Source organism: Aureimonas psammosilenae, assembly GCF_009176975.1.
Lineage (GTDB): Bacteria > Pseudomonadota > Alphaproteobacteria > Rhizobiales > Rhizobiaceae > Plantimonas > Plantimonas psammosilenae.
This window is the reverse complement of record NZ_WEZG01000002.1, coordinates 115,344-171,072: the sequence shown is the minus strand read 5'-3', so window position 1 is coordinate 171,072 and position 55,729 is coordinate 115,344. Positions and strand designations below refer to the sequence as shown.

Sequence of the window (55,729 nt, the reverse complement as noted above, 5' to 3'; positions counted from 1 at the left end):
GCCGCCTATGCGGCTCTGCGCCGGCCGAGCGAGCGTCAGGCCCGCGACTTCGCCAGCCTCGTGATGCCGATCTTCGAAAAGACGGATCGCGAAACGCGCCGCATCCTGGCGGCCTCTCTCGCCACCGCCCCGAAGCTGCCGCGCCCCCTCGTGGATCGCCTCATCCAGGAGCCGGTCGCGGTCGCCGCCCCCTTTCTTCTCGGCAGTCCGCTTCTGACGGCCGCCGATGTCGCGGTTCTTCGCGAACGCGCCGATCCGCCGATGGCGCGCCTTCTCGACGCCCGCCGTCCGAGCACGCCCGCCGGAGAAGCGCCTCCCGCCACCCCGACCGCGAAGGTGTCCCGTGCCAAGACGGCAACCGCCGCGCCGGGCGGCGCATCGCGGCAAACGGCGCTGATGTCCATCGGCGATCCGGAAACGGCGCACGAGCGGATCGCGAGTTCCGAAACTGCCGCCGCCCCTCGCCCGACTCCGGCCCTGTCTCGCGAACGGGACGCCGCCGAAACGCGCGAATTGCTGCGCCGTCTCGCCAAGACCTCCATCAAGCGCCCGGTGCCCGCTGACACCGTTTCGTCCCAAACCACTGACGCACCGCAAAGCCTTGTCGATCTTGCGCTTCGACGCGATCTCCCCGCCCTTCGCGCGGCTTTGACGCAAGCGCTTCGCGTCGAGCCGACGACTGCGGCGGCGATCCTCGAGGATCAAACCGCCGAGCCCCTCGCCGCCGCCTTGAAGGCGCTCGGTACGAGCTTGGCCGATGCGATGACCGTCCTGATGATGACGGTTCCGCGCATCGGAAGCGATGTCGCGGCCTTCGACGCGATGCAAGCCGACTACGCCGCGCTGGATGCGGAAGACTGCGCCGCCCGCTTCGGCCTCGCGGCCCCGCCGGCCGTGGTCCCCCCGGTGCGTCACGTTCCGCAATATGCCTCGGACGCCGCTTCATCGCCGCGCGAAGGCACGCGCCGCCATTTCGGCCGTCGCAAGCCGGCGCTTCTCGACACGCCGGCCTTCACCAAGCGGCGCTAGGTAGAGACGCCGTTCACTTCACCACGAAGCCGTGGGCGAAGGGGTCGCGGTCGTCGATGAAGATGGTGTTGATGCCGGTCTGGCGCGCCCAGCCGGCGATCGACGGCACGATGGCCGGGCGATCGCCGACGCTCGCCGCCGCCTCGACGCGGCCCTTGAACAAGGAGCCGATGATCGATTCGTGCACGAACTCGTCGCCGACGCCGAGCCGGCCCTTGGCCGCAAGCTGCGCCATGCGCGCCGAAGTGCCGGTGCCGCACGGGCTTCGGTCGATCGCCTTCTCGCCATAGAACACGGCGTTGCGCGCATGGGCCGCCGCGTCGCGCGGCGCGCCCGTCCACAGGATGTGGCTCAAGCCCCGGATCGCCGGATGCTCGGGATGGACGAACTCGTACTTGGCGTTCAGCGCCGCGCGCAGTTTCGGCGACCAGCCCACGAGTTCGCCGGCCGTATGGTCGGCGATGTCGCGGAAGTTCCGCTGCGGCTCGACGATGGCATAGAAGTTGCCGCCATAGGCCACATCCACCACGACCTCGCCGAGCCCCTCGACTTCAGCCGTGAGCCCTTCCGAATGGAGGAAGCCGGGAACGTTGGTGAGGCGCACCTCTTCCACGAAGCGGCCTTCCTGCCGGTAGGTGATGTCCACCTTGCCGGCGGGCGTGTCGATCGACAGGCGGCCCGGCTCGCGGGGCGTCACGAGGCCGTTCTCGATCGCCATGGTGATCGTGCCGATGGTGCCGTGGCCGCACATCGGCAGGCAGCCGGAGGTTTCGATGAAGAGAACGGCGACATCGCAATCGGGCCGCGTCGGCGGATAAAGGATCGAGCCCGACATCATGTCGTGGCCGCGCGGCTCGAACATCAGGCCCGTGCGAATCCAGTCGAACTCTTGAAGGAAATGCGCCCGCTTTTCCAGCATGGTCGCGCCCTTCAGGAGCGGCCCGCCGCCCGAAACCAGGCGAACCGGGTTGCCGCAGGTGTGGCCGTCGAGGCAGGAAAAGGTGTGGTTGGCCATGGTCGGGCTTCTACCGGAAACGTTGCGGTGAATAAGGCTTGAGATCGATCGCGGGCGCTCTGCCGGACACGAGATCGGCGACGAGCCGGGCCGTGCCGGCCGATTGCGTAAGGCCGAGATGGCCGTGGCCGAAGGCGTAGGTCACGCGCTCGCTGGCGCTAGCCCGGCCGATGGCGGGCAGCGAATCGGGAAGCGACGGACGGAAGCCCATCCATTGCCGGCCGCCTTCGCTTTTCAGGCCCGGCAGAAAGGCCTCGGCCTTGCGCAGCATGGCTTCCGAACGCTTGTAGTTCGGCGGCAAGTCAAGGCCGCCGAGTTCCACCGCGCCGCCGACACGAATGCCGGAGGACAGCCGCGTGACCACGAAGCCGTGCCCGCCGAAGGTGACCTGCGTGCGAAGGTCGAAGGCATCCTCAGGCAGCGTCGTGTTGTAGCCGCGCTCGGTTTCCAGCGGAATGCGCTCGCCGAGGGTGCGCGCCAGACGGTGCGAGAAAGCGCCGGCCGCCACCACGACGTGCCCCGCCTCGATCGACCCCGTGGCGGTATCGACCCTGACGCCCCCTTCAACGGGTACGAGCGCCCGCGCTTCCGCGAGTTCGATCATGCCACCGGCGGCCCGGAAACGCTCGGCGAGAGCCAGCACGTAGTCTTTCGGATCGGCCACCGAATACCAGCCGGGCGTGAAGGTGCCATGGGTGAAGCGGGACGCGAGGCCGGGCTGGATTTCGGCCATGCCGGAGGCGTCGAGATGCCGGAACTCGATGCCGTGCCGCGCCCTCGTTTCCCAGCCGGGCTGCGACGCGTCGAACTCCGCCTGCCCTTCATAGACCTGAAGATTGCCCTGCCGGCGAAGCATGGGCAGCGTGCCCGTAGCAGTCAGAAACGGTTCGAGTTCCGCTTTGGAGAGATCCATCAAAGCCGTCTGCGCGCCCGTCGAAGCCGCGACGCGGGCTTGTGAGCAGGCCCGCCAGAAGCGCCACATCCAGGGCGCGATACGCAGGGCATAGGCGGGCGGAACGGTGAGTGGTCCGAGCGGGTCGAGCAGCCATTTCGGCGCTTTTCGAAGAATGCCGGGCGAGGCGAGCGGAAGGATGTCGGTAAAGGCGAAGGCACCGGCATTGCCTGCCGAAGCGCCTGCGGCCGGGCCTTCCCGGTCGAGAACGGCGACGCGAAACCCGCGTGCCTGAAGCGCGAGAGCCGCCGACAAACCGACGACGCCGGCCCCGATAACGATCACATCCGCGCGTGGTTGAAGTGCCGTCGTCATAATGGTCGGTGAGCCTTCGGACATTGCCGTTCCGCAATCCGCTAGATCAAACAAAAATACACTGAGTGTGCAAGAGTGCCTTTGCGGTTCTTGCCAGCGTCAAAGATCGATATCGAGACGCGCGCCGCGCTGGAACAGCGACTGCACCTTTGCCGCGATCTGCTCCCCATGCGCTTTGGCGAGGCTGTCGGCGGCACCCGCGTCGCGCGCCTCTATGGCGACGATGAGGCCTTCGTGCTCGTCCACGAATTCGCGCGGCAGGCGGTCCTCGTAGGCGTTGTAGTAGATCCTGAGGATGCGCCGCCCTTCATCCAGAAGACGGTTGAAGAAGCCGAGGAAATGCGGGTTGCGCCCGGCTTCGGCGATGGCCGAATGAAAGGCGGCGTTGGTGGAGATCATCGCCAGGGCGTCCTCCCCCGCGACCGCATCGGCGAAAGCGGCCTGCTGCGCCCGGATCGCCGCGAGATCGGCCGGCCGATGGTGTTCGGCGGCGAGCCTTGCGGTGACGCGATACATGAGAACCAGCGCGTCGAGATAGGCGTGGAGGTTCAGGTAGTCGATGTTCGACACGATGGTGGAACGGTTGGGCAGCATGTTCACCAGCCCCTCGCCCGACAAGCGCACCAAAGCTTCGCGGATCGGCGTGCGCGACACGCCGAAGCGCTCGGCGAGCTGCACCTCGTCGATCGGACTGCCGGGCGGCAGCACGAGATCGAGGATCTCGTCGCGCAACTGGTCGTAGACGATCCTCGCACCCGAACCGCGCTTGCGCTCCGTCGGAAGCTGTTCCGGCTCCTCGCCCATGCTTCGGTCCTCGTACTCAACCCTCGACGCGACGACGCTTCTTGCCCCGCGAGAGTCGCGGGTCAACCGTTCAGTGGCCGGCTTCCTGCGGGAGTGGCGGCAACGGCGGGCGTGAGACGTTTCGCTTCGGGGCGGAAGTGCGTTGGAAGCAAACGTTGCCGCCGCACCCGCCGATGCCCCCTTGAGGACTCGCAGGATGCCTGCTTCTGCCAATCCAACTGCGTCGACGATCGCCACGTTGATCGGGCACGGTGCCTTGGACACGGTTCGCAGCCAGTTCCAACGGCTGGCCGCGTCACCCGCCAACTGTTAGATCGAGGCCATGGCCGGTATTTTCGATTGGCTCGGCACCCGATGGCAGTCCGGACGGCACGACGATGGCGTGGCGGCGCGCTCCGACGCGACCGCCGGGACTACGTCCGGCGATCCCTATGCCCTTCTTTCCGCCCGCCTCCGCGACTACCCGCCCGACACGCCGCGCCATCGCGGCGATCCCGGCAGGCTGACGCGGGCGCAACGCGCCGAGAACCTCGCGCAGTTCCTCGCCCGCGACGCCGACCGGATCGCCCTCCTCGTTTCGCGGCTCGCCCGCGAAGGGCTGGACGCGGCGGCGGTGCTGAAGGGCGACGACGCGGCGCTGGTCGAGGCTCGACGGATCGATGCGTGGCTTGCCGGCTGGGTCCCGAAGCGCCCTCTCGACCTTGCCTCGGGCGATGCCGAGGTCAACGCGCCGCGCGCCCGGTGGTTCGCGAGCGACCGCGCGGGGGTGGATCTCGCGTTCAGCTTCGTGTCCGATCTGGCACGGCTCAACGCCGCGGCCATCGCGGCTGTCGATCCGTCCTTCTCCTGGGCGGTGGTCGAGGACGCGCTCGACGCCGCGACCACCGCCGATCCGGTCGGCAATCCCCAACGGGCGCCGAGCGACCGGCGTTACCACCCTTGCCTTGTCGCAAACGCTTCCGACGGCTCGGTGCCGGTAATCCTCGACGTGCCGCTCGCGGTGCTCAGCCTCGTGCATGGGCGCATGTCGCCGCTCGGCCTGCCGGTGCAGGCGGAGTTCCCGATCGGGTTGGCGATGATCCGGTCGGGCGCGTCCACCCGGCGGTGAGCGGGTCGGGCCGCCGTTGGCTGATCGACACGACCTTCGCAATTCGTGCGAAAGCTCCCACGCCCACCGAACGAATGCTCTTGAGGTGACGAGACCAACCGCGTTTCCGTGAACAAGCGCCGCGACAGGGTCCTTATGCGTGGCCCGCAGCGGCCTCTATGCCCCCGCCTCAACGGCACCTTGCCGTGCAATCGCGCAAGAAACGGGGGCGACCGGGAGACCGCAATCTTTTGGCGACCTCCCGATACATGGTCGATCGGTCAGAACTCCGACCAGCTTTCTTCACTCGGAGCGTTTCGGGGCACCGCGCCGCCATGACCCATATGCTTCATCTGCGAGACCGGCGGACGCGGTTTCCCTTGCACCCTCGCGATGGTTTGAACGCGCGGCGAAGGCGCGTGACCGTGTCCGACATTCGTTTGGAAGCCGTTCACGAGCCTTGCCAGTTCTTCCGTTTCGCTGCCGAGGCTTTGCGCTGCGGCGGTGGTTTCTTCCACCATCGCCGCGTTCTGCTGGGTGACCTTATCCATCTGATCGGCAGCCGTGGAAACCTCCTTGAGGCTCGACGCCTGCTCCTTCGCCGATACGGCGATGCGGGCAATGACCTGCGCGACGCCGCCGACCTGGGAGACGATCTGTTCCAGCGAACGGCCCGATGCCGTGACGAGCTGGACGCCCTGTTCCACCTGGGCGCTCGACGTATGGATCAGGTCCTTGATCTCCTTCGCCGCTTCCGCCGAACGCTGGGCAAGGCCGCGAACCTCCTGCGCCACCACCGCGAAGCCTCGGCCGGCTTCGCCGGCGCGCGCCGCCTCGACCCCGGCATTCAGGGCCAGGAGGTTCGTCTGGAAGGCGATCTCGTCGATGACGCCGATGATCTTTCCGATCTCGTCGGACGAGCGCTCGATGTCGGACATCGCGGCGATGGCCTTGGCGACGATCTCGCCGCCCCTTTCCGCCTCGGTCTGCGCGGTGGATGCAGCGCCCCGCGCATCATTGGCACTCTGCGCCGTTCCGTTGACCCCGCGTGTCACTTCCGACAAGGCCGCGACCGTTTCTTCCAGGCTCGCCGCCTGCTGCTCGGTGCGCTGCGACAGGTCGCCGGCTGCCACCGTGATCTCACCGAGACCGGTGCGGATCGAACCGATCGAGCCCACGACCGAACCGATCGCATTCTCCAAGCTGGCGACGGCGTCGTTGAACTTGGCGCGGATCGGCTCGAACTCCGGCGCGACGGCGCCCGTCATGCGGACCATCAATTCGCCCTGCGCCAGCCGCTCGAAACCTTCTTCCACCGCCCGCACGAAGTCCCGGAGGTCTTCCGCCTTCGCCCCGTCGATCGCGGCCTGGCGCTGGCGCTGCGTTTCCGACGATTGCCGCAATTCGTCCTGTTCGATCCGGAGCTGCTGGCCGGACGCCAGTTCGCCTCGAACGTTCTCCAGCGCCTTCGCGACGATACCGATCTCGTCCTTCCTGTCCGTTCCCTCGACGGCCAAGGAATAATCGGCGCGGCCCAGGGCATCGACCGCACGCGTCAGTCCTCCCAACGGCTTCACGACGAAGGCCCGAAGCGATCCGAACAGGCTGGCTAGAACGGCGAGTATGATCAGCGCGCCGCCAACCATCATGCCGTTTGCGAGGTTCCGCGCCGGCGCACCGACGGTGGCTGCCGGAACGTCGGTCACAACCGCCCAAGTCGTGTTCATTCCCTTCAGCATGAACGGCGTCACCGTGCGCTGCATGGCGACGCCGTCGACGTCGAACAAAGGAAGTTGAACGGCCTTCCCTTCGGTCAAAGCAGCCCGAACAAGATCGGCACTCGGACCGGAATAGGGCTGCATAAGGGATTTGGCATCGGGATGGGCCGCCCATTTGCCGTTGCCCGAAAGCAGCATGATGGTGCCGTCGCCGAACGGGCGATCGGTGGACAGGTGCTTGGTCAGATCGTCCAGCGCGATGTCAAGGCCGGCCGTTCCGATGAGCTTGCCCGCCGACATGACCGGAAACGCCACGGACGTCATCAGGACCGTCTTCGACCCGACCGCGTAGGAGTAGGGATCGATCATCGCCGGTTGTTCGGTTTGAGCCGGCACGGTGTAGAAAGCTTCGGGGTAGACCTGGTTGTCCTCGGCCGGTTCCATCGAGACCTGGCCGTCCAGCCGCGCCCAATATGGCATGAAGGTGCCGGTACTGTTCGAACCGAGATCCTTCCGGCCAGCCATCGTGGTATCCTGGCCGTCCCATGCGTTGGGCGCCTCGAAATACCAACTCCCCATCACGTATTGCGATGACTCGACATTCGGCTTCAAGATGTCGAGCGCGAGTTGCCGGTCGTGCTGACCTTTTGCGTGCAACGCGCCGAGCGCCGAGGCCATGGACCGTCCGGTGGATTCGACGCGCGCCAGATCCGTCGCGATCGAGTTGGCGGTGGCCTGCGCCATCTGCGTTCCGTACTTCGTCGACAGATCGGAAACGGTGCCGCCGACCTGGCTCAGAACCAGAAACGAGCCGGACAGAAGCAACGCGCCGATCGTCCCCCCGCCGACAAGCAAGACCTTCGCGTTGACTGACGTGCGGATAGACATGCCCCCTCCGACATGATGCTTACTGACCGCTACGGTAACCGAAGTATTTTAATGAAACCAAAAGGGCGGAAGTCGCGGAAGAGAACACGAAGCCGCCAGTCCGCGTCCGGGAAGAAACAGGCGGATCGCTGCCGTCCGGGAATACGCATGGTCACCGTCGTCGGAGTGTCTCGCGGAAGCGCCCGAGAAACGACATCATTATCCCGTCAGCCTCACCGATCCTGCGTCGCCTGCCGATCCGAGCCTTATCGTGTCGCATGATCGAAAAGACCACGGCACGGGCAACGGCGTTTGGGAAGGCGGCAATCCCTCACTTCCGCCGGCTGACCGCTTTTCCGAACGGCGGAAGCCAATACGGAAGCTGTAAGACGTGGCGGCAGCGGGTTCGCTGCAAGCGGGGATACAGAACCAAGGGTCAGCGGTTCACTCGTCGCCACTTCCGGGGCGGGCCGAACGCAGCCTGTCTCCTACCCCCGCTCTCCCATGAACGCTTGGGCCTCGGCCCTATTCCACCACGGGCAGATAACGCTCAGGGTCGGCGGTTTCGATTTCCACGACCCAGAAGTCCGGGTCGAAGCGGGCTTCGCGCTCCAGCCGAGCGGTGATCGCCTCGTCGTCGCGGGCGGCTTCCGCCATGAAGCGGCGCTCGTCGTTGTCGTCGGCCATCGTCTGGACGGCGGGGCCGAAGAGCGTCGCGGTGCCGTCCCTCCTCCGCGCAACCACGAAGATCGCGCCGGCGGCTTCCGCACCTTTGCGCAATACGGCCGCGAAGCCGCCATCGGCGAACACGCGGCGCAGAAGCTGCGCCACGAAGAGTTCGGAGGTGATCCTCACCGCCCCTTGGGCGCTCCAAGCCCCTTCAGCCGCTTCAACAGGGCCTCGTTCGGCACGCCCGTCACGTCGATACCCTGAGAGGCCTGGAAGGTGCGGATGGCGGCTTCCGTTCGCGCGCCCATGATGCCGTCGGCATCGAGATCGGCGATCTTCGCGCCTTTCAGTCCCGCCTGTACCTGGCGCACCAGATCGCGCGAGGGCGCAGGGAGTGCGGCCGGGCGGGTGGAAGCGGGGCTCGTCGCGTCGTCGGCCGTTCGCCCGTTGCCGAGGCTCGCGACACGCTCGGTTTTCGCCGCCGTCGCCACGGTCTCGTTCGAGGTCGGCTCGGGCGTTTGGAGAACCGCCAGAAGGCCGGGCGACGCCTCGCCATCGGCCGGCAGCCCGTGATCGGCCTGATACGCGCGGATCGCGGTCGCGGTCGCCTTGCCCGGAATGCCGTCGGCATCGGACGAGTAATAGCCGGCCTCGATCAAGGCCACCTGCACGTCGCGCACCAGCGGCACGGGCAACGCGGCCGCAGAGGGCGTGGCGCCGGATAGCCGCGACACCGCGCTTTCGGGCCGTGTCGTCAGAAGCGGATGGCTGTGCCGGCCGGACTGCGCATAGAGCGCGTTGGCGGCGATCCAGCCGAACATGGAGGCGAACAGAAACAGGCTTCCCGACAGAACCGGGCGCGCCAAAACGGGCGCGGCGGCGCTCGCCACCACGGAGCCGGCCCCTTTCAGGGCGATGATCCCCGGATTAGGCCGAGCGGCGCGTTTCACGGGTTGCCTGGTTGTTGTGATTCGTGCGGCCATTCTTCAGCGCTACAATTCGTTCCCTGTTGTCGTCGTCGTTCAAGGCCGGGGAAGCGGCGGCGTCGCGCCGCAGCGTGACCAGAACCGTGGTTCCCCGGCCGATCTCGCTGGAGATCGTCATTGCCCCACCATGCAATTCGGCGAGACCCTTGACCAGCGAAAGTCCGAGCCCGGTGCCGACATGCCGGCGCGCCAGCCCGCAGGACCCCTGCACGAACGGCCGCCCGAGCTTGGGCAACTCGCTCGCCGCGATCCCCGCGCCCGTATCGGTGACGGACAGCGCCAGAAAGGCCCCGTCGCTGCGGGCGGTCAGCGTCACCCGGCCCTCATCCGTGAACTTCACCGCGTTGGACAGGAGATTCAGGAGGATCTGATACACCGCCCGGCGGTCCGCATCGAGCGTGCGGGGCGAGAACTCGTCGCGGATCTCCAGCGCGATGTTCTTGCGGTCGGCATCGCCGCGAACCGCCGCGAGCGCGCCCGCCAGAAGCTCGCCCGGCGAAAAGCATTCCTTGTCGAGTTCGTAATGCCCGGCCTCGATCTTGGACACGTCCAGAAGACCGTTGACCACCGACAGGAGATGCTCGCCCGACTGGCGGATCAGGCCGACATATTCCTTCTGGCGCGGCGATTCAAATGCTCCGAAGAACTCCTGGTCGAGGATGTCCGAGAAGCCGATGATGGCGTTCAAGGGCGTGCGAAGCTCGTGGCTGACCATGGCGAGGAAGCTGCTCTTGGCGTCCGACAGCTCGCGCGCCTCGTCGAGTTCGCGCCGCAGATGCTCGTCGGGGGCGCTTGCCACCGAAGGGCGGGCGACCACCACCATGATGGACACGAGATGGCCGCGGGCATCGCGGATCGCCATCAGTTCCAGCGCGGCCTCCACGAAGCCCTGGCCGTCCCCATCCGCCAAACGCACCTCGCAGGAGGTCGAGGCCGCGCCGGCGCGCAGATCGCCGAAGGCGGAGAGGTAGCGCACGCGGTCGGCGATATGAACGCAGGACATCAGAAACGGATGGCGGCCATCGCTGCCCATGCGGTCGAAGAAGCCCGCCGCCCCTTCGGAGGCATGGATCAGGCTGCCGTCCGGCGAAAAGCGCAGGACCGCCTCGCCCAGCATGTGCTCCACCAGCCGCCGCTCGGACTTTTCGGCCTCGCTCGCAGCGCGCCGCCGGTCGAGCCCGCCGCGAAGGCGAAGGGCCTGGACGCCGGCATAAACAAGACCGCAAACGGCAACGCCCACGAAAACCGCCGGATGGGCGGCGTCAGTCACGAGACCGAGTTGGTCGGCGGCGATCACGAAGCCGAAGGCGAGGCTGGCGGTGGCGACCGACACCAGCATCAGCGCCCTTCGGCGCGCGAGGAAGCATTCGAGCGGCGCCAGCGGCAGAAGCAACAGGAGCGGCGACGCGACGCCGCCCGCCCCGGTCGCACCGAGCGCCAGCGCCAGCGAAAGGGCGGCGACTGCCGCGCCCGCCACGGCGTCGAAGGCCCCGGTCGCCGACAGAACGGCGGCGAGAATCAAGCAAAGGCTCGACAAGGCGGCCGGCGCGACCACGAGATGGGTCGGCATGCCGGCGAGCGTCGCGAGCGGCATGGCCAGCGCCATGCAAAGGCCAGACAGGCTGAGAGCGGCCAACAGGCCTGCGTGACGGCGGCGTTCGCTGCGCGCGACCACCCGGCCGCAGACGATGCGGTCGAGCCGCCCGAGCGTGGCGGCGTCAAGCGTCTGGATGGGGATGTTCAGCCCTCCCCTTCTGTCGCGCGCTCGGCCCATCGCTCACTCTTCGATACAAGTCCGGCATGTCGGCCCGGCTCTGCGCCGGGCTTCCTCCGAACCACGACCGACTATCGGCCAAACCCTTCAATGAAGGCTTAAACACGCGCTGCCCGCCCATGCGCCGCACCGGGGGACCGGCGGCGATTCACTCTGAATGGCTCAAATTTTACGAGCCATTTGAAGACCACCTTCGGGCGTTCTATGTGATGTTCCAAGTTGCTCGGCTGGTTCTCCGTGAAGGAAGCCGCCGAGCCAGCGACAGCCGTCCGGGATACAAGTCGACGTGATCCGCTTCGCCATCAAATGCGCTCTCGGCCTCGGCCTTCTGGCCATGGTCCTGCCGCTCGCCGAGCCGTCGCAGGAGCCGAAGGCCGATATCGACCTCTTCGGCCTCGCCGTCGGGATGCAGGAAGCCGTGTCGGATCTCGGCTCGTTCTGCGAGCGGGCGCCCGCCGCGTGTTCGGCAGCACACGAGGTGGCGGTTTTCGCGGGCGAGCGCATCGAAACCGGATTTCGCATCGGCGCCGATTATCTCGGCGCGTATCTGGCGTCGGAGCCGCAGACGGTCGCGACCGGCGAGACCGTTCCGCCCCGAGGCGAGACGCGGCACGGGCCGGTTCTTGCCATTCGCGAAATGCTGGCCGGCCCTGCCCTGCCCCAGCCCTATCAACCGCCGAAGCGCGTTGCGAGCGAGACCGCCGCCGACGAACCGCCTTCCGCCGAGGCCGCGCCCGTCGCCATCCCCGTTCCGCGCCCGCGCGGCTGACGCGGCACGCTTGCGAACCTATGTAAGGCATCATCGCAAACCCGAGAGCCAAACGATATCGCCATGCCGGACTTCGCGGAGATCGCCGAGAACTTCGAGTTCCTGCAGGAGGAGAACGACAAGCTCGAATACATCATCGAGCTGGGCAAGCTTCACGCGACGCTGCCAGCTTCCGAACAAACGAGCGCGAACGAGGTTCACGGCTGCCAAAGCCGGGTCTGGATCGCCAGCCGTCCCGATCCGAGCGATCCGGACAAGCTCGTCTTCGACGGCACCTCGGACTCCTTTATCGTCCGGGGTCTGGTGGCGCTCGCAGTGATTCTGTTTTCAGGGCGCAGCCGCGCCGAGATCGCGGATCTCGATGCGGAATCGATCTTCGTCCAACTCGGGCTCCAGGCCTATCTCAGTTCCAAGCGCTCCAACGGGTTGCGGTCGGTGATCGCGCGGATCAAGAACGACGCCCGCGAACCGAGCGTCGCCTGATCCTTCAACCCTCGGGCGCTCGCCAGCGGCGGATGCGCCCTTCTTTTGCCCCCGACACGGCTTCCAGCCCGTAGTGCCGGGACAGGACGCCGAGCCCCGCCTTCAGAAGAAGCTTGGCGGAGCGGGCCGGCCAGCGGCGCTCGCGCTCCACTTGTTCCAGCCCCTTCAGAAAGCAGCAGACGTCGAGAAGAACGCCGGAGAGTTCCGGGCCGACCACCTGCAGCGCCCGTTCCACCCGGCCCCGCGCATCCAGCGCCGAATCGGACAGATCGCCCGCCCCACCGCTGTTCCGAGGGCCGCGCGGGCCGGCGTCCCAGCGCTGCGAGACCGATGGCATCATGCCGGCGCGCGTGAAATCCAGCCGCAACCGCTCGCCGGCCGCGGCTTCCACTAGGTTCAGGAACGGCTGGCCATCCGCACCCTTCCGGGTCGCCAAACGCGACAAGGGCGATTCGTCGTCGTTGAACCGGGGCGTCGCGCTCATCTGTCGTCCTTCGGCCGCAGCAGCGACAAGCAACTGATCGCCGTCGACTCGAGCCGGTCCAGCCGCTCGTCGAAAGCGCGGTCGTCGCGGCGATCCTCGACCAAGCGGACGGCGTGTCCGACGCTGGTGCGATCGCGCCCGAACTCGCGTCCGACGGAGGTGGGAGCCACCTGAAACACGACATGGGCGACATACATCGCGGCCTGCCGCGCGGCGGCCGTTTCGCGCGCGGCGCGGTCGGGCCGCTCGATCTCGCAGAGCGCCACATCGAAGGCGGCGCTCGCGATGTGGCGGGCGATGGCGCAGAGCAGCGCTTCGCGTTCCCGCGTCATGAACGTCATCGGCCGTCCGACCGGCACGAGTTCCTGTTTTGTTCTGTTTTCTTGTATCGACATGACTGGCCTCGCTCCTCGGCGAGAATCGAAGATGGCACACGCTCGACGGGAATAGGATAGATTTCCTATTCATCAAGTCCCAATCCACAATCGAGAGTGTAGGTTCCACAGGGGTTTGGCGCTGCCGAGCGATGTCATCGCGCTCGAAACAGCGCAAAATCTGTTCCCTATCCGTTCTCACCCCGCATTCTTGCGAAAACGCAGAATCACGAGGGGAACGGATATGGCGGCCCAGGCAAACGGCGCGGCGTCGAATCGGTTGAGACAAGCGCTCGACCGGCCGCGAATCACCGGTTTTTCGGCATCCGAGGAAACGGACGCGGCAGACCACCGCTTTCTTCTTCTACGGCTCGGGCTGTCGCTCAGCGATTGCGAAACGGTGCTGGCGGAAAAAACGGCGGCGACGGTGCCGGCCGAATTGCGCTCGCGCCTTCTCGACCGGTTGAAGCGCGAGCGCGAGAAGCTGATGCGCCTGGGCCGGGCGCGCAGCCGCGCCTACGACCTCAACCGCCATATCGCGGTCAGAAACGCGCTTGTCTGGATCGGTGGGGCCGCGCCGGCGTGAACCGCCTCTTCCCGCTCAGCCGACGGTCTTGGTGAGGAGGCCGTCACCCGCCTCCGGCCGACGATCCAGCGAGAACTGCATCATGAAGCGCGGCAGGTCGGACAAGGGCATGGGCTTGGCGAAGTGATAGCCCTGCATCTCGAAGCAGGACTCGGCGACGAGGGTTTCCATCTGGCGGCGGGTTTCCACGCCTTCCGCCATCACCGAAAGCCCCATGGCCTTCGACAGGCCGATGATGGCGCGCACGATCACCAGATTCTCGCGCTTGCCGAGATCGCGCACGAAGGACTGGTCGATCTTGACCTTGTCGAAGGGGAAGCGGCTGAGATAGCCGAGCGAGGAATAGCCTGTGCCGAAATCGTCCATGGCGATGCGCACGCCGAGCGCGCGAAGCGCCGTCAGCACCGCCATCACCCCGTCGCTATCCCCGAGGAACACGCTTTCGGTGACTTCGAGCTGAAGGCGATAGGGCTCGAAGCCGGTGCGCTCCAGAATCGTCGCGATGTCGTCCAGAAGGCTTTCGTTGCGGAACTGGACCGGCGAAAGGTTGACCGAGACGGTGAGGTCCTTCGGCCATTTCGCGGCATGGCCGCAGGCCGTTTCCAGCGCCCACAAACCGATCGGAGCGATGAGGCCGAGATCTTCCGCGATGGGGATGAACTCACCCGGCGACACGAGGCCGCGCTGCGGATGGCGCCAGCGGAGCAGCGCCTCGAAGCCGGCGATGGCATGCATCGGAACGTCGATATAGGGCTGGTAGAACAGCTCCAGCTCGCCCCGCTCTAGGGCGGCGGCGAGATCGATCTCGGTCTGGCGGCGCTGCTGGCTTTCGCGCTCCATTGCCGGCTCGAACGAGCGGATGCGCTTGCGGTTCGAAGCCTTCGCGGCGGCCAATGCCAGTTCCGCCTGCAAAATCAGGGCGTCGGCCGTGGTGGGCACATCCACGCCGCCGGGCGCCGGGGCGAGACCGATCGACACCTGAAGCTGCACGACGCGGCCTTCCACTTCGTAGGGCTCGCAAAGCGCCTGCTGCACGGCGGCGGCAAGGCCGGCGATGCCGTCCTTGGGCAGCGGACCGCTTCGGGCGATGGCGAACTCGTCGCCGCCGATCCGCGCCAGGAAATCGTCGGGGCCCGCGATGTCGGCGAGCCGCTCGGAAGCGAGTTTCAGAACCGCGTCGCCGATCGAATGGCCGAACGCCTCGTTGACGCCGCGCAAGCCGTCGATGTCGAGGATCAGGAGCGCCGGGCAGCCGGCCGGCCCCATCGAAAGAAGCGCGGTCTGGATGTGGTCGCTCAAGGCCTGCCGGTTGAAGAAGCCCGTCATGCCGTCGTGCGAAGCGGCGTGGTCGATGCGGGCGGCGGCCAGATGGCCTTCCGTCACGTCCTCGACGGTGACGATCCGTCCGCCGTCCGGCGCGTTGCGCCGACACACGGAGAAGATGCAACCGTCCGCGGAGCGGTGGGTGAAAACGCCGGGCTCGTTCGCCTTCGTCACGACGCCCTGAAGGCTGGGCAGCGCCGCGAGCACGGTGGCGCTCGTTCCGATGCTGATCTCGGCCTCGTCGAAGAGTTCCAGAAAGCGCGGGTTCACCATCGACACGCGCCCATGCGCGTCGAAGATGCAAAGGCCCTGCGACAGGCTTTCGATGGTCGAGCGCAGCTTGCCGTCGCGCGAGGTGCGCTCCTTGTCGATGACGTTGGCCTGCGTCGCCACCATGGTCTCGAAGCGGTCAAAGCGCTCGGCAAGGCTCGTCTGCATGCTGGCCATGGCCGACAGAAGCTCGCCGCCCTCGCCGCCCGAACGCCCGTTCAGCTTGGTGGACAGATCGCCGTTGGCGATGGAGCGGGCGAGTGCGGCGGCGCGGCGCAGGGCCGGCAGGATGGTCCAGGACAGGAACCAGACCACCGCGATCATGAGAATGGCGGCGGCCGCCACCAGGATCTGCATTTGGAGCATGGAGCGCTCGGTGATCGAGCCGACCTCCCCCTTCACGTCATAGGCGTCGGCGGCGAAGACGCGGACCGCCGCGCCGATCTCGTCGCGCGCGATCGAGATTTCGCGCTTCACCAGCCGCCCGGTCATGGCCTGCGCGGACAAGTCGAGCTTCGTCAGCCGGCGCCGCGTCTGGTCCACGATGCTGCGGCCCGACGAGGAGATCGATCCGGCGCTCGCCAGAAAGAGGTCGGCCTCGATCGCGGCAAGGCTTGTCTGAACGCGCTCGCCTTGTTCGGCCGCGAGCGGCGAGGCATCGCTCACGTCCAGCGCCGCCAGTTCGAAGCCGAGCGTCACGAGGCCGGTCTGGGCCGAGCGCAGGGAGTTGGTGGACAGGAGGGAGTTGTCGTAGAGGCGGCTCGCCAGGTCTCCGATCTCGCGCTGCGATGCCATCGCGAGATATCCCACCGCACCCGTCAGGGCGGTGAGGCAAAGGCATCCGGAGAAGATCTTCAAACGTATGGACATGGCCGTCGTGTCCCGGCTCGTCCGCTCGAGGCGGAGCGATACTGGAATGCTTCCCGAGCGACGATAGGCGGAAAACTTCAAGTTTTTCTTTAATTCGAACAAAGCGCGGTTGCGAGAACACGAACCCCTTTCGTGCCGGTTGCGTAGCGGGTCCGGGTTGATCGTCCTTAGCAACGCAATTAGAACGCATTCCCGTTGTCTTGCGCCCGAACAAGAGGAACCCGAACGCTCCATCGCGGCGCAGCACGGTCTGTCGATTCCATATGTCGGAAGATAAAACGATGTCGGTCAGCGCACGACGGCACGGCAACACGGCGCATGAGCGCGAGGCGGAAACGGAAAGCTGGTTCCAGCGCCACCGCGTGCCCATCAATCTCGTCGCCATGCTGTTCGTGCTGGCGGTGGTCGGCATCGCGATCTCGCGGCTGACGGCGGAAGTGCGCTACGACGAGATCGTCACCGCCTGGGCCGATACGAGCTGGTGGACGCTGGGTCTGGCGCTGCTCCTCACCCTCGGCAGCTTCCTCGCCCTCACCTTCTACGATGTCGGGGCGCTCAACTATGTCGGCCATCGCCTGCCCTGGCAGACCGTGGCGGTGACGGCCTTCTGCGCCTATGCCGTCGGCAACACGGCGGGCTTCGGACCTTTAAGCGGCGGCGCGATCCGCTACCGCGCTTATTCGCGCGTCGGCCTGTCGCCGGAGGAGATCGCCAAGGTCATCGCCTTCGTCACGCTCGCCTTCGGCCTCGGGCTTCTGGGCGTCGGCGCGCTGGCGCTTCTCTTCATCGCCGGCGAGGTCGCGCCGCTTCTTCACGTCGACGCGACGCTTCTGCACCTCATCGGCGCGGCGATTCTCGTTCTTCTCGTGGGCCTGCCCTTTGCCGGGCGGATCGGCGGCGAAACGCGCTTCGGCCGCTTGTCGCGCATCGCGCTGCGCCTGCCCAAACCCCGCGCGGCGGCCATCCAGTTCTTCATCACGGCGGCCGACGTCGCCTTTTCGGCCGGCGTCCTCTACGTCCTCCTGCCGCAGACCGACATCGGCTATCCCGCCTTTCTGGCGGTCTACGCGGTGGCCGTCGCGCTCGGCGTTCTCAGCCACGTTCCCGCCGGCCTCGGCGTCTTCGAGACGGTGATCATCGCCGCGCTCGGCCGCTCCATCGATGTCGATCAGGTGCTCGGCGCGCTGGTTCTCTACCGCATCGTCTACCATCTGATCCCGCTGGTTCTCGCCAGCCTATGCGTCAGCGTGATCGAGCTTCAGCGCGCCGCGACGAGCCCGCTGGGGCGAAGCGTGCGCTCGGCCGGCACCCGCGTCGCCCCGCCGCTTCTGGCGACCTTCGGCCTGACGCTCGGCGCGATGCTGATCTTCTCCAGCGTCACCCCGACGCCGGACCACACGCTCCGCTACCTGTCCGGCGTCGTGTCGCTGCCGATCGTGGAAGGCGCGCACTTCATCGCCAGCATTCTCGGCGTCCTGATGCTGGTGATCGCGCGCGGCCTCGCGCAGCGGCTCGACGGCGCGTGGTGGGCGGCGCTCGTCACCACCGTCGCCGCGCTTCTCCTGTCGGTGCTGAAAGCCGTCGCGCTTTTCGAGGCCGGCTTCCTCGTCTTCTTCGCCTTCACGCTTCTGGCGAGCCGCCGGGAGTTCACCCGTTCGGCCTCCTTGTTCCGTCAGGCGCTGACGCCCGCCTGGCTTCTCGCCATGGCGACCATCGTGATCGGGGCCATCGTCGTCCTGTTCTTCGTCTACCGCGACGTCGACTATTCCAACGAACTCTGGTGGCAGTTCGAGTTCTCGTCGGAAGCGCCCCGTTCGCTGCGCGCCGCGCTCGGCATCGCGATCGTCGCCATCATCATCGCCGCGCGCAGCCTTCTGCGCCCGGCCGTCACGCACAACGCGCCCCCTTCCCCCGAAGAGCTCACCAAGGCCTTCGCGATCGCCGACGCGCAAGGCATCGCCGACGGCAATCTCGTGAAGATGGGCGACAAGAGCGTTCTCGTTTCCAACGACGGGCGCGCCTTCATCATGTATTCGCGCCAGGGCCGCTCCTTCGTCGCTTTGTTCGACCCGGTCGGCCCGCGCGAATGCTGGCAGGAACTCATCTGGCAGTTCATCGAGATGGCACGCGGCGAGGGTTGCCGCGCCGTGTTCTACCAAGTCTCGCCCGAAGGCCTGTCGCTCTATGCCGATGCCGGGCTTCAGGCATACAAGCTCGGGGAACTCGCCAGCGTCGACCTCAACGCCTTTCACCTCACCGGCGGAAAGCGCGCCGCGCTTCGTCAGGCGGTGACGCGCGGGGCGCGCGACGGCCTCACCTTCGAGTTCATCGACAAGGCCGACGTGCCGGCGATCATGCACGATCTTTCGGAGGTCTCCACCGCGTGGCTGGAACATCACAACACGCGCGAAAAGGGCTTCTCGCTCGGCGGCTTCGATCCGGACTACATCCTGTCGCAGCCGGTCGCGATCCTGAGACTCGAGGGTCGCATCGTCGCCTTCGCCAACGTTCTCCTCACGCAAACGCGGCAGGAAAGCTCGATCGACCTCATGCGCTTTTCGCCGGACGCGCCGAAGGGCTCGATGGACTTCCTGTTCCTGAAACTGATGGAGCATCTGAAGGAACAGGGCTTCACCGTCTTCAACCTCGGCATGGCGCCGTTGTCGGGCATGTCGGAGCGCCAGATCGCGCCGATCTGGAACCGCATCGGGCGCACCATCTTCGAGCATGGCGAGCGCTTCTATAACTTCCGGGGACTGCGCGCCTTCAAGGCGAAGTTCCATCCCGCCTGGCATCCGCGCTATCTGGCGGTGTCGGGCGGCATCAACCCGGTTCTGGCCCTGATGGACGCGACCATCCTCATCGGCGGCGGCTTGAAGGGAGTGCTTACCAAATGACCCGCCACCGTTTCGCCTGCGCCGCCCTCGCCGCGTCCCTTCTTCTGTCCGCCGCGCCGTCGCGCGCGCAGGCCCCGGCAACTCCGGCTCCGGCTCCGGCTCCGGCTCCGGCGGAATCCGAGGACACCGGCTACAAGACCGAGATCACGCTTCCCGACGGCACCAAGCGCACCGTTTCCACCGGCATGATCCCCTCGCCCCGCATCCTCGTGCCGGACGGCGACGAGATTTCGGGCGAGGTCGTGCTGATCTCCGACGCAGACGGCTGGAACGAGACGGAGGACGAACTCGCTTCCGACCTTCTCGACCAGAACGCCATCGTGATCGGCATCGACCTGCCGAGCTATCTGGCCGAACTGGAAAAGACCAAGGACGAGTGCGTCTACATGGTCTCCGACATCGAGCAGTTGAACCAGGAAACGCAGCGCGCCGCCAAGGATACCAATCTGCGCCTGCCGATCGTGGCGGGCATCGGCGCGGGCGGCGCGCTCGCGGTCGCGATGCTGGCGCAAACGCCCGACAACACGATCCAGGCGACGGTGGCGGTCGACCCCGAAGGCGGCATCACGCTGCAAAAGAACCTCTGCACCGAGGCCGAGCGCCAGGATCGCCACGGCAAGGCCGTCTACGGGTTGGAGAACCGCGACCTGCCCGATCCGGCGACCGTGATCTTCACCCCGGATGCCGACGAACACGGCCGTCACCACGTCGCCGCTTTGGCCGACAAGACGGACGGCATCACGGTCACCGAAACGGACGACGACGACGCCGTGTCGCAGCTTGGCCTCGCCATCGGCGATCTGATCGAGAAGGCAGGCGAAACCGATCCCGACGCCATGGGTCTGCCGCTCACCATTCTCGACGCCAAGCCGACGCGCGACACGATGGCCGTGATCTATTCCGGCGACGGCGGCTGGCGCGACATCGACAAGGAGGTCGGCGACATTCTCCAGAAGGACGGGGTGCCGACCGTCGGCGTCGATTCGCTGCGTTATTTCTGGAAGAAGCAGACGCCGGAACAAACGGCGGCGGATCTGTCCGCCATCATCGAGCGGTTCACCAAGCGCTGGGGCGTCTCGAAGGTCGTGCTGATCGGCTACTCCTTCGGCGCCGACATCATGCCCGCGACCTTCAACAAGCTGCCGCAGAAGGACAAGCAAGCGGTGTCGATGATCTCGCTTCTCGCCTTTTCCTCGCCCGGCGACTTCCAGATCTCGGTTTCGGGCTGGCTCGGCGTCGGCACGGCCGGCGACACGGACGGGGTAAAGGAAGCCGAAGCCATCGATCCGAAGCTCATCCAGTGCGTCTTCGGGACAGAGGACGAGGACGATGCCTGCAAGCGGTTGAAGGATCGCGGGGTGGAAATGGTCGGCATCACGGGCGGCCACCATTTCGACGAGGATTATACGGCACTCGCCAACAAGATCCTCGCCGCGCTCGACCGGCGCATCAAGCCGGAAGCGGCGCAGAAATAGTCCAGGATAAAGGGGCGCCTTTCGAGAGAACGGCGCCCCTTCTCGCATTCACTTGCTGGCTCGCATTCACTTGTCGGCGGGCTCGTGGCTGTGACGCCGATCCTGCTCGCCGCCGCCGCCCGAAACGCGGCTGTCGGGGCCGTTAGTCGGCTGGCCCGGCTTCGGGCCGCGATCGGCCGTCGGGTCCGGCAGGTCGGAGCGCTGGTGGCTGCTGCCGGGACCGCCATGATGCCGGTTCGCGGCACCGGTCTTGGAAGATGTCGACATGATCATCGGTCCTGCTGATGGCCCTGATGGGTCGTATTGACCTTGGAATTGCCCTGCTGTCCCTGCTTGTCGGGGTTGCCGACGCCCGCGCCGCTCGATGCGGCGAGGTCGGGATGCGCGTCGCCGCCCGGCCCCTTGGGGCTGCGGCTGTCGGCGGGCACTGGGGGCGCCTTGGCGCTCATGGAATTTCCTCCGATCGTCCTTGATGGAAGAGGAATCGCCCGAGACCCGATGCGGTTCCGAGCTTTCGGAATGCGCACTGGCGCTAACGCGGCCTGACGCTATCTCCATCATCCATTCCGGATGTGCCCCGAAGGCATGCCAACCGAACGGACGTAAGCCTTGGACATCGTCACCTCGCAGAAGCTGAAGACGGCTCTTCCGCTCTTCAACGCGCTTGCCGTCAGCCTCCTGATTCTCGCGATCGGGAGCATCCTGTTCCTCGGCCGCGAGATCTTCGTGCCTTTCGCGCTGGCGATCCTCCTGTCCTTCGCGCTGGCCCCGATCGTGAACCTCCTTCTCTGGGCGCGCGTGCCGCAAGGCCTTGCCATCGTCGGCGCGGTGGTCACGGCGCTGATCGCGCTCGGCCTCGTGGGCTTCGTGATCGTCAGCCAGCTTTCGGCGCTGGCGACGGAGCTTCCGAACTACCAGACGACGATGCAGCGCAAGATCGAGGGCCTCGCCACGTCGACCGATACCGAGCGAGGGCCGATCGGCGGTTTGGCGGCGATGATTTCCGAAATGCGCGAGGACTTCTCCAATATCGGCGGCGCGAAGAACGAGCGGGAAGGCGCGGCGGAGAACCGGCCGATGCCGGTCACCATCCAATCGGACGAAAGCCCGTTCTCGACGCTGTCCACCTACGTCTCGCCGCTCCTGCATCCGCTGGCGACGGTCGGCATCGTCTTCATCTTCGCGCTGTTCATTCTCGCCCAGCGCGAGGACCTTCGGAACCGCTTCATCCGTCTTGCCGGCACCGACGATCTGCAGCAGACGACCGCCGCCATCGACGACGCGGCACGGCGTCTCGGCAAGCTCCTTCTCACCCAGCTTGCGGTGAATACGGGCTATGCCATCGTCACCAGTCTCGGGCTTCTGGCGATCGGCGTTCCGAGCCCGTTCCTGTGGGGCATTCTCGGCGGCATCCTGCGCTACGTGCCCTATATCGGCGGCGTCATCGGTGCGGCGCTGCCCGTGGCGCTGGCCTTCGCGGTCGATCCGGGCTGGTCGATGGCGATCTACACCATCGTGCTTTTCGCCGTGGTCGATCCCGTTCTCGGCCACGTGGTCGAGCCGATGCTCTATGGCCATTCCAGCGGGCTGTCGCCGATCGCGGTGATTCTGGCCGCCGCCATCTGGGCCCTGATCTGGGGTCCCGTCGGGCTGATCCTCGCGACGCCCCTGACGATCTGCCTCGTCGTGATGGGCCGATACGTGAAGCGCCTTCAGGTCATCGACATCCTGCTGGGGGATCGACCGGCCTTGTCGCCGCCGGAGATCTTCTACCAGCGCATGCTCGGCGGGGCGACGCGGGAAGCCTCGTCGCAGGCCCGCGATGTCCTGAAGGGCCGCGCCCTTTCCACCTATTACGACGAGATCGCCTTGGAGGGCCTCCGCCTCGCGCACGAGGATGTCGCGCGCTTCGCGGTGCAGGGCGACCGTTTGGAAACGCTCCGGCGCTCGACGCTCGATCTCGTGCATCGGCTGGAAGGCATCGAAAGCCCGTTGCCACGCGGCGGTTCGCTTCGGCCGGAAGCGGCGGCCGCCGTTGATGCCGTCGGCCCGGACACGACATCGGCCCGCATCGTGCGAAGCCGTTCCGAGCTCAGCCCGCAATGGCGTGGGCAGACGCCGATCGTCTGCGTCGCCGGCAACAACCCGCTCGATCTGCCGATCGCCGCGATGCTGGCGCAGGTTCTGACCAAGCACGGGCTTCGTGCGCGGGTGACGACGGTGAAGGATCTGATGGCCTCGACCCCGACGCCAGACCAGGTGAAGGACGTCGCGCTCGTCTGCCTGTGCTTCGTGGAGCCGCTCAGCATGCTGCACCTGCGTCATATGGCGCGGCAGGTGCATCGGCTCGCGCCCGGCACCAATGTCCTCATCGGCATCTGGCGCCAGCGCGATCCCGAACTCGTCGCCAAGCTGAAGCAGCGGCTTCGCGTCGGCGGTGTCGTCACCACCCTGAACGAGGCCCTGACGGCGGCGCTCAACCTGTCGAAGCAGGAGCAGGCGCCGGCCATCGCCGCCGAACCGCGCGTAGATCGCCAGCTCGCTCGGGCCTGAAGCGCCCTCCCCCGAACGAAAAAGCCTCCCCGCGAGGGGAGGCCTCAAAAAGGCGCAAGGACGCTGCGGAGCCGGGCGTCAGCTTGCCTGCGCGGCAGTCTCGGGCACAAGCGCGTCGATCTGCGCCAGGAGCTTGGTAAAGTCCAGCGGCTTGGCGTGATAGTCGTCGCAACCGGCCGCGATGGTCTTTTCGCGGTCGCCCGACATGGCATGGGCCGTCAGCGCGATGATCGGCATGCGCGGAATGCTCGAATCGGCGCGGATCGTGCGCGCCGCCGTCCAGCCGTCCAGAATCGGCAGATTCATATCGAGAAGGATCAGATCGGGCTTGGCGACCTTGGCCTTCTCCACCCCGTCCTGTCCGTCGAAGGCCAGAACCACATCGAAGCCACGCCGTTTGAGACGGCGGGACAGGAAGTCCCAAATCTCCTCGTGATCCTCGACAAGCAGGATACGCCTCATCAGCCGTGCTCCGATTCCATGGGCCAAGCAACAGTGCGCCCGGCGGCACCTTGCGACTTATCCCGAGTAACGCGCAACTGCCCGATAAGGTCCTTCATGCCGACCTGCCCCTTGGAAAGAACCTTGTCGGCTTTTCCCTTGAGAACACGCCAGTCCTCGCGATCGATATCCTTGGCGGTCAGCACCACGACGGGAATGTCGGCCCATTCCGGCTTGTCCCTGAATTCGCGAAGGAATTCGAAACCGTCCATCACCGGCATCATCAGGTCGAGCAGAACGAGGCTCGGACGTTTCTCCTCGGCCCGCTTCAAGGCATCCGCGCCGTTCGTCGCCGTATCCACCTCGAAGCCCGCGCGGGTGAGCATGACGCTGGCCCGCGAAAGCGCATCCGCGTCGTCGTCGATGGCGAGGATGCGAATCGGCTCCGTCAGCGCGAGCTTGTCGACGACGCCCTTCAACCGGTCCCATTCCACCGGCTTCACCAAGTAATCAGCCGCGCCCAGCGAATAGCCGAGACTGTGCTCGTCGATCACCGTCACCATCACCACGGGAATGGCCTGGAGGTCCGGGTCGTGCTTCAACTCCGTCAACACTTCCCAGCCGTCCATGCGGGGCATGGTGACGTCGAGAAGGATGATGCTCGGGCGAAGGTCGCGGGCGAGCTGCAACCCGCTGACGCCATCGGCGGCGGTTTGGACGGCAAAACCTTCCTTGGTGAGGAAGCGGGTCATCAGATCGCGCGCCGAACGATCGTCGTCGATCACGAGAACAAGGCCCGCGGCCCCTTCCGGCGTTCCGGCGGGCTCCAGGCTTTCCACCACGTCCTCGGGCCTTGAGGTTTCGATCTCGGCCGGCACGAGGATGGTGAAGCACGAGCCCTTGCCCTCTTCGCTCGCCACGTTGATGTCGCCGCCGAGCATCCGCGAAAACGAGCGCGTGATGGCGAGGCCGAGGCCCGTGCCGCCGAAGCGGCGCGTCGTGGAGGCGTCGGCCTGCGTGAAGCGCTCGAAGAGCTTCTGCGTTTGTTCCAGCGACATGCCGATGCCCGTGTCGCTGACGGCGAAGGACACCCAGTCGCGCCCGTCGCGCTGCACGCGCTCGGCCACGAGGCGGATCGTTCCGTTCTCCGTGAACTTGGCGGCGTTGGAAAGAAGGTTGATCAGGCACTGGCGCAGCTTCACCTGATCGGAACTCATCGAGCCGAGCCCTTCCTTCTCCTCGATCTCCAGCCGGTTACCCTTCTTCTCGATCAAGGGCGCGACGGTGGAGGCGATGTCGGCCAGGGCCTCGGAGATATCGAAATTCTCGGCGAAGACCTCCATCCGATCAGCCTCGATCTTGGACAGGTCGAGAACATCGTTGATGAGGCTCAGGAGATGGCGGGCGTTGCCCTTGATCTTCCTGAGGTCGTCGAGGAAGTCCTCCTGCCCGAGGTCTTCCGCTTCCTCTTCCAGCATCTCGGTATAGCCGATCACCGCCGAAAGCGGGGTGCGCAGCTCGTGGCTCATGTTGGCGAGGAACTGGCTCTTGGCCTTGTTGGCGCTTTCGGCGGCATCGCGCGCCGAGGCGAGTTCCTCCTCGAAGGCGCGCTGCTTGGTGACATCGGTATTGGTGCCGAACCAGCGGAAGACGCGGCCGGTATCGTCCTTGATCGGCAGGGCCTGCGACAGGAACCAGCGGAAGCTGCCGTCGGCGCTGCGGAGAGGAAACGTGTCCTCCCAGACGTCGCCGGACCGGAGCGCCTCCTGAAAAGCGGCCACCACGCGTTCCTCGTGGTCGGGGTGATGCACCTTGCGCCAGCCGAGGCCCTGCATCTCCTCCAGCGTCGTGCCGGTGTAATCGTACCAGCGCTTGTTGTACCAGGAGATGCTGCCGGACTCGTCGGCGATCCAGGCCATCTGCGGGATGCTGTCGGCGATCATGCGGAAGCGCGCTTCGCTTTCCCGCGTGCGCTTGCCCGCTTCCACCTCCTCCGTTTCGTCCTTGGCGATGATGCCGACGCCGTGGTCGAGCGACTGGTTGCCGCGCTTGGTGAGCGACAAGGGGAACAAGCCGACGGAAAGAACGCGCTCGCCGCCGTCCTTGGCCGGAACGAGAACCTCGATGTCGCTGGCGCCGGTGCGCCCGGCGATCATGCTTTCGAGAAGCCGGCGCAGATTGGCGCCGAGGGTCGGATAAACGGTGAAGATGTCGCCGCCGACCGGCACGCCCTCCTCCACGCCGAGAAGACGGGAGAACAGCGGATTGGCGCGTTGCAGCCGCAACCGCGAATCCACGAAGGCCATGCCCACCGGCGCGTTGTTGATGACGCGCTCCAGAAGTTGCGAGGTGCGCCGGCCTTCCCGGTGCCGGCGAAAGGCGAGGATGGCGAGCGCCAGCCCGACGATCAGCACGATAAAGAAGGCGAAGGTCGCGATGCGCCCGTCGCGCCGGTTCAGTTCCTCGGCCGCCATCACGCGGTCGCGCGCGTTCTTCTGCGCGGTGTCGATATCGACGCGGAAGGCGTCCATGTTGGCCTTGCCGCGTCCGCTGCGAACGATCGCGGCGGCGGGCTCGAAGCCTTCGCGGCTTCGGACGTCGATCACCTCGCGGATATAATTGAGTTCGTAACGGGTCGACGCCTCGATGCGCTCGAGAAGCATCGTGTCGGTGCCGGTAGCCAACCAGTCCTGCCGCAGCTTCGCCAACGAGGGCTCCACTTCCGGCGAAGACGCTCGATACGGATCGAGAAACGCGTCCACCCCGGTCAGAACATAACCACGCCCGCTCGTTTCCATGGAGATCAAGTCGGCGAGCAGTCTTTCGGTGGAACTGAGAAGCTCGGACTCGGCGTCGATCGCTTCCGCTCTTTTTGCGGAAGCGTAGGTGGCCGTGGCATAGGCCGCAAGGGCCGCCAGAAGCAGAAGACCAGCCACCACGAAGGGCCAAGCCCCGTAGCGTGTCGCCGGAGTATCGGAAATGGACCTGATCACTGCGCCGACCGTCTCCCCAAGCCGTCTTCGTCGCTTCGATCCGAAGCTCGTGCGGACCCGCCGAGATCAACTTCGGCGACACCATCCGGTTCAGATAGTCGCAGCCTCGACGGAGACCATGCGGACCGCCCGCTGCATGCTTCAAGGACTTGTCATGATTCACGAAATCGTGCGGAACCGGAAGGGCCCCAATCTGTTCATCTCACAACGACAAACTCAATGAGCGGATGACTTCCATGCACCTTCGTGAGAACAGAATCGAGCGTGCCGAACGTCGGGTGCGCGAAGCCGAAGCCAATGTGGAGCGCCAGAAGGCCAAGCTCGCCGCGATCGAAGCGCGCGGCGACCGGCACGGCTTCCGGACGGCGCGCGAGGTGCTGCAGTCCTTCAAGGACGCGGTTCAGGCCATGAAGCTTCGCCTGCGCGAAGCCAGACACCGGAACGATCCCAAGCGGTCCGAACAATTGCCGACCACGCTCTGACGCTTTCTTAAACAGCATTCACGATCACCCCGGCTGGTTTGACCCGCCGGGGTATTTTTATGGGACGATGAGTTGGAAGAACGGGCGACGTTCTGGCACGGGAATTGCTGCAACATCATCAAATCACCGGCAGACTTGCGAGGAGGCAGGAATGGTCGGCCATATCGATACGGAGCCAGCGGCGACACGTATCAAAACAGGACGCTCGCTTCGCAGGCTCGCCAGTATCGGTATCGTTTTGGGACTATGCGGCGGCGTTCTCGTCGCCTGGAACCTGCTGCTGCTTTGGGGTGCGATCAAGCTGATCCAATGGATCGGGCAGGTGCTTTGATGCCCCATGTCTTCATCGAAGAAGGTGCAGCGCGCCGATGGAGAAGCTGTCGGCGCTCAGTGGGTCTCGTTCCGGACGTTTCGAGTCACATCCGGAAGGCCACTAGCATGGAGAGCCAGAGAATGGCGCTCGCCATCACGGCCGTCATCAAGCCAGCAGCAGGTGTGCTGAGCTGCGTACCGACTTCAAAGCGCTTGAACTGATGGATATGCCGCAACGAAGAGCCCTCCCAAGCTCAGTAAGCTAACCAGCACCTATAAAGTTTTCACAAAAAACAAACAATGGAAACACGTATGTGACATTCCGTTGTCGATAACCCGGCAAAATATGCCGTTCGGTGCCTCGACTTCCCGATACCATGCCCTTCCGTAAGGAATCCTCACCAGATAGATGGTGCAGACGGGCTCACGGCCGGGAACCGGCTGTTGAGTTTCGTCCACAGTACGAAGCTAAATTTCGAAGCTGGCGCCAAACTTTCGCTCGTCGGCATTGGCGAAACCTCGTTCGGTGCCCAAAATCAGTGTCGTTTTAAACGAATGTGTTGATGACCATGATTTACCGATTCGCCGTTGCGGCCATGACCTGTGCGCTCGCCGGCTGCATGAATGTCAGCCCCCTTCCCTTCGCGCAGTCGGAACAAAGGTTCGGTTATCAGGGAGCGGACCTGGGAGAACGCGCTTCTTCCGAACGGCAAGAAGCCGTCGCGTTGCCGCGACAGTCCAGCCTTCCCGCGCCGCGAGAGCCGGAAGTCGCCGCTGCCGCTTCGGCTCCCCTCTCCTCCGACCCCGACGTTTCGCGTCCCGCCTTGTTGCCCTACGACGAAAGCCGGGACCCGCATGTCATGGCGGTGCTCCTGCCGGACATCTCGGCGGAGACGACCGACCGGGTTTATGCCAGGCGCGCGAACGGAACGATCATTCTGCCCTCGTCCGCGAAAATCCCGGTGATCGAGACGGCGGATGTGCGCGAAGCGCTGCTCGCCGGCTCTCACGAGGTCGCATTCGGCGAAACACCGGCGTCGCAGTAACGCCGGCAGCTCCCGCCACAAGCTCGGCCGGCGCCGATCAAGCGGCCGGCAGGGCCTGCGGCTGCATCTGCACGTCTTCCCAGGGCACGTTGACGACGCAGCGCAGCCCCTCGGGCAGGAAGTTCAGTTCGGCACCGCCGCCCGGTGCATAAGACAGGCTGCGGGCAATCACGGTGCGCCCGAAGCCGCGGCGCGTCGGCTCCTGCAGGGGCGGGCCATCGGCCTCTTCCCAGCGAATACGAAGCGCCTGCCCGCCCTCGTCCAACTCGCCGGCAACAGTGATGCGGCCTTCCACCACGGACAGCGCACCGTATTTGACGGCATTCGTCGCAAGCTCATGGATGATGAGTCCGAGGGCGGTGGCCGCGCGCGGCGAAACCCAGACGTCGAGCCCGGTCAGTTCCAGACGCGCATCCCCTTCCGCGACATAGGGCGCGAGTTCGGCGCTCACGATGTCCTTCACCAGAAGGTTGGACCAGGACTTCTCCGCCAGAAGCGTATGGGTGGCGGCAAGCGCGTGGATGCGCCCGAGAAACGCCTTGCGAAAGCCCTCGACGGTGTCTTCCATGGATGTGGTACGCGTGCAGATCGAGGCCACGAGCGCCAGCGTGTTCTTCACGCGGTGGTCGAGTTCGCGCATGAGAAGAAGCTGCTGACGCTCCGCCGCTTTTCTCTGCGTCAGGTCCACCATCGTCACGACGCAGCCGCGAATATCGTTGCCGGTGACGGTCAGCGGCGCGGCGCTGACTAGAAGATTGCGGTCCCCGGCCGGGTCGCGCACGGCCGCTTCCATGCCCTGCACCATCGCGCCGCCGACCGCCATGGCGATCAGATCTTCGCCGGCGAACAGGCCCGTCATGTCGGGCAGAACGAGGGGCAGCGCTTCGTCGAAGGGAAGGCCGAGCGGGTCCTGCGTCGCGATCGCACGGGCCGCGCCGTTGGCATGGGTGATGCGGCCTTCCGGGTCGCAGACCACCACGGCCTCGGCCGCCGAAGCGAGGATCGCGCGCGCCAAACGCTCGGACTCCTCGATGGCCGCCAAGCGCTGGCGCTCGGTGATGTCGGTGAAGGTCAGGGCGATGCCGGCCGTCGGCCCGAGGCGCAAGGCCCCGGCGGTGGCGAGGATCTGCCGCTCGCCGCTCGCTCGCACGGCCTTCAGCTCCACCGATCGACGCCCGCCCTCGCCGGGAGACAGAAGATCGGCCAGAAGCGCGCGGGAACCCTCGGTCAGGAAGGGCGACAGCCCGGCGGCCTGCAGTTCCTCGCTCGCGCAGCCGAGAAGCGCGCACAGGGCGCTGTTGGCGTAGAGGACGCGGCCGCCATCATCGAGCGCGGCCGCGCCGATCTCCATCGCCTCCATGAAGACCCGGTAGGGCTCCGGGCCGGCTTCCAGTGTGAAGACTTCGTGCGGACGGGTGCCGCCGATCACCAGCGCGTCGACCTCGCCGTTCTGGATCGCCCGGATCGTTTCCTCGGCTTCTTCCAGACGCTGGCGCAGTTCCAGCGTCTCGGATGCCGCATCCGTCGACAAGGCTCTGCCGCTCATGCCGCGCCGACCGACAGATGCACCAGAACCTTCTGCGTATCGGACAGGTCGCCGATGATCTTGCGCATCGGCTCGGGCAGTTCGCGCACCAGCGTCGGGATCGCGACGATATTGTGCTCGCGCGCCAGTTGCGGGTTCTTGCGCAGGTCCACGACGTCGATCGTGAAACGGCCGGGCAGATGCTCCCGGCAGATGCGATCGAGGTTTTCGATCGCCGCCAGGGACTTCGGTGTCTGCCCCGCGATGTAAAGCGTCAGGCGAACGGGCGGGGTGGGCGATGTCGTCATGTTCGTCTTTCCGGCGCGAAGGCCGACAGGGTCCTCACGACCGCCGCACCGCCGACATTTCGGCTTCATCCTGCCGCGCCCGAAGCAGATAGTCGCTTTGGACATTTTGCAAACGGGCCAACTCGGCCTCGTCGGCTTCCATGTCCGCTTTCAGTCTGTCGATCTGGGCAAGCGTTTGCTGGCGCCGCCGCGCGACCTCGGCGGCAAGGCGCGCGGTTTCGGCATCGCGCTCGGCCTCGACGCGCCGGGTCCGCGCCTCCTCCGCCCGCCGGGCGGTGCCGGTGAGAACCGCGCCCTGCCCGACATAGGGCTCGATCAAACGCAGGCCCTCGCCCGACATCAGGAACTCGCGGACCTGATTGGAGTGGGCGGTGCCGCGCGCCTTCAAGAGATAAAGCTCGCGATTGAACTCGCCGTTGGCTTCCCGGTTCAGAAGGAGAATCCAGGCATCCATCAGCGACGACAGACCGGCTTCCGTTTCGGTGGAGCGGTGCTGGTTCGCCAGATGGGTGAAGATGCCGGTGACACCGTGGGCCTTCAGATAGTCCACGACGCGCAGCAGCATGGCCTTGATCTCCATGTCCTCACCCGAACCGGTGAAGGCGGAGATCGGATCGAGGACGACGAGCTGCGGCCTGAAGCGGATGACCTCGCGCAGGATCACCGACAGATGCATTTCCAGGCTGTAGAAGGTCGGGCGCGCCGCGACGTGCTTCAACAGCCCGGCATCGATCCAGCGCTGGAGATCGAGCCCGATGGAGCGCATGTTGCGCGCCGTCTGCAGCGAGGATTCCTCGAAGGACAGATAAAGCGCGCGTTCGCCACGGGCGCAGGCCGCATCCGCGAAACAAGCCGCGAGCGAACTCTTGCCCGACCCCGCGACACCGCTGAGAAGAATGCTCGATCCGCGATAAAAGCCGCCGCCTTCCATCATGGCGTCGAGATCGGAGACGCCGGTGGAAACGCGCTCCTCGAAGATTTGATGGTCGAGCCCGAGCGCCGTCACGGGCAGGACGCTGAAGCCGTCCTCGTCGATCAGGAACGGATATTCGTTCGTGCCATGCGCCGTGCCGCGATACTTGACGATGCGCAGACGCCGCGTGGAAATCTGGTTGCTGACGCGATGGTCGAGAAGCACCACGCAGTCGGAGACATATTCCTCCAGCCCCTGGCGCGTCAGCGCGCCGTCGCCTCGCTCGCCGGTGATCACGGCGGTCAGGCCCTTTTCCTTCAGCCAGTCGAACAAGCGGCGGATTTCGGCGCGCAGGATCGCGGGGTTGGAGAAAGCGGAGAACAGGCTTTCGATCGTGTCGAGAACGATGCGCTTCGCCCCGACCTGTTCCACCGCCAGTTCGAGGCGCAGGAACAGGCCTTCCAGATCGTAATCGCCGATCTCGGCCACCTGCGAGGCGTCGATCGAGATATGCTCGATATGCATCCGGCCTTCGGCGATCAGCTCGTCCATGCCGAAGCCGAGCGAAGCGACATTGGCGACGATATCGACCGGCCGTTCCTCGAAGGACACGAAAACGCCGGGCTCGCCATATTCGCGCGCGCCGTGGATCAGGAAGGTCGAAGCGAAGAGCGTCTTGCCGCAGCCGGCCGAGCCGCAGATGAGGGTCGGCCGCCCGGTCGGAAGCCCGCCCAGGGTCAGCTCGTCGAAACCCTCGATGCCGGTCGGCGATTTGCCGACGCCCTCGCAAGCCATATGCGCTCGATCCCTTCAGCGGAACGTCTCAGTAGATCGCGCGCCGGCCTTTGCCAAGTGCGCGAAACTGCGGGGCTTCCGCCCTTCAGGCCGGACGCTTCTTCACGGCGTCGAAGAGCAGGCGCACCACGTTGTCAGGATCGGTGGGCTTGCGGTAAACGGGCACGTCGTCGAGGTCGTTCGGAATGAACCAGTCGTCGTAGCCGGTGACGAAGACCACGGGCACGCCGCGATCCTCCAGGACCCGCGCGATCGGGAAGGATGTCTCGTCGCCGAGGCGGATATCGAGAACTGCCGCATCGACCCCTTCGCCGCTAGCGATCGTCAGCGCCTGGCCGACATCGGGCGCCGGCCCTAGCGGAATCCCCCCGGCCCTGCGCACCGCCTCCACCATCTCGACGGCGATGAAATACTCATCCTCCACGATCAAAACGCGTTTGCCGTCGAGGTCGGTGAAATCGCCGGTGATCGTCATGGGTCTCACAACCGCCGCGGCTCGTCGGCGGCCGCCGCCTCGTCCACAAAAACGCCCGCGCATGCGCCATACCGGTTGAACGCTCCGGTCGGCGACGACGAGCAGGAGAAGCGTCGCCATCCTGCCGGTGGTTCCATACCGGCCGCATGGTTCCCACGAAGCTGCGCCTTGCACCGACTGTAGCGAGGGGGTGGCCTTCCGGCAATCGGCGGTTCGTTATCCGAACCGTGATCGGCGATCACGAATCGACACCCGAAGGCAGCGACCATCCGCAATGTTTACGATGTTAGCTCGGAAACATCGAGTTGCGCCGCAACATGAGGAATCCCGCTTTCCCCTGGGTAATTTTCTGATATAGTGATGAATAAATAATAAAACTTTATGCAGGGGAGACTACTATGCCCATCGTCACTTGGGTTGCGCCGGCGCTTGCACTCGCCGCCGCGACGGTGATCGCGCTTGGACTCGCCCATCGTTTTTGGGAAACGACGCTTTGGCCAAGTCACCTCAACGACGAGGAATAACCATTTGAAAGTCTGGTCTTCCGGGCTTTTCGAAGCGAATTGCGTTGCGTGCGCGCCCGTCCATCGGGGCGGCGTTCGACTCGGCTGAACGGTCAACCGGCTATCTCCTTCGCCGGATGCGATAATATTTATCCTCACTTAAGATATTAGGGACAAACTGAACCTCCTTTACGAGGAGGGACAGGTGATGGATTTCGTTCTCTACGGTGTTCTGGCCTCCGCGATCGCCGTGCCCTCGGCGCTTTTCGTTTCGGCCTGCATGGCGGGCGCCAGACTGTTGGACGCGACGGAAGCGATGTCCGGGGACTGCGCCGGGAGCCTTGCCGCTCCGCGTGCCAAGCTCGAGCGCTCGCGCAACCGAACGAGCGATCCGATGCAGGCGATCGGGAGCCGTTTGCGGATCGTGGCGAACGACCACGGTTTCAGCGGCGCGTCCACGGATGCAAGCCTGCGCTGACCTCGGCTTCGTCCGGCGCGGTTCGTCCGTTCGCCCGGCGCGGCTCGCCGAACATCGACAGCCGATATTCCCGTCAAAGCTTCGATCGCCGAGAATAAGTCAGAAAAAGAACGCCGCTTTGGCGTTCTTTTCGTATCCTGGCCATGGATTTTCGGTTCTATTCATAATCCCGGCAAGTCGTCATCGATTGGCCTTCCACTTTTTTCGCGCGATTTCGATGCCGCTTTTCCATGGCTTGGCCGCTTTTCCTTTGACGCCTGCCGACGAGAACGGGCGCGTTGCCGTCTCGACCCTGTGCGCGACGCTGCATCGCCTTTGCGAGGCCGAGGTCGATGCCATCGGCCTTCTCGGCAGCACCGGCATCTATGCCTATCTCAGCCGTGAAGAACGGCGGCGCGCGGTCACTGCCGCGGTGGAATGCGTTTCGAACCGCGTTCCGGTGATCGTCGGGATCGGCGCGCTGCGCACGGACCACGCGCAGGATCTCGCACGGGACGCGGCGACCGCCGGCGCGGATGCCCTTCTGCTCGCGCCCGTCTCTTACACGCCCCTGACGGAGGACGAAGTCTACGAGCATTTTCGGGCTGTCGCTTCGGTGACGGACCTGCCGCTCTGCGTCTACAACAATCCCGGCACGACGCATTTCACCTTCAGCCGCGATCTTCTTGCGCGCCTTGCCCGGATCGACTCGATCAAGGCCGTGAAGATGCCGCTGCCCGCGACGGGCGACGTGGCAGGCGAGTTGCCGCTACTTCGCCGGGGTGCCGAACTGGCGATCGGCTATAGCGGGGACTGGGGCGCTGCCGACGCGCTGCTGGCCGGCGCCGATGCCTGGTACGCGGTGGCGGCCGGATTGCTGCCGCGCCTTTGCCTGTCCCTCCTCCGGGCTGCCGAAGCCGAGGATATCGCCGAGACCCGGCGGATCGACGGCCTGCTTCAACCGCTCTGGGACTGCTTCAAGGCCCATGGGAGCCTCAGGGTGATGTATGCGCTCCACGACGTGCTGCATCCCGGCACGACGGAGCCACCCCGCCCGGTCCTGCCGCTGACCGGCACCGACCGCCGCCGCGTGGAAGACGTTTTCGCGCCGCTTCGCGCGTTGGAAGGGCTTTGAAGACGAGGAAGAAGATCGGCCGGCGCACGACGGCGCCGACCTGAACGCGGATGGCGCTTACTTGATGTAGCCGGCGCGGGTCAGTTCGCGGGTCGCCTGCGCCTGCGCGGCGGCCAAAGCCTGCTCGACCTTCACCGAACCCGATAGGGCACCGGCCATCTGCTGGCCGACCGCCGTGCCGAGACCCTGGAACTCGGGGATCGCCGCGAACTGCAGGCCGACATAGGGCTTGTCGGGGCCCGCCGCCGGATCGGCCGCGTTCATCGCTCGCAGCGTTTCGGCCGCGAACGGCGTTGCGTCCGTGTAGCTCTTGTTCTCGTAAAGCGAGGTGCGCGTGCCGGGAGGAACGTTGGACCAGCCTTCCTTGCTGGCGACAAGCTCCTGATACTTCTTGTCGGTCGCCCAGGTGATGAACTTCTCGGCGGCTTCCTTCTTCTGCGACGAGGCCGGGATCGCCAGCGACCACGCCCAGAGCCAGTTCGCGCCGCCGTTCGGGCAGTTCTCCACGCCGCAGGGCGCCGGGGCGAATCCGACCTTGTCCGAAACCTGGCTCTGCTTCGGGTTCGTCACGAAGTTGCCGGCAGAGGTCGCATCGATCCACATGCCGCACTTGCCCTGGCTGAAGAGCGAGAGGTTCTCGTTGAAGCCGTTGGACGCGGCGCCCGGAGGACCGTATTTCTGCATGACCTCGACGTAATCGCCGACCGCCTTCTTCCACGCCTCGGACTCGAACTGCGGCTTCCACGAGGCGTCGAAATAGTTTCCGCCATAGGAACGGGCGAGGTTGCCGATAAAGGCCATGTTCTCGCCCCAGCCCGGCTTGCCGCGCAGGCAGATACCGTAAACGCCGGCCGACTTGTCGGTCATCTTCTCGGCCGCTTCCTTCAGGAAGCTGAAGGTCGGCTTTTCCGGCATGGTGAGGCCGGCCTTGTCGAGAAGATCCTTCCGGTAGATCGTCATCACGCTTTCACCGTAGAACGGCGCGGCGAAGAGCTTGCCGTCCGTCGACAGCGCGTTGCGGATCGGCGGAAGAAGATCGTCGATGTCGTAATCGGCGCCGAGATTCTCCAACGGCGCGAGCCAAGCCTGCTTCGACCAGATCGGAACCTCGTAGGTGCCGATGGTCATGATGTCGAACTGGCCCCCGTTCGTCGCGATGTCGGTGGTGACGCGCTGGCGCAGGACGTTCTCCTCCAGCGTGACCCAGTTCACCTTGATGTCCGGGTTCGCCTTCTCGAACTCGCCCGTCAGACCCTGCATGCGGATCATGTCGTTGTTGTTGACCGTGCCGATCGTCAGCGAAGTCTGCTGGGCGTTCGCCACGCCGGCAAGAGCCATCAAGCTCGTCGCGACGAGAAGGCCTTTGATCTCGTTGTGATGCCTCATTCTCTTCTCCTCCCAGAGTGTTCGGTCGGTTTGCTCAGGACCATCCTGAGTTCGGCAAGCCCGGCGCCGTTGTCGGTCGGCCCGGGATATCCTCAAGCTTCGCCCCCGCCGCAGGCGCTGGAATAGCGTTCCAGAACCAGCGTCACGCTCGCCAAGACGAGGTCGCGGGCGTTCGGGCGCACCCGGCCGTCGGCGACGAGCGGCTCCAGTTTCCCCAGGAATTGCCCGATCAGCGGCAACGGTATCTCCCGATCGCCGAGACGCGTGAACAGCGCCTCCACCGCCACTTCCGCCTCCCGCTTCGGCCAGTAGTATCGGATGCGATCGGAATAACTGTAATGACGCTGCACCCGAAGCTCCGACGCATCGCCATGATAGTATTTCGACCAGTTGCCGGGATCGGCCAGCATGATCCGCTCCATCGCGGCATGGAGGCCCTCGCTGCCGTCAGGAGCGAGAACCGCCGCGATCGCGTCGAGACCGTAATAGGCCTCGCGGAGAGCGAAGGTGAGTTCGGGGCCGACCTTCAGGATCGCGAAGCCGTCCTCCACGAGCGAGCGGAGCGCCTCGCGCGACTGGTAATCGGTGGAATGGGCTTCGAAAACGAATTGCGGGATCTCGGCCAAAGCTGAACTGAGATCGCGCGCCTTGGCGGGTTCGTAACGGATGACACTGGTGTTGCCGAATTCCACGCCCGGCTGCACGACGGCGGCAATGGCCCTCGAAAAGGCTTCGTCGAGGCCCCGTGCCGCGAAGGCGCGTTGGTGGACCGCGACCGTTTCCCTGGCGGCGTCCGGCGAGGTGACGGCGAGTTCGCCCTCTTCCTCCAGGGCGCCGCCCGGCACCGGGACTTCCGTACCGATGACGTAGACCGGCGCTTGTTGCCCACTTGCATGGGCCTCGGCAGCACCCGCGAGATCCGCCGCCCGCTCGGCCACGATCTCGTCCGGCAATGCGATCGGCTCGCCCGCGCAGCCCATGGAGCAGTCAAGATGCAGCTTGGAGAAGCCGGCCTTCGCATAGGCGGCGATCATCACCTTCGCCTTGGCCATCGCTTCTTCCGCAGGAAGATGCTTCCACGGATTGGGTCCGAGATGGTCTCCCCCGAAAACCACGCGCGCCGGATCGAAGCCGACCTTTTCGGCGATGCGTTCCACGAAAAGGCGAAAGTCGCCAGGTGTCATCCCGGTATAGCCGCCGTCCTGGTTCACCTGATTGCAGGTCGCTTCGATCAGAACGCGGCCGGGCCGCGAGAGACCGTGTCGGAGAGCGGCCTCGATCACCAGGGGATGGGCCGTGCAAACGGAGGTGATGCCGACCGCGTCGCCGACGAGGCGGGTACGAAGAATCGAAGGGAGCGTCACGCTCATCGGGCTTTCTCCGTATCGGCGCGGGAAATGAAAGCATCGAGCTCGGCGCGCGTGGACGTGCCTTCCATCGGACCCACCCGTGTCACGGCGAGCGCCCCGCTGGCGGCGGCGTAGGACAGCGCGAGTTCCGGTGCGAGGCCCTGTAGCCAGCACGATACGAAGGTCGCGCCGAAACAATCGCCGGCGCCGGTCGGGTCGATCTCTTCGACGCGGAACGCCGGTTGGTCGATCCGCCGTTCGCGGTCGAAGTAGGACGCCCCTTGCGAGCCGCGCTTCAGAACGATCGCGGCGAGGCCGCCGTCCAGAAGCTCGGCGATCGCCGCAGGCTCGTCCTTGCCGGGAGCAAACAGAAACAGTTCCTCGCCGCTCGGCAGAAACAGGTCCGCGCTCTTCAGAAACTCAGCGACGGCGTCGGCGACGCCCGGCAAGCGCAGCATTTCGGGCCTGAGGTTCGGATCGAAGGATACCGTTCCGCCGCGCGTCTTGACCGTGTCCACCGCCGAAAGGGCCGTTTCGATCAGCGAAGGAGAGAACAGCGCCGTCCCCATGACGTGCAGATGATCGGCGCGACCCAGAACGGCACGTCCGGCCTCCGTCAACCTCGTGCGGCCGGAAGCGCTGTGCTTGATGTTGTAGACGAACTTGCGGCTGCCATCGGGGCGATAGCGCACGAAAGCATGACCCGTCGGGAGTTCGGGGTCCACGGCGATACCCGACACGTCGACCCCGTCTCGACGCAGGCGATCGAGATTGACGATGCCGAAGTCGTCGTCGCCGACGCAGCCGATCATGGCGGCCGGCTGCCCGAAGCGGGCCGCCTGATCGATGAAGATCGCGGGCGCCCCCGACGGATAAGGGCCGGTGAGCGGGATCGGCTCGAGGAAGCCATCGCCTTGGTTCTCGGCGATGATCTCCGCGAGGATCTCGCCGATCGTCAGGACCAGCTTGGACATCGCGTCAGTTCATCCAGTTTCCGCCGTCGACATTGTAGGTCTGGGCCGTGACGTAGTCGGAGTCCGACGAGGCCAGGAACAGCGCGATGCCGCGATAGTCCTCGGGCGTTCCCATCCGGCCGAGCGGCACGGCGCGGCCGACTTGCCGCTTCTTTTCGCCGGGGGCGAGATTCTCGAACTTGGCGAACATGGCATCGACCTCGTCCCACATCGGCGTGTCGACGACGCCGGGCGCGATGCCGTTGACGTTGATGCCGTGCGGCGCGAGGGCAAGCGCCGCCGACTGTGTGATCGAGATGACCGCAGCCTTCGAGGCGCAGTAAACGGCCACCAGCCCTTCGCCCCGCCGGCCCGCCTGGCTGGAGATGTTGATGATCTTGCCGCCGCGGCCCTGCTCCACCATCCGCCGGGCGACCGCCTGCAGCGTGAAGAGCGTTCCCTTCGTGTTCACGACGAACTGCTTGTCGAAGCTCTTCTCGGTGATTTCCAGAAACGGGCCGGCCTCGAACACGGCGGCGTTGTTGACGAGGATGTCGATGCCGCCGAGCTTCTCCACGACCGCCGAAACCGTAGCGTCGATCGAGGCTTTGTCGGAGACGTCGAGCTTGATGCCGAAGGACCTGCCGCCGAGGGCGCGGGCCGTTTCCTCCGCCCGGTCGAGGGCGATATCGGCGATCACGACATGCGCGCCTTCGTCGGCGAACGCCTTCGCCATCGCCGCGCCGATGCCTTGCGCGCCGCCGGTCACGATCGCGACCTTGTTCTGAAGCTTCATCGTCCTCGTCCTTGCCATGTGTCGGTACGCGTTCTGCCAAGGAAGCCGGCCGGGATTGGTCGCAGCGGTCGGGGCTGGGAGGCTCCAATCCACACCGTCCGGCGCGGTTCACCCAAACACCTCATCCCCCCGAACCGAGCATGATCTGCGCCAGCTCGCCGAAGACATGCGGACGATCGTCGCGCCATGAGTCGCTTGTGTCGAAACCTCTCCCGTCGCCGAACTCCTCGCGCTTCTTCCGGCGACACGAAACAGTTGGCATGAGCTCCGATATCATGTCAATGTACGTAACGGAATATTTTTACGTACGTAAAATTCAATGATGCCGGGACGTGGGGTGAGCACTGCGATGAAGGTCCGCACCATGGAAGAGTTCGCCACGGCGAGCGGCATTTCCCGACCGACGATTTCCCGGTTCTTCTCCGATCCGACGAGCGTACGCCCATCGTCGCGCCAGCGGATCGAGGCGGCAATGGTCGAATTCGGTTACCGGCCGAATTTGATGGCGGTGAACTTCAACCGGAAGAAGCCGAAAACGCTGGGTCTTCTCGTCCCCTCGCTGACCGATCCGTTTTATGCCGGATTGGCACAGCGGGTGGAGAAGATGGCGGCGGAAGCCGGATACTGGACGATCATCCAGAACTCCCATGGCGATGCATCCGGGGAGGTGACCGCGCTTGCGACTCTCGAGTCATTGAATGTCGCCGGAGCGATCCTCGCGCCACTGGGACATGCCTCCAAGACAACTGCCTTCAAGAAGCTGGAAGGCAGGGTTCCGGTGGTTTTCCTGGATACGCAGGTGGATGTCGAAGGGCCGTTCGTCGGCACGGACAATGGGCAAAGCATGAGCCTGATGGTCGAATATCTCGTGAGGTCCGGGGGGAACCCCGTCTACTTCGACATGCCGGATATCAACCGCAACGCGCGGGACAGACGGGCCGCCTATGTCGGCGCGATGGAGCGGAACGGGCTGGAGCCCCGGATCATCCCGGTAGCGGAAACGGGTTGGGAATTCGAACGCATCGCCTTCGAGACGGCTTCCGACCTGTTTTCCCGTTCGAAACGCTTAGATGTCGATACCATTCTCTGCGCGAACGATCGCATCGCCTTCGGGGTGATGGCTGCAGCGACGGAGGCCGGCTTGAGTATTGGACGGGATGGGAACGGCATCCGGATCGCCGGGCATGACGATCATCCGCTCAGCCGCTTTTCCTGCCCCTCGTTGACAACCGTCGCGCAGGATCAGGAAGAGCTCGCCAAGTCCACCTTGGATATTCTGATGGCGCTGATCTCGGGTTCGTCCGACCGCCCATCGAACTACAGCCTACCGGCAACGCTCGTGATGCGCCGTTCGGCGTAGGGTCGGCCGATCTCGATCGCATCTCCAGTTAGAGCGCCTAACAATACCTCCGGGCCGAGGATGGGCGGAGGATTTTCGTTGTCCCGCGAGGCGCCAAACTTAAGTGATGCCGGCGGCATCGGCGGCCCGAAGGGCGGGCGAGACAAGTGGCTCGCCCCGAGGCAACGAAGCGGGCGACGGAAAGACCCGGCCAGCCGACCCCGCGAGGTTTTGTTAGGTGCTTTTAAAGCATCGACCGCCAAAGAGCGCCGACATCGGCCGCAACGCGAGCCTCGGTGAAGCCACTCTCGATCCGTTCGCGGACCGCGTCGCCCATCGCGGCGAGGCGCGAGGGATCGGCGGCGAGGCGTTGAATGGCATCGGCCAGCCGTTCGGGGTCGTCCGGCGGCACGACGAAGCCATCGACCCCGTCGCGCACGAGATCGCGGCAGCCCGGAACGTCGGTGGTGAGGATCGCCCGGCCAGAGGCGCCGGCTTCCAGAAGCGTTCGCGGCAGGCCTTCCCCCCCGCGCGACGGCAAAATGGCGGCGTGATGGGCGGCGTAGACGCTGGCGACCTCGCGCGTCGCCCCGTGCCACGATACGCCGTTTCGCCCGTTCCAGGCTGCAAGCGTTTGGCTGGAAACGGCGCGCGGATTGTCGGCATCCACCGGGCCGAACAGCGAAAGCTCGACATCGACCCCTCGGGCACGGGCGATCGCGACGGCCTCCACCGCCGTATCGACGCCCTTCGACCAGATCATCCGCGCCACGAGCGCGAGCTTCAACGGCGGCGACGGCGGTAGCGGCGCGACGGGAAAAGCCTGCGGATCGACGCCCGCGCCGCCGACGACGAGGATGCGCGGATCATCGGGGGCGAGGCCAAAGAAGCGCGCGTCGGCCGTGTTTTCCAAGAGAAGGCGGGTGCGCCTGGAAACGAGGCCCGCGCGCAGGGCGAGCGTCACGCCGGCGCGGATGGCACGCCCCGCCGGATCGGTGCGGGTGCCGAGAAAACCGGTGCCGGTCAGGGCATGGACCGGCCGGCCGATGCCCGTCAACCGGCAGGCGATGCCGCCGATGGCGATGGCGCGAAGGGCGATGCAATGAACGATCGTCGGGCGATGATCGCGCAGGATGCGAGCGAGCGAGCGCACTTCGCGGCCGAGTGCCGTAGCGGAATTGCGGCTGCGGGCGATATCGAGAGGCACGACGCTGGCGCCCGTCGCCTCGATCATCGCCCGATGCCCACGCACCCGCGTCGCGACGACCGCTCGTAAGCCCATCCGCACCGCTTCCCGCGCAAGCGGCAGGAAATGCGAGGCGAAGAACCAGTCCTCCGTGACCACGAAGAGGATGGTGGGCGCATCTGCCTTCATGCCTTGGCGGCGGGAACGGCGCGTTCCGCAAAGCGCCGCGTCGCGTCTTCCCAATCCGGCAAGGCATGCGCGAAGGTCGCCGCGAAGCGGGAATTGTCGAGGACCGAATATGCCGGACGCCGCGCCGGCGTCGGATAATCGGCCGTGGTGATCGGCTCGACTGTCGCGGACGGCCCGCCACGCGCAGCGGACGCCGCGAAGACCGCCGCCGCGAAGCCGGCCCAGGTCGTCTGCCCCGTGCCCGTCATGTGGAAGGTGCCGCGCCAGTTTTCACTATCGGGCGATGCCAGCGCGACCCGCGCGACAGTGAGGATCGCTTCGGCGATGTCGGGCGCATAGGTCGGCGTGCCCTGCTGGTCGGCGACGACGCGCACTGTGTCGCGGTCGCCGGCGAGGCGCAGCATGGTGCGCGGGAAATTGTTGCCTTCCGGCGCGAAGACCCAGGCGGTGCGCAGGATCACGTGACGCGGATTGACTTTCGCGACGGCGATCTCGCCGGCGAGCTTCGAGCGACCATAAACGCCGGCCGGCCCGGTCGGGTCGTCCTCGCGATAAGGCCGGTTCGCGTCACCGGGAAAAACGTAGTCGGTGGACAGATGGATCACCGGCAACCCGGCTTGCGCCGCCGCGCGCGAAACGTTGGCCGCTCCCCCTTCGTTGACGGCGAAGGCTTCGGCCTCCTCCGTTTCGGCCTTGTCGACGGCGGTATAGGCGGCGGCGCTCACCACGACATCAGGAGCAAAGGCGGCGATCGCCCGCGCCACGGAAGCCGGGTCGCGGATATCGAGGTCCGGCCGCCCGAGCGCCTCGACGGCGATTTCCGGCGACGCCAGACCCGCCAAGGCCCTCGCCACCTGCCCTTCGCGCCCCGTGACCAGAATCCGCATGAAGCTCCATCTCCCTTGTTCGCGCCGTCGAACCGCATGGGTTGGACGGGATTGCGATGCGTCTTAATCGATAGGCGCGACGCAGGCCACCGCCGACGTCGCCAGCGCGATTTCTCGCCGATCTATCCCCGCCGATTCGGGCGAAGATAGGCTCCGGCTCTTGCCTTCACTGGAGAGTCGCATGTCTGACCGCACCGATCGCCTGTCCCTGCCGCTCCTGATGCCGTCGCAGGCGCAGAAGCATCTCACGCATAACGAGGCGCTGATGGCACTCGACGCCCTGGTGCAGCTTGCCGTGACGAAGCGCGCGTCCGCGCCCCCGGCCGACGCCGTGCAGGGCGAACGCATTCTCGTGGCAGCGCCGGCGAGCGGGGCCTTCACCGGCCGCGAAGGGCGGATCGCCGTTCGGGACGACGAGGGCTGGCTGTTTCTGGTTCCCCACGCCGGATGGCTCTTGTGGCTCGCCGCCGAGGGCGTGCCCCTCGTCCATGACGGCGCGGCCTGGGGGCCGTTGAAGGTGCGGCGGACGGACAGGCTCGGCATCGGGGCGGAAGCCGGCGAAACCGACCGCCTCGCCGTATCGAGCCCCGCCGTTCTGTTCGATCATGCGGGCACCGACAGCCGCGTGAAGATCAACAAGGCCGCGTCCGTCGACACCGCCAGCCTTCTGTTCCAGCGCGATTATTCCGGCCGCGCGGAGATCGGGCTCTCGGGCAGCGAGGACCTGTCGCTGAAGGTTTCCGCCGACGGCGCGGCCTGGAAGGAAGCGCTGCGGGTGGCGGGCTCGACCGGCCATGTCGGGCTCGGCAAGGCGGCCTCGGCGGCCCGGCTCGATGTCGCGGGCGCGGTTCGCGTCGGGCAATATGCCAAAGCCGCCCTGCCCGTTGCCGGCGCGCTCGGGGCCGGAGCGCTCGTCTTCGTGTCGGACGATGCGGGCGGCCCGGTTCTCGCCTTCTCGGATGGCGCGGCTTGGCGGCGGGTGACGGACCGTGCGACGATAAGTTGATGATAATGCGATGATTTGCATCCGCGCGGGTTAAGGTTGCCAACGGATTTCTTCAAAAGCCGCTGGCATCCGGCGGCGGAAATGACTTTAACCGAGCCAGAAACGAGATTTGGTAGATTGCCATGACGAACAGGATTACTCCGATCGTGATGGCTGGCGGCGCGGGAACGCGCCTCTGGCCTGTATCGCGCGATACGATGCCCAAGCAGTTCATCACGCTTCTGGAAGGGGGCGAGTCCACGTTCCAGGCCACCATCCGCCGCGTGACGGGTTCGGATTTCGACCGCCCCGTCGTGATCACCTCGAACGACTTCCGCTTCATCTGCGCCGAGCAGCTCGCGCAGATCGGCGTCGAGGCCGACATCGTTCTCGAACCCGAGCGCAAGGATTCGGCACCGGCGGTGGCGGTCGGCGCGTTGATCGCGCAGGCGCGCTCCGCTGACGCCGTGTGCCTCGCGCTCGCCGCCGATCACCTGATCCGCGATGCCGACGCCTTCCGCTCGGACGCCCGCAAGGTCGCGGATCTGGCGCGCGCCGGCCGCATCATGACCCTCGGCATCCGCCCGACCGAGCCGTCCACCGAATATGGCTATGTGCGCGTCGGTGGCGAGAGCCTCGGAGCCGACGCCCACGTGCTGGACAGCTTCGTGGAGAAGCCGGACCGCGCCACGGCCGAGCGCTACGTTTCGGAAGGCTATGTCTGGAACTCCGGCAACTTCGCCTTTTCCGCCGAGACCATGATCGGGGAACTGTCGCGCTTCGTGCCGGACGTTCTGGAAGCGGCCCGCAAGGCGGTCGACGCCAGCACGCGCGATCTCGATTTTATCCGCCTCGACCCGGCCGCCTTCGCCTCCTCGCCGAAGATCTCCATCGACTATGCCGTGATGGAAAAGACCAAGACGGGCGGCGTTCTTTTCGCGTCCTTCGACTGGTCCGACATCGGCTCCTGGGGCTCGCTCCATGCGGTGAAGGACAAGGACGCAAGCGGCAACGTTCTGGAAGGCGAAACGGCGGTGCTCGACACCACCAACTCGCTGGTGCGCTCCGAAGGCGTTCTCACCACCGTGGTCGGTATGCGCGACGTTGTGGTTGTCTCTACCCATGACGCGGTTCTCGTGGCGGATCGCTCGCGCGCCGCCAACGTCAAGGATCTCGTCACCAAGTTGAAAAGCCAGAAGCGCCCGCAGGCGAGCGAGCACCTGCGCATCCACCGCCCCTGGGGCTGGTATCAGCGCATCGACATCGGCCCGCGCTTTCAGGTCAAGCACATCACCGTGAAGCCGGGCGCGACGCTGTCGCTCCAGCGCCACCATCACCGCGCCGAGCATTGGGTCGTCGTTCACGGCACCGCCGAGGTGACGATCGACGGCAACGTGAAGCTCTTTCACGAGAACGAGGCGGCCTATCTGCCGATCGGCTGCACCCACCGCATGCATAATCCCGGCAAGATCGACCTGAAGATCATCGAGGTCCAGGTCGGCTCCTATACGGGCGAGGACGACATCGTGCGCATCGAGGACGTCTACGCGCGCCACTGACGGCTCGCCCATCCGCCTAACACAATGCTAGACCGGCGGTCATGACGGAAACCATGACCGCCGGCCTTCTGGCCCGCATCGAAAAACGCGACTACGCGGTCGGCATCGTCGGCCTCGGCTATGTCGGCATTCCGCTGGCGCTGACGGCCTGCCGCGCCGGCTTTCGCGTGATCGGCTTCGATATCGACGCCCCCAGAGTCGCGCAGATCAATGCCGGCGAATGCGTCATCAGCCACATCCCAACCGACGCCATGGCGGAAGCGGCGGCCAACGAGCGCTTCGAGGCGACCACCGACTTCACCCGCCTGGGCGAGGCCGACGCGATCCTGATCGCGGTGCCGACGCCCTTGTCGAAGCAGCGCGAGCCCGACCTTTCCTTCGTGGAGCGGACCGCCGACGAGATCGCCGCCCGCCTTCGCCCCGGCCAGCTCGTGGTGCTGGAATCCACCACCTGGCCCGGCACCACGGCGGAGGTGCTGCTGCCGCGCCTGGAGCGATCGGGTCTCAAAAGCGGCCGCGACTTCTTCCTCGCCTTTTCGCCGGAGCGCGAGGACCCCGGCAACCGCGATTTCGCGACATCCTCGATCCCGAAGGTGGTCGGCGCCGATGAGCCGCAAGCGCTCCAACTCGCGCTCGCGCTCTACGGCGCGCTGGTGACGACCGTGGTTCCCGTTTCATCGGCCGCCACGGCGGAAGCCGTCAAGCTGACGGAGAACATCTTCCGCTCGGTCAACATCGCCCTCGTGAACGAGCTGAAGCTCATCTACGACAAGATGGGAATCGATGTCTGGGAAGTGATCGAGGCGGCGAAAACCAAGCCCTTCGGCTTCATGCCCTTTTATCCCGGCCCCGGTCTCGGCGGACACTGCGTGCCCATCGACCCCTTCTATCTGACCTGGAAGGCGCGCGAGTTCGACGTCACGACGCGCTTCGTGGAACTCGCCGGCCAGATCAACACGATGATGCCGCATTACGTGGTGGATCGGCTCGCCGAAGCCTTGGACCGCACCAGCGGGCGCGGACTGAAGGATGCGGAAATCCTCGTGATCGGCCTCGCCTACAAGAAGAACATCGAGGACACGCGCGAAAGCCCCTCGCTGCGGCTGATCGACATTCTCGACAAGCGCGGCGCGCAAGTTTCCTACCACGACCCCTTCGTGCCGGTGATCGGCCGCATCCGCGCCCATCCGGCGCTGGCGGGCCGGGCGTCGGTGGATTTGACGCCCGAAAGCCTCGGCCGCTTCGACGCCGTCCTGATCGCCACCGACCACGACACGGTGGACTACCCTGCCCTCGCCCGCCATTCGCGCCTCGTGGTCGATACCCGCAACGCCCTCGCCAAGGCCGGCGTCACGGGGGGCAACGTGGTGAAGGCGTGACGCCTATCGGCTTGAACGGGACCGGCATTGCCGCTAGGCCCGGTGCCGAAGCGGGACCGGCCTGAAGGAGCATCGACATGGACGCAGCATCGAATCCGAAGGAATTCACCGTCGGCGACATCCGCTTCGGCAACCACCTGCCCTTTGTCCTGATTTCCGGTCCCTGCCAGATCGAGACCCGCGACCACGCCTTCATGATCGCCGACAAGCTGGCCGCGATCGCTCAGGGCTCGGGCGTGCCCTTCGTGTTCAAGGCCTCCTACGACAAGGCGAACCGCACTTCGCTCGGTGGAAAGCGCGGCATCGGCATCGAGGAAGGCCTGCGCGTTCTCGAAGGCGTGCGCGAGCGCATCGGCTGCCCGGTTCTCACCGACATCCACGACATCCCGCAGGCGAAAGCCGCCGGCGAGGTGGTGGACATTCTCCAGATCCCCGCCTTCCTGTCGCGCCAAACCGACCTTCTGATCGCGGCTGCCGAAACGGGCCGGGCGGTGAACGTGAAGAAGGGCCAGTTCCTGGCGCCCTGGGACATGGCGAATGTCGCGGCCAAGCTCGCTCAATCGGGCAACGAGCGGATCATGCTGTGCGAGCGCGGCGTGTCCTTCGGCTACAACACGCTGGTCACGGATTTCCGTGCCCTGCCGATCATGGCGGAAACCGGCTATCCGGTGGTGTTCGACGCCACCCATTCGGTGCAGCAGCCGGGCGGGCGTGGCGGTTCGTCGGGCGGGCAGCGCGAATTTGCACCGGTTCTGGCGCGCGCGGCCGTGGCGGTGGGCGTCGCGGCCCTCTTCGTGGAAGCCCATGACGACCCGGACAACGCGCCGAGCGATGGCCCGAACATGCTGCCGCTCGAATGGATGCCGGGTTTCCTGGAGATGATGAAGCGGCTCGACGCCGTGCGGAAGGGCTGAAAGCCTCCCTTCCCTGATATGGCGGCACGCCCGAAGGCGTGCCGCCATCCGTGATCCTCAGCGGGCGACGGAGCGCGGCTGGGCCTGCGTTTCCATGCGCTTGGCCTTCAGTTCGCCCTCGATCTCGTTGGAAGCGGCGGCCCAGAAACGATGCTCCTCGCCATTGGGCCGGCCGGCCTTTTCCCAAAGAAAATAGGCCAGACGCCGCACATCCTCGTCCCTGTCCAGCGATGTCGTCATGGCGTTTCTCCCGAATCGGTTTCCTGACTGAATGTAAAGGAGAAGTCCGGCGGGAGAAGTGCTCTGCGGGCCCGATGCGGCAGGTGAAACGTTTTTCATGAGCGCCTTCATGACCGGACGATGAACGAGCTTCCGATGTGGGGCCCGTTTCGTTAATTTCGCGATAGGATCGAGGGTCGAAAGCGGCGGATCGCGTTAAATTCCTGCCCCGCCGACTTGCCCGATATCCATCCCGTCGAAGGCCGTGCCATGCAGACGAATTTCGCCCCGTCCCAGCTTGCCGATCCGGATGTGGCGCATTCGGAAAAGATCCTTCGCAAATGCGTGCATTGCGGCTTCTGCACGGCGACCTGCCCGACCTATCTGACGCTCGGCAACGAGCTCGATAGCCCACGCGGGCGCATCTACCTGATCAAAGACATGCTGGAGAGCGGGCGGGCGGCGGACGAGACCGTCGCGACGCATATCGATCGCTGCCTGTCCTGCCTGTCCTGCATGACCACCTGTCCGTCGGGCGTCGATTACATGCATCTGGTGGACCACGCCCGCGTCCATATCGAGCGCACCTATCGCCGCCCCTTGCCCGACCGGTTGATCCGCGCGCTGCTGGCCTTCGTGCTGCCCTATCCCAGGCGCTTCCGGGCGAGCTTGACGCTGGCGAGACTGGCGCGGCCGCTGGCCCCTGTGCTCGACCGGGCGAAACCCCTGAAGCCGCTGGCCGCCATGCTGCGCCTCGCGCCGAACCGGAAGCCGGCGCGCGCGAAGGAAGCCCCTCTCCCTTCTTCGAACCGCCGCGTCGCCATTCTTTCCGGCTGTGCGCAATCCGTTCTCGATCCGGAAATCAACGCCGCCGCGACGCGTCTTCTCGCCCGGTTCGGCATCGCCACCGTGCCGGCGCCCGGCGAAACCTGCTGCGGGGCGCTGGTTCATCACATGGGCCGGGAAACCCAGGCGAGAGACTTCGCCAGGCAGAATATCGAGGCTTGGGAGCGATTGATCGAGGACGGCGGTCTAGACGCGATCCTGGTGACGACATCGGGCTGCGGCACCACAGTGAAGGACTACGGTCACATGCTGCGCGAGGACCCGGCCTATGCCAGCCGCGCAGCGCGCATCTCGGGCCTTGCCCTCGACATCAGCGAATATCTGGCGCGACTCGATCTGCCCGAACCCGAGCACAAGGCCGGTCTCGTCGTCGCCTACCATTCGGCCTGTTCGATGCAGCACGGCCAGCGCGTCACGCGCCAGCCCAAAGCGCTTCTGTCGCGCGCCGGCTTCGTTCTGCGCGACGTGCCGGAAGGCCATATCTGCTGCGGTTCGGCGGGAACCTACAACATCCTTCAGCCGGAGATCGCCGCAACCTTACGCGACCGCAAGATCGCCAACATCCTGAAAACCGCGCCGCAATGCGTGGCGACCGGCAATATCGGCTGCATCACGCAGATCGGCTCGAAGCTCGGCCTGCCGATCCTCCACACGGTGCAGCTTCTCGACTGGGCCTATGGCGGCGAGCGCCCGGCGGCGCTGGTGGCATCCGGCCCATAAAAAAGGCGGCGTCCGCGAAGACGCCGCCCTTTCGATCGAAGGAGACTGCGATCAGCCGCCGAAAATCGCGTCCAGGAAGTTGCGGCCGCCGCCCTCGGCGTAGATCTGGTTGCGGCCGGCGCCATTGGCGTCGATCACCACGACCTTGGTGCCCGAGTCGACGCGGCTGTAAAGGTCCTGCACGTCCTCGTTCATCATGCGGATGCAGCCCGACGACATGCTCTGCCCGATCGTCCAGGGCTGGTTGGTGCCGTGGATGCGGAACAAGGTGTCCCGGCCGCCCTGGTAAAGGTAGAGCGCGGCTGCGCCGAGCGGGTTCTCCGGTCCGCCGGGCATGAAGGTCGGGATCACGCGCTTGTTCTGCACACGCTCGCGGACGATCATCTCCTTCGGCGGATACCAGTCCGGCCACACGGCCTTGCGGCCGATCTTGGCGTCGCCTGACCAGCCGAAGCCCTCGCGCCCGACGCCGACGCCGTAGCGAGTCGCCTTGCCGTTGCCCTTCACGTAGTAGAGGTAGTGCTTTTCCGAATCCACGATGATCGTGCCCGGCGCTTCGGCCGTGTCGATGCGAACTTCCTTCCGCATGAACTGCTTGGCGGGCTTGCGCATCATCGCCGACATGCGGCGCGCCGGGTCCATCGAGGCCGGCTCCCAGCGGTTGTCGGCGTAGTTGTAGCGCATCTCCTCGGCATGGGCGGACGGGGCGAGGAGCGCCGGACCGGTCAGGCCGACAAGGAGGGCAAGAGCGATCCGCAGCTTGGTCGTCTTCATCGAGAATCCTTCGATCGTGAACATGAGAAGGGTCGAACAAGGCGCCGCCGGAATGCTGCCGCCTCGTCTTCGAGCCGGGGACGAAACCTGCTGGGGTCGGCTGGCCGGGTCTTTCCGCCGAATGACGTCGTTGCGAATGCTCGCCGATGCCCCGGCATCGACTGCGCTTCGCTCCTCGTCCTCCGACGAAAATCCCTCGTCCATCCTCAGCCTGCAGGTTTCGTCCCCGGCTTTTGGTGTTTCAAAGCTTTAGCCTCGCGAGCATTTCCGCAAGGCGAGATCGGGGCGCGAGGCCGCAGCTCCCGACGCTGTGATCGCCTGATGCATGCATTTACCGCGCGCTGTGGCCCTTAAAGCACGATCACGTTCGTGCCGACCGCAACGCGCTCGTAGAGATCGGTGACATCCTCGTTGCGCATGCGGATGCAGCCGGAGGAAACCGCCTTGCCGATGGACCAGGGCTGGTTCGTGCCGTGGATGCGGTAAAGCGTCGAGCCGAGATACATGGCGCGCGCGCCGAGCGGGTTCTCCGGCCCGCCGGCCATCTGGATGGGCAAGATGCGGCCTTTCTGGCGCTCGCGCTCGCGCATCTGCGACGGCGGCGTCCAGGTCGGCCATTCGCTCTTGCGCGTCACGCGGTGGCGGCCGGCCCATTCGAAGCCCGGCTTGCCGACGCCGACGCCGTAGCGCCGCGCCGTGCCGCCCTCGCCCACGAGATAAAGGAACTTGGCATTGGTATCGATCACGACCGTTCCGGGCCGCTCGCCGCCGGAATAAGAGACTTCCTGCGGCAGGAAGGCAGGATCGAAGGCCGCCGTCCTCGGCGCGATCTTGGCGGCGCGCGGCATGACAGTGGCGGTGCGGACGGCCTGCGCGCGCGGTCGGGCGGCGGGAGCACCCTCCTCCACCACGACGGCGCGTCCCTGCCGGTTGGCGAGATAGCCGAACAGCCCGCCCATGGTGCGCTTCTGCGCCGGCATCTCGGCATAGCCCGGCCGAACGCCCGGCTGCGCCTCGGCGTAACCGGGATAAGCACGGCGCGCGGTGGCGGTTCTGACGCCGCTGCCCGGCGCAAGCTGCGCCAGGGCTTGGCGTTCCTGCTGACGGGACAGAACGACGCCCCGATCCTGAGCGGAGCCCGGAGCGGCGGCGGTGAGAAGGGCTGAAACGGACAGGGCGGCGCTGAGCGAAAAACGGAGGAGCGCGGAACGATTCGACATGACGGACATCTCGCGAGCGGTCGCCCGAACGGGCATCGGATGGCGAGAAAGGTGTCACGCGGGCCCAAGCGAAGGATGAACGATCGCGGCGATCGAAGGGCCTCGCCGGGATAAGATTCAGGTATGGTTGATGGGAAGTTTACGGAGCCGCGAAACGATTCATGAATGAAAAGGAAGCGGGCACCGCCGACACGCGGCCGCGCTGTGGATGGCACGGAAGCGACCCCGCCTATACCGCCTATCACGACAATGAATGGGGCCGCCCGGACGGGGATGAAACGCGGCTTGTCGAGAAGCTCTGCCTCGAAGGTTTTCAGTCCGGCCTGTCCTGGGCGACGATCCTGAAGAAACGCGAGAATTTCCGCGAGGCCTTCGCCGGTTTCGAGCCTGAGCGCATGGCCGAGTTCGGCGAAAGCGAGGTCGAACGCCTTCTCGGCAATCCCGGCATCATCCGCCACCGCGCCAAGATCATGGCCGCGATCAACAATGCCAAGGCGCTGCGGGCCATGCACGAACAAGGGGAATCGCTCGGCGCCCTTGTGTGGAGCTTCGAACCGGCCGGAACCGAGCGCCCGTCGCATGTCGATGGAGAATGGCTGCGGGCCAACCCGCAAACGCCCGCGTCCCTCGCCTTGTCGAAAGCCTTGAAGGCACGCGGCTTCGCCTTCGTCGGCCCGACCACGGCCTATGCCTTCATGCAATCGAAGGGCATCGTGAACGACCACCTTTCCACCTGCTTCTGCCGGGCGGAATGCGAGCGGGACAGGAAGGCGTTTCAGCGGCCGCGCTGAAGCGGCGGATCGACGTTGGATTTCGACGGATGATCCGTTACGACGCGCGCAGGTAAATCAACATTGACGTAATCCGGCAGATGCCGGGGCAGGACTAGACATTCCCATGGCCAGCAAGAAGCCTCAACGCGTCAAGGCGCGGCAGCCGCGCGGCTTTGTCGATCGGACCGCCGACGATCTTTATGCGCAGGAGCGGATGCTCGGCATCATCCGGCGCGTCTACGAGACCTATGGCTTCGAGCCGGTGGAAACGCCGATGTTCGAATATACCGACGCGCTCGGCAAGTTCCTGCCCGATAGCGACCGCCCGAACGAGGGCGTCTTCTCGCTGCAGGACGACGACGAGGAATGGCTGTCGCTGCGCTACGACCTGACCGCCCCCCTCGCGCGCCACGTCGCGGAGAACTTCGAGGACCTGCCGAAGCCCTATCGCTCCTACCGGGCGGGATATGTCTTCCGCAACGAGAAGCCGGGGCCGGGCCGCTTCCGCCAGTTCATGCAGTTCGACGCCGATATCGTCGGCGCGCCGAACGTTTCGGCCGATGCCGAAATGGCCATGATGATGGCCGACACGATGGAAGCCCTCGGCATCCCGCGCGGGCAGTATGTCATTCGCGTCAACGACCGGAAGGTGCTGGACGGCATTTTGGACGGCATCGGCCTCGAAGGGAATCAGCCGCGCCGGCTGACCGTTCTGAGAGCGCTCGACAAGTTCGACAAGTTTGGCACGGAGGGCGTCCGCCTACTTCTCGGTGGGGGCCGCAGAGATGAAAGCGGAGATTTCACCAAGGGCGCGGAGTTACAGGAAGATGCGATCAATACGCTTGTTCGCTTTCTCGAGACTCCAGAGATTGGGGAGTTGTGGGGCATCTTTGAAGAAGGCATCCGCGAGGGACGCCTGGGCGAAGGCCTGAAAGAGCTGTCTGAAATTGCTAACTTTTGCGCTTCTGCAGGCTACGTCGGGCGGGTTCAGATCGACCCCTCCGTCGTGCGCGGGCTCGAGTACTATACCGGCCCCGTCTTCGAGGCCGAACTTCTCTTCCCGGTCGTCAACGAGAAGGGCGAGAAGGTCGTGTTCGGCTCGGTCGGCGGCGGCGGGCGCTACGATGGGCTCGTGTCGCGCTTCATGAGCCAGCCGGTGCCGGCCACGGGCTTCTCCATCGGCGTGTCGCGCCTCCAGACCGCCTTGAAGAATCTCGGCCGCCTCGAAGCCGTGAAGCGAACCGGCCCGGTGGTCGTCACCGTGATGGATCGCGACCGCATGGCCGATTATCAGGCCATGGCGACGACGCTTCGCAACGCCTTGAACGCCCCCGGCCAGCCGGTCGTCCCCGTCGAGGTGTTCCAAGGCAACCCGAAGCAGTTCGGCAAGCAGCTTCAATATGCCGATCGCCGCGACAGCCCTTGCGTCGTGATCCAGGGCGGCGACGAGAAGGCGGCAGGCAAGGTGCAGGTGAAGGACCTGCATCTCGGCAAGGAGATCTCGGAAGGCGTCGAGGACAATGCCGAATGGCGGGCGATGCGTGCCGGCCAGGAACTTGTGGACGAGGCCGATCTGGTGGAAGCCGTGCGCCGCATCCTCGAACGGTCGCGCTGAAACGCCCTTGAACGCCCGTCCCGCCTCCTCGCCCGTCGAGACCGCCCTGTCCGGCATGTTCGCCGGGCTCGGCGCCTATGACATCGACGTGCCGCTGCTTCAGCCGGCCGAGCCCTATCTCGATTCCACCGGCGAGGCGCTGCGGCGACGCATCTTCCTGACGCGCGGCGAGGCCGGCGAGGTCCTGTGCCTACGCCCGGACTTCACCATCCCCGTCTGCCTCGCCCATATCGCGGCGACCAATCCCCTGCCCCGGCGGTATTCCTATCTCGGGCCGATCTTCCGGCAGACCAAGAATGGCGCGCCGGAAAGCCGTCAGGCGGGGCTCGAAGACCTCGGCGACGCCGACAAGGCCGCGGCCGACGCCCGCATTCTGGCCGAAGCGCTGGAAGGCCTCGCCGCCTGCGGTCTCGTCTCCGCCGATCTCGACACGGTTCTGGGCGATCAGGGCCTGTTCGAGGCATTCCTCGAAGGCCTCGGCCTGCCGGGAAGCTGGCAGCGCCGGCTGATCCGCACCTTCGGCGACGAGACGGCGCTGCGCACGGCCCTGGACGATCTCGCGCGCCATGACGGGCGTTCGCTGAAAGGGCTCGACCCGGAGCTTCGCCGCCTCGCGATGCGGCGCGACATGCCGGCGCTGGAAGAAGCGATCGACCGCTTGAAGGAGGAAGGCGGATTGCCGCCCCATTCCGGTCGGGCGGCTTCCGAGATCGCGGCGCGGCTCGTGGAGAAGGTCGCCTTCGCGGCAACCGCTTTGTCGGAGGCCTCGCTGTCGCGCCTCAGCGCCTTTCTGGCGATCGACTGCCCGTTGCCGGAAGCGTCCTCAAGGCTCGCGGCGGTTTGCGGCGACGACATCGATCTTGGGCCCGCGCTCCTTTTCTTCGAGCGGCGGGCCGAAGCGCTGGCGAAGGCCGGTGTCGATCTGTCCGCCATCCGTTATCGCGCCGCCTTCGGCCGGGCGATCGACTATTATACCGGCCTCGTTTTCGAGGCGCGCAAGAAGGGCGCGGACGAGCCGGTGGCCGGCGGCGGGCGCTACGACCGGCTGCTCGCCTATCTCGGCGCGACCGAGCCGGTGCCGGCGGTCGGCGTGTCCTTCTGGCTCGATCGCATCGAGACGACGGGAGCCGCTCGATGACGCTGACCCTCGCCATTCCGTCCAAGGGCCGCATGAAGGAGGACTGCGTCGCGGCCCTCGCCCGCGCCGGTATCCATGTGGAGCCGGCGGCGGATGCGCGGTCCTACCGCACCGCCGTGTCGGGCATCGACGGGCTCGACGTGCTTCTCCTGTCGGCGTCCGAGATCGCGCGCGAACTTCGCGAGGGCGCGGTGGACTTCGGCATCACCGGCGAGGACCTGATCCGGGAATCGACGCCCGATCCCGAAACCCGCCTCGCCTTCGTATCGCGCCTCGGCTTTGGCGGGGCCGATGTCGTGGTGGCGGTGCCGGAAGCCTGGATCGACGTCGACACGATGGAGGATCTCGGCGATGTCGCGGCCGGCTATCGCGCGCGCCACGGCCGCCGTCTGCGCATCGCGACGAAATACTGGCGGCTCAGCCAAGGCTTCTTCACGAGACAACACGGCATCCAGAGCTATCGCATCGTGGAAAGCCTAGGCGCCACGGAAGGCGCGCCGGCGGCGGGCTCGGCCGACATCATCGTCGACATCACTTCCACCGGCTCGACGCTGAAGGCGAACCGGCTGAAGATCCTGTCGGACGGCCTGATCCTCAAATCCGAGGCCTGCCTCGTGATGGCAAGCAAGGACCGGGCGAGCGAGGATGCGTCGGTGGCGGACGAGATCGTCCGGCGGTTTGCTCTAACGACCTGATATAACCCGATAAGCAGGCCGCGACTTCGACTTCACCCTCATCCTGAGCTTGTCGAAGGACGAGGGTGACGCACCAACGTCTGTGCCAAGCGCCCCTGTGCTTCGACAAGCTCACCCTTCGA

At 65.8% G+C, this 55,729-nt stretch carries 51 protein-coding genes (1 of these 51 running past the window's edge); 24 read left to right on the top strand and 27 right to left on the bottom strand.

All coding sequences use genetic code 11. From position 1 onward, the window contains the following. On the top strand, positions 1–1,029 hold the 3' portion of the coding sequence (locus tag F9929_RS04530; RefSeq protein WP_152045359.1) for a hypothetical protein. It extends 87 nt beyond the left edge of the window; only the last 1,029 of its 1,116 coding nucleotides appear in the window; its start codon lies beyond the left edge, outside the window; it ends in the stop codon at positions 1,027–1,029. Positions 1,030–1,042: 13 nt separating this feature from the next. On the opposite strand, the gene F9929_RS04525 is transcribed toward F9929_RS04530, so the two are convergent. From F9929_RS04525 to F9929_RS04515, 3 genes are all read right to left on the bottom strand, one after another. Next, positions 1,043–2,044, bottom strand: coding sequence for a 4-hydroxyproline epimerase (locus F9929_RS04525; protein WP_152045358.1), 1,002 nt, complete (start codon positions 2,042–2,044; stop codon positions 1,043–1,045). Positions 2,045–2,054: 10 nt separating this feature from the next. Then, positions 2,055–3,311, bottom strand: coding sequence for an NAD(P)/FAD-dependent oxidoreductase (locus F9929_RS04520; RefSeq protein ID WP_152045357.1), 1,257 nt, complete (start codon positions 3,309–3,311; stop codon positions 2,055–2,057). Between the two features lie 99 nt (positions 3,312–3,410). Next, positions 3,411–4,115, bottom strand: coding sequence for a GntR family transcriptional regulator (locus tag F9929_RS04515; protein WP_152045356.1), 705 nt, complete (start codon positions 4,113–4,115; stop codon positions 3,411–3,413). A 322-nt stretch (positions 4,116–4,437) separates the two neighbouring features. Here F9929_RS04515 and F9929_RS04510 point away from each other — a divergent pair, with 322 nt between their 5' ends. After that, the gene (locus tag F9929_RS04510) at positions 4,438–5,223 is read left to right on the top strand and encodes a hypothetical protein (protein ID WP_152045355.1); all 786 of its coding nucleotides are present in this window, start codon (positions 4,438–4,440) and stop codon (positions 5,221–5,223) included. Between the two features lie 260 nt (positions 5,224–5,483). Here the strand turns inward: F9929_RS04510 and F9929_RS04505 are convergent, their stop codons facing one another. The 4 genes from F9929_RS04505 to F9929_RS04490 form a co-directional block, all read right to left on the bottom strand. After that, positions 5,484–7,808 (bottom strand): methyl-accepting chemotaxis protein, encoded by a 2,325-nt coding sequence (locus tag F9929_RS04505; RefSeq protein ID WP_152045354.1) that lies wholly within the window; start codon positions 7,806–7,808, stop codon positions 5,484–5,486. 504 nt (positions 7,809–8,312) lie between these two features. Next, the gene (locus F9929_RS04500) at positions 8,313–8,642 is read right to left on the bottom strand and encodes a DUF1491 family protein (RefSeq protein ID WP_152045353.1); all 330 of its coding nucleotides are present in this window, start codon (positions 8,640–8,642) and stop codon (positions 8,313–8,315) included. Further along, on the bottom strand, positions 8,639–9,406 hold the full coding sequence (locus F9929_RS04495) for a peptidoglycan-binding domain-containing protein (RefSeq protein WP_193227611.1): 768 nt from the start codon (positions 9,404–9,406) through the stop codon (positions 8,639–8,641). Before F9929_RS04495 ends, F9929_RS04500 begins: the two co-directional genes overlap by 4 nt. Continuing rightward, positions 9,384–11,216, bottom strand: a complete 1,833-nt coding sequence (locus tag F9929_RS04490) for a sensor histidine kinase (RefSeq protein WP_152045351.1) — start codon at positions 11,214–11,216, stop codon at positions 9,384–9,386. Before F9929_RS04490 ends, F9929_RS04495 begins: the two co-directional genes overlap by 23 nt. A gap of 286 nt (positions 11,217–11,502) precedes the next feature. Between F9929_RS04490 and F9929_RS04485 the strand changes: the two genes are divergently transcribed. Both F9929_RS04485 and F9929_RS04480 read left to right on the top strand, forming a co-directional pair. Then, on the top strand, positions 11,503–11,985 hold the full coding sequence (locus F9929_RS04485; RefSeq protein WP_152045350.1) for a DUF5330 domain-containing protein: 483 nt from the start codon (positions 11,503–11,505) through the stop codon (positions 11,983–11,985). A 63-nt stretch (positions 11,986–12,048) separates the two neighbouring features. Next, positions 12,049–12,468 carry a SufE family protein gene (locus F9929_RS04480; protein ID WP_152045349.1) on the top strand — a complete coding sequence of 140 codons (420 nt, stop codon included), beginning with the start codon at positions 12,049–12,051 and terminating at the stop codon, positions 12,466–12,468. Positions 12,469–12,472: 4 nt separating this feature from the next. On the opposite strand, the gene F9929_RS04475 is transcribed toward F9929_RS04480, so the two are convergent. Beyond that, positions 12,473–12,952 carry a DUF6456 domain-containing protein gene (locus tag F9929_RS04475; protein ID WP_152045348.1) on the bottom strand — a complete coding sequence of 160 codons (480 nt, stop codon included), beginning with the start codon at positions 12,950–12,952 and terminating at the stop codon, positions 12,473–12,475. Beyond that, positions 12,949–13,347, bottom strand: a complete 399-nt coding sequence (locus F9929_RS04470; RefSeq protein ID WP_152045347.1) for a helix-turn-helix domain-containing protein — start codon at positions 13,345–13,347, stop codon at positions 12,949–12,951. The genes F9929_RS04475 and F9929_RS04470 overlap by 4 nt, the downstream gene beginning before the upstream one ends. Positions 13,348–13,570: 223 nt before the next feature. Between F9929_RS04470 and F9929_RS04465 the strand changes: the two genes are divergently transcribed. Then, complete coding sequence (locus F9929_RS04465; protein WP_152045346.1) at positions 13,571–13,912, top strand: hypothetical protein; 342 nt, start codon at positions 13,571–13,573, stop codon at positions 13,910–13,912. Between the two features lie 15 nt (positions 13,913–13,927). Here the strand turns inward: F9929_RS04465 and F9929_RS04460 are convergent, their stop codons facing one another. After that, positions 13,928–16,375: a putative bifunctional diguanylate cyclase/phosphodiesterase gene (locus F9929_RS04460; RefSeq protein ID WP_152045345.1), complete on the bottom strand. Its 2,448-nt coding sequence runs from the start codon at positions 16,373–16,375 to the stop codon at positions 13,928–13,930. A 281-nt stretch (positions 16,376–16,656) separates the two neighbouring features. Here F9929_RS04460 and mprF point away from each other — a divergent pair, with 281 nt between their 5' ends. Together mprF and F9929_RS04450 are read left to right on the top strand one after the other, a co-directional pair. Beyond that, a complete protein-coding gene (gene mprF / locus F9929_RS04455) occupies positions 16,657–19,272 on the top strand; it encodes a bifunctional lysylphosphatidylglycerol flippase/synthetase MprF (RefSeq protein ID WP_152045344.1) in 2,616 nt (871 codons plus the stop codon). Continuing rightward, positions 19,269–20,747, top strand: a complete 1,479-nt coding sequence (locus F9929_RS04450; RefSeq protein WP_152045343.1) for a virulence factor family protein — start codon at positions 19,269–19,271, stop codon at positions 20,745–20,747. Before mprF ends, F9929_RS04450 begins: the two co-directional genes overlap by 4 nt. A gap of 66 nt (positions 20,748–20,813) precedes the next feature. On the opposite strand, the gene F9929_RS04445 is transcribed toward F9929_RS04450, so the two are convergent. Further along, positions 20,814–21,014, bottom strand: a complete 201-nt coding sequence (locus F9929_RS04445) for a hypothetical protein (RefSeq protein ID WP_152045342.1) — start codon at positions 21,012–21,014, stop codon at positions 20,814–20,816. 2 nt (positions 21,015–21,016) lie between these two features. Then, positions 21,017–21,196 carry a hypothetical protein gene (locus tag F9929_RS04440; protein WP_152045341.1) on the bottom strand — a complete coding sequence of 60 codons (180 nt, stop codon included), beginning with the start codon at positions 21,194–21,196 and terminating at the stop codon, positions 21,017–21,019. Between the two features lie 160 nt (positions 21,197–21,356). On the opposite strand from F9929_RS04440, the gene F9929_RS04435 reads away from it, so the two are divergent. Further along, complete coding sequence (locus F9929_RS04435) at positions 21,357–23,300, top strand: AI-2E family transporter (RefSeq protein WP_152045340.1); 1,944 nt, start codon at positions 21,357–21,359, stop codon at positions 23,298–23,300. Between the two features lie 78 nt (positions 23,301–23,378). Here the strand turns inward: F9929_RS04435 and F9929_RS04430 are convergent, their stop codons facing one another. Both F9929_RS04430 and F9929_RS04425 read right to left on the bottom strand, forming a co-directional pair. Continuing rightward, complete coding sequence (locus tag F9929_RS04430) at positions 23,379–23,762, bottom strand: response regulator (protein ID WP_152045339.1); 384 nt, start codon at positions 23,760–23,762, stop codon at positions 23,379–23,381. Next, positions 23,762–26,734 (bottom strand): response regulator, encoded by a 2,973-nt coding sequence (locus F9929_RS04425; protein WP_152045338.1) that lies wholly within the window; start codon positions 26,732–26,734, stop codon positions 23,762–23,764. The genes F9929_RS04430 and F9929_RS04425 overlap by 1 nt, the downstream gene beginning before the upstream one ends. Before the next feature lie 236 nt (positions 26,735–26,970). Between F9929_RS04425 and F9929_RS04420 the strand changes: the two genes are divergently transcribed. The 3 genes from F9929_RS04420 to F9929_RS04410 all read left to right on the top strand — a co-directional run bounded on the left by F9929_RS04420 (position 26,971) and on the right by F9929_RS04410 (position 28,574). Next, entirely contained in the window at positions 26,971–27,216 is a 246-nt protein-coding gene (locus tag F9929_RS04420; protein WP_152045337.1) for a hypothetical protein, read from the top strand. Between the two features lie 151 nt (positions 27,217–27,367). After that, positions 27,368–27,547, top strand: coding sequence for a hypothetical protein (locus F9929_RS04415; RefSeq protein WP_152045336.1), 180 nt, complete (start codon positions 27,368–27,370; stop codon positions 27,545–27,547). A 544-nt stretch (positions 27,548–28,091) separates the two neighbouring features. Next, a complete protein-coding gene (locus F9929_RS04410) occupies positions 28,092–28,574 on the top strand; it encodes a hypothetical protein (RefSeq protein WP_152045335.1) in 483 nt (160 codons plus the stop codon). Positions 28,575–28,611: 37 nt separating this feature from the next. Here F9929_RS04410 and F9929_RS04405 read toward each other — a convergent pair whose 3' ends face one another. From F9929_RS04405 to F9929_RS04390, 4 genes are all read right to left on the bottom strand, one after another. Beyond that, the gene (locus F9929_RS04405) at positions 28,612–30,120 is read right to left on the bottom strand and encodes an HWE histidine kinase domain-containing protein (RefSeq protein WP_152045334.1); all 1,509 of its coding nucleotides are present in this window, start codon (positions 30,118–30,120) and stop codon (positions 28,612–28,614) included. After that, positions 30,117–30,407: a circadian clock KaiB family protein gene (locus F9929_RS04400; protein ID WP_152045333.1), complete on the bottom strand. Its 291-nt coding sequence runs from the start codon at positions 30,405–30,407 to the stop codon at positions 30,117–30,119. Before F9929_RS04400 ends, F9929_RS04405 begins: the two co-directional genes overlap by 4 nt. Positions 30,408–30,441: 34 nt before the next feature. Further along, entirely contained in the window at positions 30,442–32,115 is a 1,674-nt protein-coding gene (kaiC, locus tag F9929_RS04395; protein ID WP_152045332.1) for a circadian clock protein KaiC, read from the bottom strand. Positions 32,116–32,200: 85 nt separating this feature from the next. After that, complete coding sequence (locus tag F9929_RS04390; protein WP_193227610.1) at positions 32,201–32,590, bottom strand: response regulator; 390 nt, start codon at positions 32,588–32,590, stop codon at positions 32,201–32,203. Between the two features lie 398 nt (positions 32,591–32,988). On the opposite strand from F9929_RS04390, the gene F9929_RS24635 reads away from it, so the two are divergent. The 3 genes from F9929_RS24635 to F9929_RS04380 all read left to right on the top strand — a co-directional run bounded on the left by F9929_RS24635 (position 32,989) and on the right by F9929_RS04380 (position 34,685). After that, entirely contained in the window at positions 32,989–33,114 is a 126-nt protein-coding gene (locus tag F9929_RS24635; RefSeq protein ID WP_268915630.1) for a hypothetical protein, read from the top strand. A 187-nt stretch (positions 33,115–33,301) separates the two neighbouring features. Next, positions 33,302–33,571: a hypothetical protein gene (locus F9929_RS04385; protein ID WP_152045330.1), complete on the top strand. Its 270-nt coding sequence runs from the start codon at positions 33,302–33,304 to the stop codon at positions 33,569–33,571. A gap of 217 nt (positions 33,572–33,788) precedes the next feature. After that, positions 33,789–34,685 (top strand): dihydrodipicolinate synthase family protein, encoded by an 897-nt coding sequence (locus tag F9929_RS04380; RefSeq protein WP_152045329.1) that lies wholly within the window; start codon positions 33,789–33,791, stop codon positions 34,683–34,685. A 57-nt stretch (positions 34,686–34,742) separates the two neighbouring features. Here the strand turns inward: F9929_RS04380 and F9929_RS04375 are convergent, their stop codons facing one another. The 4 genes from F9929_RS04375 to F9929_RS04360 form a co-directional block, all read right to left on the bottom strand. Next, positions 34,743–36,071: an ABC transporter substrate-binding protein gene (locus tag F9929_RS04375; protein ID WP_152045328.1), complete on the bottom strand. Its 1,329-nt coding sequence runs from the start codon at positions 36,069–36,071 to the stop codon at positions 34,743–34,745. A gap of 92 nt (positions 36,072–36,163) precedes the next feature. After that, positions 36,164–37,441 (bottom strand): D-tagatose-bisphosphate aldolase, class II, non-catalytic subunit, encoded by a 1,278-nt coding sequence (locus tag F9929_RS04370; RefSeq protein WP_152045327.1) that lies wholly within the window; start codon positions 37,439–37,441, stop codon positions 36,164–36,166. Next, the gene (locus tag F9929_RS04365) at positions 37,438–38,394 is read right to left on the bottom strand and encodes a tagatose kinase (protein ID WP_152045326.1); all 957 of its coding nucleotides are present in this window, start codon (positions 38,392–38,394) and stop codon (positions 37,438–37,440) included. Before F9929_RS04365 ends, F9929_RS04370 begins: the two co-directional genes overlap by 4 nt. Before the next feature lie 4 nt (positions 38,395–38,398). Continuing rightward, positions 38,399–39,169: an L-iditol 2-dehydrogenase gene (locus F9929_RS04360; RefSeq protein ID WP_152045325.1), complete on the bottom strand. Its 771-nt coding sequence runs from the start codon at positions 39,167–39,169 to the stop codon at positions 38,399–38,401. A gap of 349 nt (positions 39,170–39,518) precedes the next feature. Here F9929_RS04360 and F9929_RS04355 point away from each other — a divergent pair, with 349 nt between their 5' ends. Next, a complete protein-coding gene (locus F9929_RS04355; RefSeq protein ID WP_210251302.1) occupies positions 39,519–40,529 on the top strand; it encodes a LacI family DNA-binding transcriptional regulator in 1,011 nt (336 codons plus the stop codon). Between the two features lie 223 nt (positions 40,530–40,752). Here F9929_RS04355 and F9929_RS04350 read toward each other — a convergent pair whose 3' ends face one another. Together F9929_RS04350 and rfbD are read right to left on the bottom strand one after the other, a co-directional pair. Continuing rightward, positions 40,753–41,883 (bottom strand): glycosyltransferase family 4 protein, encoded by a 1,131-nt coding sequence (locus F9929_RS04350; RefSeq protein ID WP_152045324.1) that lies wholly within the window; start codon positions 41,881–41,883, stop codon positions 40,753–40,755. Further along, positions 41,880–42,770, bottom strand: coding sequence for a dTDP-4-dehydrorhamnose reductase (gene rfbD, locus F9929_RS04345; RefSeq protein WP_152045323.1), 891 nt, complete (start codon positions 42,768–42,770; stop codon positions 41,880–41,882). The genes F9929_RS04350 and rfbD overlap by 4 nt, the downstream gene beginning before the upstream one ends. Positions 42,771–42,951: 181 nt before the next feature. Between rfbD and F9929_RS04340 the strand changes: the two genes are divergently transcribed. From F9929_RS04340 to kdsA, 4 genes are all read left to right on the top strand, one after another. Further along, complete coding sequence (locus F9929_RS04340) at positions 42,952–43,776, top strand: DUF2793 domain-containing protein (RefSeq protein ID WP_152045322.1); 825 nt, start codon at positions 42,952–42,954, stop codon at positions 43,774–43,776. Positions 43,777–43,898: 122 nt separating this feature from the next. Next, positions 43,899–45,314 (top strand): mannose-1-phosphate guanylyltransferase/mannose-6-phosphate isomerase, encoded by a 1,416-nt coding sequence (locus F9929_RS04335; protein ID WP_152045321.1) that lies wholly within the window; start codon positions 43,899–43,901, stop codon positions 45,312–45,314. 41 nt (positions 45,315–45,355) lie between these two features. Beyond that, the gene (locus F9929_RS04330) at positions 45,356–46,693 is read left to right on the top strand and encodes a nucleotide sugar dehydrogenase (protein WP_152045320.1); all 1,338 of its coding nucleotides are present in this window, start codon (positions 45,356–45,358) and stop codon (positions 46,691–46,693) included. 77 nt (positions 46,694–46,770) lie between these two features. After that, positions 46,771–47,607, top strand: coding sequence for a 3-deoxy-8-phosphooctulonate synthase (gene kdsA, locus F9929_RS04325; protein WP_152045319.1), 837 nt, complete (start codon positions 46,771–46,773; stop codon positions 47,605–47,607). A 57-nt stretch (positions 47,608–47,664) separates the two neighbouring features. Here kdsA and F9929_RS04320 read toward each other — a convergent pair whose 3' ends face one another. Next, a complete protein-coding gene (locus tag F9929_RS04320) occupies positions 47,665–47,847 on the bottom strand; it encodes a DUF2934 domain-containing protein (RefSeq protein WP_152045318.1) in 183 nt (60 codons plus the stop codon). A gap of 249 nt (positions 47,848–48,096) precedes the next feature. Between F9929_RS04320 and glcF the strand changes: the two genes are divergently transcribed. After that, complete coding sequence (gene glcF, locus F9929_RS04315; RefSeq protein ID WP_152045317.1) at positions 48,097–49,392, top strand: glycolate oxidase subunit GlcF; 1,296 nt, start codon at positions 48,097–48,099, stop codon at positions 49,390–49,392. A gap of 51 nt (positions 49,393–49,443) precedes the next feature. Here the strand turns inward: glcF and F9929_RS04310 are convergent, their stop codons facing one another. Both F9929_RS04310 and F9929_RS04305 read right to left on the bottom strand, forming a co-directional pair. Beyond that, the gene (locus F9929_RS04310; protein ID WP_407922201.1) at positions 49,444–50,166 is read right to left on the bottom strand and encodes a L,D-transpeptidase; all 723 of its coding nucleotides are present in this window, start codon (positions 50,164–50,166) and stop codon (positions 49,444–49,446) included. A gap of 350 nt (positions 50,167–50,516) precedes the next feature. Next, entirely contained in the window at positions 50,517–51,386 is an 870-nt protein-coding gene (locus F9929_RS04305; RefSeq protein ID WP_235919031.1) for a L,D-transpeptidase, read from the bottom strand. 161 nt (positions 51,387–51,547) lie between these two features. Between F9929_RS04305 and F9929_RS04300 the strand changes: the two genes are divergently transcribed. From F9929_RS04300 to hisG, 4 genes are all read left to right on the top strand, one after another. Next, positions 51,548–52,177, top strand: a complete 630-nt coding sequence (locus F9929_RS04300) for a DNA-3-methyladenine glycosylase I (RefSeq protein ID WP_152045316.1) — start codon at positions 51,548–51,550, stop codon at positions 52,175–52,177. Between the two features lie 106 nt (positions 52,178–52,283). Continuing rightward, positions 52,284–53,774 (top strand): histidine--tRNA ligase, encoded by a 1,491-nt coding sequence (hisS, locus tag F9929_RS04295; protein WP_152045315.1) that lies wholly within the window; start codon positions 52,284–52,286, stop codon positions 53,772–53,774. Positions 53,775–53,781: 7 nt separating this feature from the next. Further along, the gene (locus F9929_RS04290; RefSeq protein WP_235919029.1) at positions 53,782–54,912 is read left to right on the top strand and encodes an ATP phosphoribosyltransferase regulatory subunit; all 1,131 of its coding nucleotides are present in this window, start codon (positions 53,782–53,784) and stop codon (positions 54,910–54,912) included. Further along, positions 54,909–55,607, top strand: a complete 699-nt coding sequence (gene hisG / locus F9929_RS04285; RefSeq protein ID WP_152045313.1) for an ATP phosphoribosyltransferase — start codon at positions 54,909–54,911, stop codon at positions 55,605–55,607. Before F9929_RS04290 ends, hisG begins: the two co-directional genes overlap by 4 nt. Positions 55,608–55,729: the final 122 nt, after the last annotated feature.

What these genes read in the sequence shown, in the direction of transcription:
- F9929_RS04525 (WP_152045358.1), bottom strand. Translation starts at nt 2,044, where the DNA reads ATGGCCAACCACACCTTTTCCTGCCTCGACGGCCACACCTGCGGCAAC.
- F9929_RS04520 (WP_152045357.1), bottom strand. Translation starts at nt 3,311, where the DNA reads ATGACGACGGCACTTCAACCACGCGCGGATGTGATCGTTATCGGGGCC.
- F9929_RS04515 (WP_152045356.1), bottom strand. Translation starts at nt 4,115, where the DNA reads ATGGGCGAGGAGCCGGAACAGCTTCCGACGGAGCGCAAGCGCGGTTCG.
- F9929_RS04510 (WP_152045355.1), top strand. Translation starts at nt 4,438, where the DNA reads ATGGCCGGTATTTTCGATTGGCTCGGCACCCGATGGCAGTCCGGACGG.
- F9929_RS04505 (WP_152045354.1), bottom strand. Translation starts at nt 7,808, where the DNA reads ATGTCTATCCGCACGTCAGTCAACGCGAAGGTCTTGCTTGTCGGCGGG.
- F9929_RS04490 (WP_152045351.1), bottom strand. Translation starts at nt 11,216, where the DNA reads ATGGGCCGAGCGCGCGACAGAAGGGGAGGGCTGAACATCCCCATCCAG.
- F9929_RS04480 (WP_152045349.1), top strand. Translation starts at nt 12,049, where the DNA reads ATGCCGGACTTCGCGGAGATCGCCGAGAACTTCGAGTTCCTGCAGGAG.
- F9929_RS04475 (WP_152045348.1), bottom strand. Translation starts at nt 12,952, where the DNA reads ATGAGCGCGACGCCCCGGTTCAACGACGACGAATCGCCCTTGTCGCGT.
- F9929_RS04470 (WP_152045347.1), bottom strand. Translation starts at nt 13,347, where the DNA reads ATGTCGATACAAGAAAACAGAACAAAACAGGAACTCGTGCCGGTCGGA.
- F9929_RS04465 (WP_152045346.1), top strand. Translation starts at nt 13,571, where the DNA reads ATGGCGGCCCAGGCAAACGGCGCGGCGTCGAATCGGTTGAGACAAGCG.
- F9929_RS04460 (WP_152045345.1), bottom strand. Translation starts at nt 16,375, where the DNA reads ATGTCCATACGTTTGAAGATCTTCTCCGGATGCCTTTGCCTCACCGCC.
- mprF (WP_152045344.1), top strand. Translation starts at nt 16,657, where the DNA reads ATGTCGGTCAGCGCACGACGGCACGGCAACACGGCGCATGAGCGCGAG.
- F9929_RS04450 (WP_152045343.1), top strand. Translation starts at nt 19,269, where the DNA reads ATGACCCGCCACCGTTTCGCCTGCGCCGCCCTCGCCGCGTCCCTTCTT.
- F9929_RS04445 (WP_152045342.1), bottom strand. Translation starts at nt 21,014, where the DNA reads ATGTCGACATCTTCCAAGACCGGTGCCGCGAACCGGCATCATGGCGGT.
- F9929_RS04440 (WP_152045341.1), bottom strand. Translation starts at nt 21,196, where the DNA reads ATGAGCGCCAAGGCGCCCCCAGTGCCCGCCGACAGCCGCAGCCCCAAG.
- F9929_RS04430 (WP_152045339.1), bottom strand. Translation starts at nt 23,762, where the DNA reads ATGAGGCGTATCCTGCTTGTCGAGGATCACGAGGAGATTTGGGACTTC.
- F9929_RS04420 (WP_152045337.1), top strand. Translation starts at nt 26,971, where the DNA reads ATGCACCTTCGTGAGAACAGAATCGAGCGTGCCGAACGTCGGGTGCGC.
- F9929_RS04415 (WP_152045336.1), top strand. Translation starts at nt 27,368, where the DNA reads ATGGTCGGCCATATCGATACGGAGCCAGCGGCGACACGTATCAAAACA.
- F9929_RS04410 (WP_152045335.1), top strand. Translation starts at nt 28,092, where the DNA reads ATGACCATGATTTACCGATTCGCCGTTGCGGCCATGACCTGTGCGCTC.
- F9929_RS04405 (WP_152045334.1), bottom strand. Translation starts at nt 30,120, where the DNA reads ATGAGCGGCAGAGCCTTGTCGACGGATGCGGCATCCGAGACGCTGGAA.
- F9929_RS04400 (WP_152045333.1), bottom strand. Translation starts at nt 30,407, where the DNA reads ATGACGACATCGCCCACCCCGCCCGTTCGCCTGACGCTTTACATCGCG.
- kaiC (WP_152045332.1), bottom strand. Translation starts at nt 32,115, where the DNA reads ATGGCTTGCGAGGGCGTCGGCAAATCGCCGACCGGCATCGAGGGTTTC.
- F9929_RS04390 (WP_193227610.1), bottom strand. Translation starts at nt 32,590, where the DNA reads ATGACGATCACCGGCGATTTCACCGACCTCGACGGCAAACGCGTTTTG.
- F9929_RS24635 (WP_268915630.1), top strand. Translation starts at nt 32,989, where the DNA reads ATGCCCATCGTCACTTGGGTTGCGCCGGCGCTTGCACTCGCCGCCGCG.
- F9929_RS04385 (WP_152045330.1), top strand. Translation starts at nt 33,302, where the DNA reads ATGGATTTCGTTCTCTACGGTGTTCTGGCCTCCGCGATCGCCGTGCCC.
- F9929_RS04380 (WP_152045329.1), top strand. Translation starts at nt 33,789, where the DNA reads ATGCCGCTTTTCCATGGCTTGGCCGCTTTTCCTTTGACGCCTGCCGAC.
- F9929_RS04375 (WP_152045328.1), bottom strand. Translation starts at nt 36,071, where the DNA reads ATGAGGCATCACAACGAGATCAAAGGCCTTCTCGTCGCGACGAGCTTG.
- F9929_RS04370 (WP_152045327.1), bottom strand. Translation starts at nt 37,441, where the DNA reads ATGAGCGTGACGCTCCCTTCGATTCTTCGTACCCGCCTCGTCGGCGAC.
- F9929_RS04365 (WP_152045326.1), bottom strand. Translation starts at nt 38,394, where the DNA reads ATGTCCAAGCTGGTCCTGACGATCGGCGAGATCCTCGCGGAGATCATC.
- F9929_RS04360 (WP_152045325.1), bottom strand. Translation starts at nt 39,169, where the DNA reads ATGAAGCTTCAGAACAAGGTCGCGATCGTGACCGGCGGCGCGCAAGGC.
- F9929_RS04355 (WP_210251302.1), top strand. Translation starts at nt 39,519, where the DNA reads ATGAAGGTCCGCACCATGGAAGAGTTCGCCACGGCGAGCGGCATTTCC.
- F9929_RS04350 (WP_152045324.1), bottom strand. Translation starts at nt 41,883, where the DNA reads ATGAAGGCAGATGCGCCCACCATCCTCTTCGTGGTCACGGAGGACTGG.
- rfbD (WP_152045323.1), bottom strand. Translation starts at nt 42,770, where the DNA reads ATGCGGATTCTGGTCACGGGGCGCGAAGGGCAGGTGGCGAGGGCCTTG.
- F9929_RS04340 (WP_152045322.1), top strand. Translation starts at nt 42,952, where the DNA reads ATGTCTGACCGCACCGATCGCCTGTCCCTGCCGCTCCTGATGCCGTCG.
- F9929_RS04335 (WP_152045321.1), top strand. Translation starts at nt 43,899, where the DNA reads ATGACGAACAGGATTACTCCGATCGTGATGGCTGGCGGCGCGGGAACG.
- F9929_RS04330 (WP_152045320.1), top strand. Translation starts at nt 45,356, where the DNA reads ATGACGGAAACCATGACCGCCGGCCTTCTGGCCCGCATCGAAAAACGC.
- kdsA (WP_152045319.1), top strand. Translation starts at nt 46,771, where the DNA reads ATGGACGCAGCATCGAATCCGAAGGAATTCACCGTCGGCGACATCCGC.
- F9929_RS04320 (WP_152045318.1), bottom strand. Translation starts at nt 47,847, where the DNA reads ATGACGACATCGCTGGACAGGGACGAGGATGTGCGGCGTCTGGCCTAT.
- glcF (WP_152045317.1), top strand. Translation starts at nt 48,097, where the DNA reads ATGCAGACGAATTTCGCCCCGTCCCAGCTTGCCGATCCGGATGTGGCG.
- F9929_RS04310 (WP_407922201.1), bottom strand. Translation starts at nt 50,166, where the DNA reads ATGAAGACGACCAAGCTGCGGATCGCTCTTGCCCTCCTTGTCGGCCTG.
- F9929_RS04305 (WP_235919031.1), bottom strand. Translation starts at nt 51,386, where the DNA reads ATGTCGAATCGTTCCGCGCTCCTCCGTTTTTCGCTCAGCGCCGCCCTG.
- F9929_RS04300 (WP_152045316.1), top strand. Translation starts at nt 51,548, where the DNA reads ATGAATGAAAAGGAAGCGGGCACCGCCGACACGCGGCCGCGCTGTGGA.
- hisS (WP_152045315.1), top strand. Translation starts at nt 52,284, where the DNA reads ATGGCCAGCAAGAAGCCTCAACGCGTCAAGGCGCGGCAGCCGCGCGGC.
- hisG (WP_152045313.1), top strand. Translation starts at nt 54,909, where the DNA reads ATGACGCTGACCCTCGCCATTCCGTCCAAGGGCCGCATGAAGGAGGAC.